This is a genomic window from Xanthomonas sp. D-99 (genome assembly GCF_017746145.1).
Classification (GTDB): domain Bacteria; phylum Pseudomonadota; class Gammaproteobacteria; order Xanthomonadales; family Xanthomonadaceae; genus Xanthomonas; species Xanthomonas cissicola.
In genome coordinates this window covers 1-57,671 of record NZ_JAGHWU010000033.1, presented here as the reverse complement: position 1 = coordinate 57,671, position 57,671 = coordinate 1, and the positions used below count along the sequence as shown (strand labels likewise).

At 64.6% G+C, this 57,671-nt stretch carries 42 protein-coding genes, 2 tRNA genes, 3 rRNA genes and 2 pseudogenes (1 of these 49 running past the window's edge); 24 read left to right on the top strand and 25 right to left on the bottom strand.

All coding sequences use genetic code 11. The features are described from left to right. From J7360_RS12975 to fabR, 3 genes are all read right to left on the bottom strand, one after another. Window positions 1-258 carry the 5' portion of an RtcB family protein gene (locus tag J7360_RS12975; RefSeq protein WP_033481525.1) on the bottom strand. 966 nt of this gene lie to the left of the window's left edge, so 258 of the gene's 1,224 nt are visible here — the first part of the coding sequence; it begins with the start codon at window positions 256-258; its stop codon lies off the left edge, out of view. A 53-nt stretch (window positions 259-311) separates the two neighbouring features. After that, window positions 312-1,436: a slipin family protein gene (locus tag J7360_RS12970; protein WP_057660447.1), complete on the bottom strand. Its 1,125-nt coding sequence runs from the start codon at window positions 1,434-1,436 to the stop codon at window positions 312-314. Window positions 1,437-3,096: 1,660 nt separating this feature from the next. Beyond that, complete coding sequence (gene fabR / locus J7360_RS12965) at window positions 3,097-3,744, bottom strand: HTH-type transcriptional repressor FabR (RefSeq protein ID WP_057660443.1); 648 nt, start codon at window positions 3,742-3,744, stop codon at window positions 3,097-3,099. A 92-nt stretch (window positions 3,745-3,836) separates the two neighbouring features. On the opposite strand from fabR, the gene J7360_RS12960 reads away from it, so the two are divergent. Both J7360_RS12960 and J7360_RS12955 read left to right on the top strand, forming a co-directional pair. Beyond that, on the top strand, window positions 3,837-4,913 hold the full coding sequence (locus tag J7360_RS12960) for a ferredoxin reductase (protein WP_057660441.1): 1,077 nt from the start codon (window positions 3,837-3,839) through the stop codon (window positions 4,911-4,913). Between the two features lie 9 nt (window positions 4,914-4,922). Then, window positions 4,923-6,044, top strand: coding sequence for an acyl-CoA desaturase (locus tag J7360_RS12955; RefSeq protein WP_209034011.1), 1,122 nt, complete (start codon window positions 4,923-4,925; stop codon window positions 6,042-6,044). 65 nt (window positions 6,045-6,109) lie between these two features. Here the strand turns inward: J7360_RS12955 and J7360_RS12950 are convergent, their stop codons facing one another. After that, window positions 6,110-7,672 (bottom strand): EAL domain-containing protein, encoded by a 1,563-nt coding sequence (locus J7360_RS12950; protein WP_039731676.1) that lies wholly within the window; start codon window positions 7,670-7,672, stop codon window positions 6,110-6,112. A gap of 381 nt (window positions 7,673-8,053) precedes the next feature. On the opposite strand from J7360_RS12950, the gene J7360_RS12945 reads away from it, so the two are divergent. Further along, window positions 8,054-8,230: a hypothetical protein gene (locus J7360_RS12945; protein ID WP_017158194.1), complete on the top strand. Its 177-nt coding sequence runs from the start codon at window positions 8,054-8,056 to the stop codon at window positions 8,228-8,230. 230 nt (window positions 8,231-8,460) lie between these two features. Here J7360_RS12945 and J7360_RS12940 read toward each other — a convergent pair whose 3' ends face one another. From J7360_RS12940 to J7360_RS12930, 3 genes are all read right to left on the bottom strand, one after another. Beyond that, window positions 8,461-8,970, bottom strand: a complete 510-nt coding sequence (locus J7360_RS12940; protein ID WP_015471471.1) for a lipocalin family protein — start codon at window positions 8,968-8,970, stop codon at window positions 8,461-8,463. 396 nt (window positions 8,971-9,366) lie between these two features. Further along, window positions 9,367-10,887: a YifB family Mg chelatase-like AAA ATPase gene (locus J7360_RS12935; RefSeq protein ID WP_057660435.1), complete on the bottom strand. Its 1,521-nt coding sequence runs from the start codon at window positions 10,885-10,887 to the stop codon at window positions 9,367-9,369. 15 nt (window positions 10,888-10,902) lie between these two features. Beyond that, window positions 10,903-11,181, bottom strand: coding sequence for an accessory factor UbiK family protein (locus J7360_RS12930; RefSeq protein ID WP_022560200.1), 279 nt, complete (start codon window positions 11,179-11,181; stop codon window positions 10,903-10,905). A 154-nt stretch (window positions 11,182-11,335) separates the two neighbouring features. Here J7360_RS12930 and J7360_RS12925 point away from each other — a divergent pair, with 154 nt between their 5' ends. Then, window positions 11,336-11,710, top strand: coding sequence for a P-II family nitrogen regulator (locus tag J7360_RS12925; RefSeq protein WP_280515200.1), 375 nt, complete (start codon window positions 11,336-11,338; stop codon window positions 11,708-11,710). 483 nt (window positions 11,711-12,193) lie between these two features. Further along, window positions 12,194-14,179 carry a beta-N-acetylglucosaminidase domain-containing protein gene (locus J7360_RS12920; protein ID WP_057660433.1) on the top strand — a complete coding sequence of 662 codons (1,986 nt, stop codon included), beginning with the start codon at window positions 12,194-12,196 and terminating at the stop codon, window positions 14,177-14,179. A 202-nt stretch (window positions 14,180-14,381) separates the two neighbouring features. On the opposite strand, the gene J7360_RS12915 is transcribed toward J7360_RS12920, so the two are convergent. After that, complete coding sequence (locus J7360_RS12915; RefSeq protein WP_209034009.1) at window positions 14,382-15,038, bottom strand: RIO1 family regulatory kinase/ATPase; 657 nt, start codon at window positions 15,036-15,038, stop codon at window positions 14,382-14,384. A gap of 554 nt (window positions 15,039-15,592) precedes the next feature. Here J7360_RS12915 and J7360_RS12910 point away from each other — a divergent pair. Together J7360_RS12910 and J7360_RS12905 are read left to right on the top strand one after the other, a co-directional pair. Beyond that, window positions 15,593-16,406: pseudogene (locus J7360_RS12910) on the top strand (outer membrane beta-barrel protein). Window positions 16,407-16,598: 192 nt separating this feature from the next. Further along, entirely contained in the window at window positions 16,599-17,210 is a 612-nt protein-coding gene (locus J7360_RS12905) for a PH domain-containing protein (RefSeq protein WP_007963431.1), read from the top strand. Window positions 17,211-17,577: 367 nt separating this feature from the next. Here J7360_RS12905 and speE read toward each other — a convergent pair whose 3' ends face one another. Further along, window positions 17,578-18,435 (bottom strand): polyamine aminopropyltransferase, encoded by an 858-nt coding sequence (gene speE / locus J7360_RS12900; protein ID WP_057660430.1) that lies wholly within the window; start codon window positions 18,433-18,435, stop codon window positions 17,578-17,580. Between the two features lie 232 nt (window positions 18,436-18,667). Here speE and speA point away from each other — a divergent pair, with 232 nt between their 5' ends. The 5 genes and pseudogenes from speA (at window position 18,668) to J7360_RS12875 (ending at window position 28,026) form a co-directional block, all read left to right on the top strand. Then, the gene (gene speA / locus J7360_RS12895) at window positions 18,668-20,554 is read left to right on the top strand and encodes an arginine decarboxylase (RefSeq protein ID WP_209034007.1); all 1,887 of its coding nucleotides are present in this window, start codon (window positions 18,668-18,670) and stop codon (window positions 20,552-20,554) included. 137 nt (window positions 20,555-20,691) lie between these two features. Beyond that, on the top strand, window positions 20,692-20,871 hold the full coding sequence (locus J7360_RS12890) for a hypothetical protein (protein WP_057660426.1): 180 nt from the start codon (window positions 20,692-20,694) through the stop codon (window positions 20,869-20,871). Window positions 20,872-21,434: 563 nt separating this feature from the next. Then, window positions 21,435-25,452, top strand: a pseudogene (locus J7360_RS12885) (amino acid adenylation domain-containing protein). Then, complete coding sequence (locus tag J7360_RS12880; RefSeq protein WP_150147086.1) at window positions 25,445-26,776, top strand: glycosyltransferase; 1,332 nt, start codon at window positions 25,445-25,447, stop codon at window positions 26,774-26,776. The pseudogene J7360_RS12885 and the gene J7360_RS12880 overlap by 8 nt, the downstream one beginning before the upstream one ends. A 137-nt stretch (window positions 26,777-26,913) precedes the next feature. Beyond that, entirely contained in the window at window positions 26,914-28,026 is a 1,113-nt protein-coding gene (locus J7360_RS12875) for an acyltransferase (RefSeq protein ID WP_209034005.1), read from the top strand. A 248-nt stretch (window positions 28,027-28,274) separates the two neighbouring features. Here the strand turns inward: J7360_RS12875 and J7360_RS12870 are convergent, their stop codons facing one another. The 5 genes from J7360_RS12870 to radC all read right to left on the bottom strand — a co-directional run bounded on the left by J7360_RS12870 (window position 28,275) and on the right by radC (window position 33,157). Then, the gene (locus tag J7360_RS12870; protein ID WP_057660420.1) at window positions 28,275-29,030 is read right to left on the bottom strand and encodes an SDR family NAD(P)-dependent oxidoreductase; all 756 of its coding nucleotides are present in this window, start codon (window positions 29,028-29,030) and stop codon (window positions 28,275-28,277) included. Window positions 29,031-29,067: 37 nt separating this feature from the next. Next, window positions 29,068-29,601: a hypothetical protein gene (locus J7360_RS12865; RefSeq protein WP_057660418.1), complete on the bottom strand. Its 534-nt coding sequence runs from the start codon at window positions 29,599-29,601 to the stop codon at window positions 29,068-29,070. A gap of 6 nt (window positions 29,602-29,607) precedes the next feature. After that, complete coding sequence (locus tag J7360_RS12860) at window positions 29,608-30,489, bottom strand: SPOR domain-containing protein (RefSeq protein WP_007972634.1); 882 nt, start codon at window positions 30,487-30,489, stop codon at window positions 29,608-29,610. 179 nt (window positions 30,490-30,668) lie between these two features. Next, window positions 30,669-32,357, bottom strand: a complete 1,689-nt coding sequence (gene argS / locus J7360_RS12855; protein ID WP_057660415.1) for an arginine--tRNA ligase — start codon at window positions 32,355-32,357, stop codon at window positions 30,669-30,671. Window positions 32,358-32,443: 86 nt separating this feature from the next. Next, entirely contained in the window at window positions 32,444-33,157 is a 714-nt protein-coding gene (gene radC, locus J7360_RS12850) for a DNA repair protein RadC (protein ID WP_172955934.1), read from the bottom strand. A gap of 60 nt (window positions 33,158-33,217) precedes the next feature. On the opposite strand from radC, the gene coaBC reads away from it, so the two are divergent. Genes coaBC through J7360_RS12835 form a run of 3 tightly spaced genes read left to right on the top strand, consistent with a single transcriptional unit; the run spans window position 33,218 to window position 37,315 of the window. Beyond that, window positions 33,218-34,492, top strand: a complete 1,275-nt coding sequence (gene coaBC, locus J7360_RS12845; RefSeq protein WP_057660414.1) for a bifunctional phosphopantothenoylcysteine decarboxylase/phosphopantothenate--cysteine ligase CoaBC — start codon at window positions 33,218-33,220, stop codon at window positions 34,490-34,492. Next, window positions 34,489-34,956 carry a dUTP diphosphatase gene (gene dut / locus J7360_RS12840; RefSeq protein WP_007964142.1) on the top strand — a complete coding sequence of 156 codons (468 nt, stop codon included), beginning with the start codon at window positions 34,489-34,491 and terminating at the stop codon, window positions 34,954-34,956. The genes coaBC and dut overlap by 4 nt, the downstream gene beginning before the upstream one ends. Window positions 34,957-34,969: 13 nt before the next feature. After that, window positions 34,970-37,315 carry a phosphomannomutase/phosphoglucomutase gene (locus J7360_RS12835; RefSeq protein WP_099804772.1) on the top strand — a complete coding sequence of 782 codons (2,346 nt, stop codon included), beginning with the start codon at window positions 34,970-34,972 and terminating at the stop codon, window positions 37,313-37,315. Between the two features lie 79 nt (window positions 37,316-37,394). On the opposite strand, the gene J7360_RS21415 is transcribed toward J7360_RS12835, so the two are convergent. The 9 genes from J7360_RS21415 to pyrE form a co-directional block, all read right to left on the bottom strand. Continuing rightward, window positions 37,395-37,958, bottom strand: a complete 564-nt coding sequence (locus J7360_RS21415) for a hypothetical protein (protein WP_042675175.1) — start codon at window positions 37,956-37,958, stop codon at window positions 37,395-37,397. A gap of 415 nt (window positions 37,959-38,373) precedes the next feature. Next, complete coding sequence (locus J7360_RS12830) at window positions 38,374-38,715, bottom strand: lipid-A-disaccharide synthase N-terminal domain-containing protein (protein WP_005914402.1); 342 nt, start codon at window positions 38,713-38,715, stop codon at window positions 38,374-38,376. Continuing rightward, entirely contained in the window at window positions 38,715-39,437 is a 723-nt protein-coding gene (locus J7360_RS12825) for a glycosyltransferase family 2 protein (RefSeq protein ID WP_003489074.1), read from the bottom strand. The genes J7360_RS12830 and J7360_RS12825 overlap by 1 nt, the downstream gene beginning before the upstream one ends. A gap of 362 nt (window positions 39,438-39,799) precedes the next feature. Next, entirely contained in the window at window positions 39,800-40,765 is a 966-nt protein-coding gene (locus J7360_RS12820; protein WP_057660410.1) for an NAD-dependent epimerase/dehydratase family protein, read from the bottom strand. Between the two features lie 204 nt (window positions 40,766-40,969). Further along, the gene (locus J7360_RS12815; protein WP_003489070.1) at window positions 40,970-41,278 is read right to left on the bottom strand and encodes a helix-hairpin-helix domain-containing protein; all 309 of its coding nucleotides are present in this window, start codon (window positions 41,276-41,278) and stop codon (window positions 40,970-40,972) included. Between the two features lie 33 nt (window positions 41,279-41,311). Continuing rightward, a complete protein-coding gene (locus J7360_RS12810) occupies window positions 41,312-42,241 on the bottom strand; it encodes a ParB/RepB/Spo0J family partition protein (RefSeq protein ID WP_022560182.1) in 930 nt (309 codons plus the stop codon). Continuing rightward, window positions 42,241-43,038: an AAA family ATPase gene (locus J7360_RS12805; RefSeq protein WP_005914407.1), complete on the bottom strand. Its 798-nt coding sequence runs from the start codon at window positions 43,036-43,038 to the stop codon at window positions 42,241-42,243. The genes J7360_RS12810 and J7360_RS12805 overlap by 1 nt, the downstream gene beginning before the upstream one ends. 114 nt (window positions 43,039-43,152) lie before the next feature. Further along, window positions 43,153-43,764 carry a hypothetical protein gene (locus tag J7360_RS12800; RefSeq protein WP_057660406.1) on the bottom strand — a complete coding sequence of 204 codons (612 nt, stop codon included), beginning with the start codon at window positions 43,762-43,764 and terminating at the stop codon, window positions 43,153-43,155. An 88-nt stretch (window positions 43,765-43,852) separates the two neighbouring features. Then, entirely contained in the window at window positions 43,853-44,512 is a 660-nt protein-coding gene (gene pyrE, locus J7360_RS12795) for an orotate phosphoribosyltransferase (protein ID WP_209034003.1), read from the bottom strand. Between the two features lie 121 nt (window positions 44,513-44,633). On the opposite strand from pyrE, the gene J7360_RS12790 reads away from it, so the two are divergent. The 3 genes from J7360_RS12790 to J7360_RS12780 all read left to right on the top strand — a co-directional run bounded on the left by J7360_RS12790 (window position 44,634) and on the right by J7360_RS12780 (window position 47,335). Further along, a complete protein-coding gene (locus tag J7360_RS12790; RefSeq protein WP_005930855.1) occupies window positions 44,634-45,434 on the top strand; it encodes an exodeoxyribonuclease III in 801 nt (266 codons plus the stop codon). Window positions 45,435-45,753: 319 nt separating this feature from the next. Next, window positions 45,754-47,049 carry an MFS transporter gene (locus J7360_RS12785; RefSeq protein WP_007964123.1) on the top strand — a complete coding sequence of 432 codons (1,296 nt, stop codon included), beginning with the start codon at window positions 45,754-45,756 and terminating at the stop codon, window positions 47,047-47,049. A gap of 58 nt (window positions 47,050-47,107) precedes the next feature. Then, window positions 47,108-47,335, top strand: coding sequence for a hypothetical protein (locus J7360_RS12780; RefSeq protein WP_003489057.1), 228 nt, complete (start codon window positions 47,108-47,110; stop codon window positions 47,333-47,335). A 41-nt stretch (window positions 47,336-47,376) separates the two neighbouring features. Here J7360_RS12780 and J7360_RS12775 read toward each other — a convergent pair whose 3' ends face one another. Both J7360_RS12775 and J7360_RS12770 read right to left on the bottom strand, forming a co-directional pair. Beyond that, window positions 47,377-48,510, bottom strand: coding sequence for an anhydro-N-acetylmuramic acid kinase (locus J7360_RS12775; protein WP_057660402.1), 1,134 nt, complete (start codon window positions 48,508-48,510; stop codon window positions 47,377-47,379). A gap of 369 nt (window positions 48,511-48,879) precedes the next feature. Further along, entirely contained in the window at window positions 48,880-50,298 is a 1,419-nt protein-coding gene (locus tag J7360_RS12770; protein WP_007972656.1) for a M23 family metallopeptidase, read from the bottom strand. A gap of 170 nt (window positions 50,299-50,468) precedes the next feature. On the opposite strand from J7360_RS12770, the gene tyrS reads away from it, so the two are divergent. The 6 genes from tyrS to rrf all read left to right on the top strand — a co-directional run bounded on the left by tyrS (window position 50,469) and on the right by rrf (window position 57,610). Beyond that, a complete protein-coding gene (tyrS, locus tag J7360_RS12765; protein WP_057660398.1) occupies window positions 50,469-51,680 on the top strand; it encodes a tyrosine--tRNA ligase in 1,212 nt (403 codons plus the stop codon). 719 nt (window positions 51,681-52,399) lie between these two features. Beyond that, window positions 52,400-53,947: ribosomal RNA gene (locus J7360_RS12760) — 16S ribosomal RNA — on the top strand. A gap of 95 nt (window positions 53,948-54,042) precedes the next feature. Then, window positions 54,043-54,118: transfer RNA gene (locus J7360_RS12755), tRNA-Ala, on the top strand. Window positions 54,119-54,136: 18 nt separating this feature from the next. Beyond that, window positions 54,137-54,213: transfer RNA gene (locus J7360_RS12750), tRNA-Ile, on the top strand. 227 nt (window positions 54,214-54,440) lie between these two features. Continuing rightward, window positions 54,441-57,321, top strand: a 23S ribosomal RNA gene (locus J7360_RS12745). Between the two features lie 174 nt (window positions 57,322-57,495). Then, a 5S ribosomal RNA gene (gene rrf / locus J7360_RS12740) occupies window positions 57,496-57,610 on the top strand. Together the 16S, 23S and 5S rRNA genes with 2 tRNA genes alongside form the textbook arrangement of a ribosomal RNA operon. The last annotated feature ends 61 nt before the right edge of the window (window positions 57,611-57,671 follow it).

Here is a 57,671-nt window from a genome sequence, read left to right as displayed (position 1 = left end):
CATGCCGCAGCCGATATCCACGCCGACCGCCGCCGGGATGATGGCGCCACGGGTCGGAATCACCGAGCCCACGGTTGCGCCCTTGCCCAGATGCACGTCTGGCATCACCGCGACCCACGGACCGACAAACGGTACCGCCGCGATATTGCGCAGCTGCGCATGTGCCTGTTCTTCCAAGGGCACGCCGCGCACCCAGCCCTTGATCGGGGTGGTGCTGCCTTCGGCGTGCAGAAATTCAAAGTGTTGCGATGTACTCATTGTTGTCATTCCCTTGCGGCAGTGCGTGGCAGATCCTTCCGCCACGCGCTACCTCATTGCCTGATCGTCACCAATTGCTTCAGCACGCCATCCAGGCCGCCGAACACGGTGAGCTTGTCGATCTTTTCGGTGACCTTTTCCAGCGCCTCCAGTTCCTTCAAACGCATCAGCACCGGGCTGTCCTCGATCAACTTGGCGGTGTTGAGCAACGAGCGCGTGGCATTGGCCTCTTCGCGCCGACGGATGACGTTGGCTTGCGCCTGCTTCTCCGCCTGCACGACCGCGTTGAGGATCTCGCGCATCTCGCCCGGCAGGATCACGTCCTTGACGCCGACGCCCAGCACCTCGATGCCGAAGCCGCTCACGCTGCCCCGCACATACCCGAAGATGTCTGCATCCAGGCAGGCCTTGTCGCCCAATAACTCGTCCAGCGTCTTGGCCGAGACCGCGCGCCGCAAGCCGTACTGCAACTCGCGATACAGGTAATCGCCGGCCTTGGCCACGCGCGTGCGCATCGCCACCGGATCGGTGACGCGCATGCTGGCGGCCAGGTTGACCCGCAACGACACCTTGTCGCGCGTCAACAGCTCCTGCCCGGACACTTCGACCGACTGCACGCGCAGATCGATCACGTCGGTGGCGATGTTCTTCTGGAAATTCCAGAACGCATACGCCCCCGGCCCGAACGGTGCAACCAGCTTGCCGTCGACGAACACCAGCCCCTGCGACTCGGCCGGCACGTCCATGCAGACCGCCACGCGCGACAGCGTGCCGAGCTGACGCAGCCAGCGTTGCACATCGGTGGGCACCTGCAGCCCATCGCCCAATGGCAGGGTCTGCACCTCGATTGCCGCCGGCCCACGCCAGTACAGCGTGCGCGTGCCCGGCGGCAGCACGTCGTCGAGCTTGCAGTTGCGGATCAGCAAGCCGACCTGCGCGGTGCCGATGTCGGCCGGCACGAAGTGTTGCGGCAGGGTGCTGCCGAGCGTGTCGATCAGCATCTCTGCATCGCGGCCCACGTAGGCGCCTTGCGTGATGGCGTGGACAATGACCTCGCTGCGACCCAACGGGTCGAACAGGCGGTAGACGCCGGGGACGAGCACGCGCTCGAACCGACGGTTTCGATACACCAGGCCGCGCTCGCCGTCACCGATCACGACCCGCTTGGTCCAGAACATGGCACTTCTCCTTAGGTTTGGCTCTGGTGGCCCGATCCGGGGCGACAGCCGTCCCGCCGCCCGGATCGGACTGCTGGCGGAACGTGTGCCGATGCAACGCGGCGTTGAAAGGTGGAAACGCCGGTGACGGCGGCCGTGCGGGGCGCAATGCGCTGTTGGCGCCTGCAAGTGCGTGACTGCCGCGGTGCGATGTGCTGCGTCGCGGTCGCGAACGGCGGAGCACGCGCGTTCAGGGCAAGGGCCCGGCAAGGCCGCCGCTGCTACAGGTGGTTAGGCGATGGGTGCCTGTTTGCCTGCGGCATGGGCGTTTCCGTAAGGGACTTGCGTCCCGTGGAATGACCGGGAGGTCATGCATGGAGCGGGATTCGAACCCGCGACTAACAGATTACAAATCTGCTGCTCTACCAATTGAGCTATCCAATGTGGGTATTCTGGAATTGAACCAGGCCTTCGGCCTTCGCCGCCGCTCCACCAGGAGCCGATACCCGTAACGAGAAACATGAGAAAGAGTTCGGTATACGCCACGGCATCGCCGCGCGCACCAGCTGGAATAAACTCCAGGCCGCTGAATATCTTCCGCCATGTTTCCGATTACCGTCTTATTCGGACGGTAATTCTTGTATGCGCATGACCACGCCCCACCCGTGCCCGGCGCTTTCGCGCCGTGCTCGCATGCAACGTCCGTGCTGTCGGGCGATCAGTGCCCTGGTGCCCGGAAGGTCATCCGCAAGAATCGGTGCGAACGCATAACGAAAACGCCCCCGGATGCAGCATCCGAGGGCGTTCGCTTGCCTCGGAGATCGGGTGACCGATCTCCTTGTCAGGACATCAGTCGAAGAAGGTGATGCGCACGTCTGCTTTCTTCGTGCGCACAAACGATGCCGCGCGGTGCGCGCTGGGCAGTCGATTGAATGTAGCGGAGTTGAGCACGAACATGAGGTCGATTGGGTGAAAGTGCAGGCGCGGCTGCCGAGGGCGCGAACATTACCCGTGTCTTTTTAGTGACGCAAGCACTTTATGCAATTATTTTTCGGATTATCTGTCTGGTGGTCCGATTCGAAGGTCGGAAACAGAATCAAAACGCGTAGCGGTAGCAGGCCATACCCATTGCGTGGGATGGTCGACGCAGGCGATTACACGATTTCGAAAGTCAGGATCAGGCGAGCCAACCCTGCGCGCGGCGAGCAATCGTCACGCAATTCAGGCGACGTGCTGTTGGCCGGTGCGGCGCGTGACCCATGCCCACGCTACACACTGGACGCGCTCACGCTGCGTGCTGCCCTGCGGGCTTTGTAGGCCACGTAAGCCTTCGCCTGCAGCGCTTCCATCGCTTCGAGAGAATGGGGCAGTCAGCTGCTTGGCCAAGGTGCCGCATGCGGAGCATTGGGCGTGGCGTGGCGCGTCGGTGCTGCGGGCCGGTTTTTCGCTTCGCAAAGAGGGCGATGTGCCGATGGCAGAAGGGATGACACCTCATCGCGCGTGGTGTGCGCCCGCATTGCGCCCAGTGACGCGTGGTCTGACGTGTTGGATCAGGTCGGCTCGCAAGGCCGATGCCGTGCCCGCCACGTCGCTGAAGATCCGTCGTCTGGCACGACGCCGACCGCCTGCGAGGTCCCTTTCACCCGTACGCCAGCGCGCGCGCCAACGTCAGTGCAGGCAATCAGCCAGCGTGCGTGCCCAGGGTGCGCGCGCCGGTGAGGATCATGCGCAGCATCTGCGAGATCTGCTCGATCAGCTCGGGGTCTTTTTCCGGCGGGGAATCCATTGCCACCGCGCCCATCGCAAACACCAGCCGGGTGATCGCCTTGGATACCAGGGCGGGCGCGTGCAGCTTGGCGTTGTCGGCCGCGGCCAGGCGAATCAGGTCTACGCGCAGCTCGTCTTCGAAATAGGTGAGTTCGCGCTCCACTGCCTGCTTGAAAGCGTCCGAGCCCACCGCGCCTTCGCGCAGCAGCACGTGCAGCAGCTTGTCGTCGGCGCGCAGCTGTTCCATGAAGGCTTCGACCGAGACGCGGATGACGCTGCGGTCGGTGGAGGTCGCGCGCTGACGCGCCTGGCCGATGATGGTGCGCAGCGAACGCCCGGCCAGGTCGATCAAGGCCACGGCGAGCTCGTCCATGTCGCGGAACTGGCGATAGAAGCTGTTCGGCGCGATACCCGCCTCGCGTGCCACTTCGCGCAGGCTCAGCGTGGACAGGCTGCGGTGCGGGCCAATCAAGGACAGCGCTGCAGCGATGAGATCTTCCCGTGAAATCGCCGGCTTGCGGGACGGCGACGCGTCGTGGGAAGGCAGGGCGATAGAGGTCATGGGGCTGCAGCCGGGCGTGGGCCTGAATCATAGCCCCTCCAGCAATATACAAGTGTATACACGGCTGTGCATGCATGCGTATAGTGCGACCCATGAACCTGGCATCTCCTCGTACGTCCAAGTCCCCGCTGCCGGCACGCCTGGCGCGCCGGCTGGTGTCGCCGCAGCTGTTCGATTTTTGGGCGACCCGGCTCAACCCGTTGTGGACACTCGAACAGCCGGTGGCGCGGCTGGTCCAGCGCACCCCGGCCAGCCGTGACGCGGTGACCCTGGTGTTGCAGCCCAACGGTCACTGGCGCGGCCTGCAGGCCGGCCAGCATGTGAGTCTGGGCGTGGAGATCGACGGCCGCCGCCTGTTGCGTAGCTACAGCCCCACGGTGCTGGCCGACGGCCGGCTGGCGATTACCGTCAAGGCGATCGAGGGTGGGCTGGTGAGCTGCTTCCTGGCGCGCGATGCGGCCTTGGGCACGGTGGTATCGCTAGCCCCGGCCTTCGGCGACATGCTATTGCCGACCACGCCTACCCCGCTCCTGCTGCTGGCCGCCGGCTCCGGCATCACGCCGATGCGTGCGTTGCTGCAGGCCGCCGCGCAAGCCGGCATGCCGATGGACGTGGACCTGCTGTATTGGGTGCGCCAGCGCGACGAAGCCTGCTTTGTCGACGAATTCGCCGCGCTGGCTGCGGCGCATCCGCGCCTGCGTGTGCAGCTGCTGACCACCCGCGAAGGCGAGACCCCTGCAGAACGCGTGGACACTTTTTCGTTGGACCAGATTGCCGCGCTGGACCAGCGCCATGTGATGGCCTGCGGTCCGGGCGGTTTTGTGCAGGCTGCGCGCGAACGGCTGCAGGGACGCGTGGCTGCATTTCAGGCCGAAGCCTTCAGCGTGCCGGCACTGGACGAGGCCGAGACCGGGCAGGTGCAGGTCCAACTGTCACGCAGCGGCCGTACCCTGACCCTGCCGCGCGGCCAGTCGCTGCTGGAAGGGCTGGAAGCGCAGGGCCTGCGGCCCAGACACGGCTGCCGCATGGGCATCTGCAATACCTGCGCCTGCCCGCGCCAATCCGGCACCACCCGGCATCTGTTGACCGGTGAACGCAGCAACGAACCCACCGCACAGGTGCGCCTGTGCATCAGTGCGCCGAGCACTGACCTGATCCTGGATCTGTAAGGAATCTTCATGAGCCGAGTCCATAACCATGCCTTGTCCGCTGCCGAACTGCAGTCGTTCGGCGACGAACTCGATGCCATCCGCGCGCGCGTGCTGAGCCAGGTGGGCGCCGCCGATGCGCGCTACATCCGCCGTATCGTGGCCGCCGTGCGCTGGACCGGCGTGGCCGGTCGTGCGCTGCTGTTCCTGGGCGCATTCGTGCACAGCGTGCTGATCCCGGCCTGGATCGCCGGCGTGCTGCTGCTGGCGTTGTCCAAGATCCTGGAGAACATGGAGCTGGGCCATAACGTCATGCACGGTCAGTACGACTGGATGGGCGACCCGCAGCTCAACGGCAACACCTACGAGTGGGACATCGTTGCCACCGGCGACAACTGGCGCAAGACGCATAACTTCAAGCACCACACCTACACCAACGTGCGCGGCATGGACGATGACATCGGCTACGGCCTGCTGCGGATCTTCCCCGAGCAGCGCTGGCGCCCGTTCTACCTGCTGCAGCCGTTCATCGCGGTGGTGTTTGCGCTGCTGTTCGAATGGGGCGTGGCGATCCAGGACCTGCGCCTGGGCCGTTGGTTCGCCGGCAAGATGAAGGCGGCCGAATTGCGCGCCTCGTTCCTGCCGGTCGGTCGCAAGATGGGTCGCCAGATGCTCAAGGACTACATCGTGTTTCCGCTGCTGGCCGGCCCGTTCTTCCTGACCGTGCTGCTGGGCAATCTGGCCGCCAACGTGCTGCGCAGCATCTGGACGTTCGTGATCATCTTCTGCGGCCACTTCACCGCCGATGCAGAAGTGTTCCCGAAGGAATCCATCCGCAACGAATCGCGTGGCCACTGGTACCTGCGTCAGCTGCGTGGTTCGTCCAACCTCACCGGCGGCAAGCTGATGAACGTGCTGTCGGGTAACCTGAGCCACCAGATCGAGCATCACTTCTATCCGGACCTGCCGGCCAATCGCTATGCGCAGATCGCCGTCGAAGTGAAGCAGATCTGTGCGCGCTACGGCCAGCACTACAACACCGGCTCGCTGCCGCGCCAGTTCGGCCAGGTGATGTGGCGGATCGTGCGCCATGCCTTTCCGAGCCGGCCCAAGCCGGTGCGGCAGGGCAGCGGTGCATTGCAGAGCGCGTAATCGGATCGCACGACGCGTGATCGACATCGAAAGGCCGCCAATGGCGGCCTTTTTTGTTGCCGGGTTCACTGCGTCGCGCTGCGCGCCTGTGCGTGATAGGCGATGAAACCCGTGGCCGGCAACGCGCGCGAGAACAGCCAGCCCTGCGCCAGATCCACGCCATGGGCGCGCAGATAATCGAGCTGTTCCTGCCGCTCGACCCCTTCGGCGATGGTGCGCAGCCGTAGCGTCTTGGCCATCTCGATGATGTGCGCGGTCACGGCGCTGGTGGCCGAGTGGGTGCCGATGGTGTCCACGAACGATTTGTCGATCTTCAACGCGTCCAGCGGCAAGCCCTGCAGATACTGCAGGCTCGAATAGCCGGTGCCGAAATCGTCGATGGACACCGTGTGGCCGGCACCGCGCAGATGGGTGATGGTGGTGCGTGCCGCATCGATGTCCATCAGGCTGCGTTCGGTCGCCTCCACCCACAGCTGGCCGCTGTCCACCCCGGTGCCGCGCAACGCCTGCGCCAGCACGCCCTGCACGCGGCCGCTCTTGATGTCGTCGGCGGAGACATTGATGGCCACGTGCAGCGCTGGATCGGCGGCCAGGGTGGGGCCGAGTTCGCGGATGACTTCGGCCACTACCAGATCGGTGATCGGCAGGATCAGGCCGCTTTGTTCGGCCAGCGGGATGAAGGCGTCCGGCGGCACCAGCATGCCGTCGGGCTGCTGCCAGCGCACCAGCGCTTCGGCACCGACACAGGCACCGCTATCGAGCGCAATGATCGGTTGGTAGTGCACGATGAACTCGCCGCGCTGCACGGCGATTCCCAGCCGCGCCAGTGGCGACAGGCGCCGCCGCGAGACCCACAGCACTGCACCGACCAGCAGCAGCGCCGTGGCGATGCCAACCGGCACCAACTGCCACCGTGCCGCCGCCAGTGGCCCGCGCAGATAGGCCGCCGGCTCGGTGACCACCGCGGCCCAGTCGCCACGACGGTCGCGCCCGAACAGCACTTGCGACAGCATGAGATCGCCTGGCTCGCGCTTGGCCGTGGGGTCGATCAGCAAGTGTTCGGCGGCGGTGCCGGTGCTGCTGAGAATCTGTCCGTCCGGCGTGCCGATCGCCAGTTGCAGGCCAGGCGGAATATTGATGTCGGCCAGCGTGTCGGGGTTGATCAGGACGTTGTAGTCGCCCAGTTGCAACGCCATTAGCGGACGCTGCGGATTGGCCAATGGCAGCAGCCGCGTGGTCACCGCGATGCCGCGCTTGACCACGAAATCGGCCGTGCGCTGCGGAATGGTGTTGCGCAGTTGGCCCCATGACGTACAGCTGAGACGACCTTGTTGAAATCGCCCCAGCTCGACGATGTAGTGGCTGGTCAGCACCAAGGCGCGCATCTGCGCCAGGTGCGCAGGCGAGCACGGTGGCAACCGCGAGGCGGCCATGCTCAACAATATGCCATGCGCCTCGTCGAAGGCGGTTTCAGTGCGACGGATCGACAGCGCCGCCAGCTGGCTCAGCCTGCCCTCTTCGCGCACCAACGCCAGCCGCCAGGCCAGGTAGTAGGACAGGCCGATCGGCAGCGCTGCGCTCAGCAACACCAGCAGCACGGTGACACTGATGATGCGTTGGCGCTTCACCTCACCACCCGCGACGGCTGTGCTGCCGGTTCACGCGTGGCCCCTGCAGCAATGCCGCCTACGCAGGCTTTGGCAGATGGAAGGTGCACGCCAACCGCAGTGCGCGCGAACGTGGCGCACGTAGCGATTGGTGACATACGGCATGGACTGATGAGGCTGCACGTCGCGAATGTACGACACACGCGTGCATTGCGCGCGTTTGCGGAGCGAAGCGGCTGTGATTTTTTCCGATCGTCCTGCATCGCATCCTGGCAGTCGGGGCCGCCTGCGGATTCACGCGACTGCACGCAATGCCGCGCTAGGGTCGAGTCGTCTGCGCTCCCGCCTGGGAGCGACGGGACACCGGTCCCACGCAAGGCGCCTTTACTGGAGGAATCACCCATGACAACGCAGAAAGAACGCGTCGGCGGCACCGATGCGGTGCCGATCTTCAAGATGCAGGAAACAACACGCGACGGCGAGCTGACCAAGTACGTGGTCGGCGACACCGGCGTGGCGTTCGACAGCCTGGAAGGCGCACAGGCCGCTGCCAAGGATCTCGGCACGCTCGACGATTAAAGGGGACGGGAGCGCTGGCCTGCGCGATGGAACGGCCAAGGCCAGGGCGCCGGATCGCCATGCCGTTAGGCATGGCGATGGCGTGGGTGGGCGAGCCTCGTCTGTGTGGTCGTTGCGAGCATTGGATGCCTGTCGTCCCTTGGTCGGTGCATCGACGCCGCTAACGTTGTAGTGAGGCGCCGCGGCGCTGTGGTCGCCGGCCTGACGACGCAACAACGCGCCGGAATCGCCTACGGAAGCGGTTGCTCGGTCAGCCGCCCGGTGTGCGGGGTGTGGATCAGCGGCGCCAGGTCGAAGCCTTGTTCGCGCGCATGCGCCAGATAGGCCTGGGCGATGTTTTCGTCCAGCTGCGGCAACCGTGCCAGTAGCCAGAGGTACTTGCGATCCGGGCTGCCGACCAGTGCGGCGGTGTAATCGGCATCGATGCGCATCACCCAGTAGTCGCCCTTGGTAAAAGGGATCCAGCGCAGACCCTCGGGTAAGAAGGTCACTTCCAGCCGGCTGTGCGTGTCGTCGATGGCGCGCGCCTGGCCGATCGCTTCTTCCAGTTCGCCTTCCGCGGTAAAACAGCGATTTTGGACGCGCACGCTGCCGTCGTCTTCCAGGGTGTAGTGCGCCGACACATCGGTGCAGTCCGCATCCTCGAAGCGGGTCGGCAGGCGGGCGATTTCGTACCACGTGCCCAGGTAGCGATTCAGATCCAGCGAAGGGACAGTGGCGAGTTCGGGATGGTGGCTCATACAGGCCTCTGCACAATGGAGTGGCGCCTGTTGTACGTGTCGAGCCATGAAATGCATGTTGGGATGCGGCGCGAGCGGCCGTGCAGCAAGGACGGGCGTGCGTGAGAGCATCGGCTCGGTGCGTATTGGCGTTGGCACGATGCCGCTTGTGCGCCGATGCCGCGTGACCGATCAAGTGGCTGCATGCGATGAACACCGCGGCGGCGAATGATGTTGCGCACCGGCACCGGCACCGGCACCGGCACCGACACCGACACCGACACCGACACCGACACCGACACCGACACCGACACCGGCACCGACATAACGTCCTGACAGGGCGGGCGCTCTGCAGTACCGGGGTGGCACGCCCGCGCATGGCTTGCGGATCGCGCCCCGGTTGACTGGCCGAGCGCGCTACGCCGCGCTGGCGGCGCCAAGCGCACGATCCAGTTTGCGGTAGCCGATCGCTTCGGTGAGATGGCGTGTGGCGATGTCCGCGCTGTCGTCGAGATCGGCGATGGTGCGCGCAACGCGCAGGATGCGATGCATCGAGCGCGCGGACAGCTGCAGGTGTTCGATGGCGCGCTCCAGCAGCACCTGATCGTCGTGTTGCAGACGGCAATGGCGGTCGGTGTCGGCCTGGTCCAGTTGCGCGTTGGGCAGCGCGCCGCGTGCAAGCTGTCGTTGTCGCGCGGCGACCACGCGGGCACGTACGCTGGCGCTGTCTTCACCGGGGTTGCCGCTGCGCAGCGCCTGCGGAGGGAGGCGTGGCACTTCGACATGCAGATCGATACGGTCCAGCAATGGGCCGGAGATGCGGCTGCGGTAGCGGCGGATGCTGTCGCTGCTGCAGCGGCAGCGCCCGCTGCCATCGCCTGCCCAGCCGCACGGGCAGGGATTCATGGCGGCGACCAATTGAAAGCGCGCCGGAAAATCCACGCTGCGCGCCGCGCGCGCGATCGTGACCACGCCCGACTCCAAGGGCTCGCGCAACACTTCCAGGGTTTGCCGTTGCCACTCGGGCAATTCGTCCAGGAACAGCACGCCGTTGTGAGACAGCGAGATCTCGCCGGGGCGCGGATGCGTGCCGCCGCCGACCAGGGCCACGGCGCTGGCGGTGTGATGCGGGGCGCGGTACGGCCGTTGCCGCCAGCGGGCCAGATCCATCCCACGGCCGCTGATCGAGCTGATCGCAGCGGTTTCCAGTGCTTCTGCTTCGCTGGCTTCGGGCAATAGACCAGGCAGGCGCGAGGCCAGCAGCGTCTTGCCGCAACCAGGGCTGCCGACCAGCAACAGATGGTGCCCACCGGCAGCGGCGATTTCCAGCGCGCGACGTGCGTGCGGTTGCCCGCGCACGTCGGCCATATCGGGCAGGGCGCGTGCGCCGAGCGCCTGCACTGCCAGCTCGGCGGCGGGCGCTTTCTGGCTGCCGTTGAGCGTGGCGCAGACGTCCAGCAGGGTGCGCGCGGTGAAGGCTTCGACGTGCCCGGCGATGGCGGCTTCGGCACCGTTGGCGAGCGGGACGATCAGCCGTCGCCCGGCCTGCGCGGCCGCCAGCGCCGCGGGCAGCACGCCGTCGACACCGCGCAGCTCGCCGGTAAGCGCAAGCTCGCCGAGGAATTCGTAATCGGCCAGGGCCTGGCGGTCGATCTGCCCGCTGGCAGCCAGGATGCCGAGGGCGATCGGCAGATCGAACCGGCCGCCTTCTTTCGGTAGATCAGCCGGTGCCAGGTTGATGGTGATGCGCCGGGCGGGGAATTCGAACTGTGCGCACAGCAGGGCAGCGCGCACGCGCTCGCGCGATTCGCGCACTGCCGCTTCGGGCAGGCCCACGATCTGGGTAGAGGGAAGCCCGCCGGAGAGATGCACTTCCACCCGAACCTCAGGCGCATGCACCCCCACGCGGGCACGGCTGTGCACCAGCGCCAGACTCATGGTGGTGGCCTTCGCTCAGGGGATGGTGGGTGGTGCGGCAGGCGGCGCGCCGGGTGCGCGTGCTTCCAGTGCGGCGACGGTCTGCTCCAGCGCGTCGAGTTTTTCGCGGGTGCGTAGCAAGACCGCGCGCTGCACATCGAACTCTTCCCGGGTGACCAGGTCCAGCTTGCCCAGCCCGGCCTGCAGCGCCCCCTTGAACGTGCTCTGCAGTTCTTCGCGCGATTGGCGCAGGCCCGGCGGCACCAGGTCGCTGAGGCGGCGGGCGAGGTCGTCGAGCTGATTGAAATCGATCATGGTGTTCTCCACAGGTCCGTAGGAAGCCTAGTGCAGGCCGGGACACGCGGGACATCGGCAAGGCAGTCGGCAGGCGGTAAGGATAGTCCCATTCGGCTGTCGTCCGCGGTGATGGCGGCGCGCGGGTTGGATGAGTGTTGCGCCCGTCCACGGTATGCTGCGCGGCCGTCATGCCCTGGGACCTGCACCGATGAAAATGATCATGGCCATCGTCAAACCGTTCAAGCTCGACGATGTGCGCGAAGCACTCGCCGGCTGCGGCGTGGCGGGCATCACGGTGACCGAGGTCAAAGGCTTCGGCCGGCAGAAAGGCCACACCGAGCTGTATCGCGGCGCCGAATACGTGGTCGATTTCCTGTCCAAGGTGAAGATCGAAGTGGCGGTGACCGACGACCAGGCCGAGCGCGTGGTCGAGGCGATCGTCGGAGCGGCCGGTACCGGCAAGATCGGCGACGGCAAGGTGTTCGTGTATGACCTGGGCACGGTGGTACGCATCCGTACCGGCGAGCTGGATAGCGACGCGTTATAGGTTCGCAATGCGGCGTTTGTTGCTTGCCAGGTGTGCGGCGGCGGCGAGGGGGCTGATGCCTTGTGCCCGCGCAACGTCGATACCGGAGGCCGTATTGCTGAGCCAGCAATGCAGCCAGCGGTGCTGGACAGGCCTATTGCAATTGCACCGATCGCAGGGAACCGGGCCGCTCAAGCCATGCGGCGTGCGCCGTATGCGCTAAGTGCATTGACGCTGGCGCGCATCACCGCAGCTGATGCGCGGCTGTGCGCCTACGGGCAAGGCCGCTGCCAGGCGCGACGGCGCTACCACCCATCGTCTCATACCATTTCAATACCGCTGCGTATCGCTGCCGCATCTTTCTGAATTGCGGCGCAAAGGTGGACTGATGTCGTCGCATGGCGCTGCATTGGTGACAGGATTGACAATCCTGGCCGCGCTTGTCGCCGTCGCCCGACTTGCCTACCCTAGGGCGTAATACCATTCCAATACCGGAGTTCGAGAATGAAGCGACGCAACAGCAAGCCGGGCGTGCGCCTGCTTTCGGTATTGGGGGCGCTGGGCCTGGCTGCCCCTGCGTTGGCGCAATCGGTCATCGAACCGGTCACTCAGCCGGCGATCTATCCGACCCCGGTATCGATCACGCTGGATGGTGCGACCGTCACCTTGGGCCGCTCGGTGGTGCTGGTGGTCGCCCCTGGCGCGGACAAGGCCACGGTGGCGCTGGTGCGCAGCATTCTCAATGGCGCCGGCGTCACCAAGATTGCGACCGCCACACGCCTGCCTGCCACGCTGGACCGCCCGCACATCGTGCTCGGCACCGGCGATGCGGCAGTGGTGCGCGATGCGCTGACGCGCAGCAAGGCGACGCAGGACACCCACAAGGAAGGCTACACGCTGGCCAGCGTTGCGCGCGATCGCGGCAGCCTGATCACGCTGGCCGGCCACGATGACGATGGCCTGTTCCATGCGGCGCAGACGCTGCGGCAGCTGGTCGAGCGGCCGGCCATCCCGACGCTGACGATCCAGGATTACCCGTCCATGCCGATCCGCGGCACCATCGAAGGCTTCTACGGCGCGCCGTGGTCGATGAGCGATCGCAGCAAGCACATCGATTTCCTCGCCCGCACCAAGGCCAATACCTTCATTTACAGCCCGAAGGACGACCCTTACGCGCGCGATCGCTGGCGCGAGCCGTACCCGAAGGCGACCTTGAAGGCGCTCGGCCAACTGGCCGCCACCGCCAAGCGCAATCATGTCGATTTCGTCTATGCGATTTCGCCCGGCCCCACGGTGTGCTTCTCCGATCCGGCCGATGCCAAGGCCTTGTTGCGCAAGTTCGATGCGTTTCGCGCGCTGGGTGTGCGCAGCTTCTACGTGGCGCTGGACGACATCGAATACACCAAGTGGAACTGCGAGCGCGACAAGACCACCTTCGGCGACTCCGGTGCGCAGGCGGCCGGTATCGCGCAGTCGCATCTGCTCAATCTGGTGCAGGCGGATCTGGTCGCGCGCCACGATGCAGCCTCCGAACTCATCATGGTGCCGACCGAGTACTACGACGCCAAGGAGAGCCCGTACAAGGAAGCGCTGCGCAAGCATCTGGATCCGAAGATCGTGGTGCAGTGGACCGGTACCGACGTGGTGCCGCCGGCCATTTCCATTCCCGATGCGCGCGCGGCCACCAAGGCGTTCGGCCGCAGGACGCTGCTGTGGGACAACTACCCGGTCAACGATTTCGAAACCTCGGCCGGGCGCCTGCTGATGGCGCCGTATGCGCGGCGCGAGGCGGGTCTGTCGGCCGAGTTGTCGGGCATCGTCTCCAACCCGATGAACCAGGAAGTGCCCAGCCGCGTCGCGGTGATGGGTGTGGCCGCGTTCGCCTGGAACGACAAGGGCTACGACGCCCAACGCACCTGGCACGCGGCGGCGCGCGATCTTGCCGGCGGCGATGCGCGTGTCGCTGCGGCCCTGCTGACCTTCTTCGATACCCAGCATCTGGCGCCAACCTTTGGCAGCCAGCCATGGCAGGAACAGGCGCCACGCTTGAAGGCCGTGCTCGATCATGTGCGCGAGGTAATCGCGCTTGGCGATGCGGCAGCGCGCACGCAGGCGATTGCCGAACTGGCACGCACTGCCGACGAAATGGCTGCGGCACCGCAGGTCATCCGCGACGGCGTCGCCGACAAGGGCTTTGCCGAGCAATCGCGCCCCTGGCTGGAGGCAATGGAAGATTGGGGCCAGGCGCTGCAGAAGACCGCAGCCGGGCTGGATGCTGCAGATCGCGGCGACACGCAGGCGTCCGCGTTGTTTGCCGAAGCGGCTGCGCTTGCCGCCTCAGCGGCGGCGATTCCGTCGATTCCCGGCGCCACGCGCTTCGGCGGCCCGGTCAAGATCGCCGACGGCGTGCTGGACCGCTTCATCGCGCAGGCACCGCACTTGATAGCCTATCGCCAGGCCGCAGTGACTGATTCGGCAGCAGCAAAGTGATGGGATAGTGCAGAAACACAACGACGCGCATGGGGAATTGTTCGCGTCGCGGTGCATGCAAACAGGGCAGCGCCATTGCCATCTGCATCGCAGCACGTGGCATGGCACGCTCGAAGGATGTTGGCGCTACAGACCAACCGACGACTCAGCGCAGCAGTTGAGCGTAACGGTATGCTCAGTCGCCGTTAGTCAGCAGCGCGGATCACGCCTTGCCTTTCAAACGTGGATACAGCCGCTTCCAGCCGCTGCGAATTGCATGTATCCAGCGCGGTTCTGCACTGCGTGCCGATTCGTCGGCACTCGGTGCGATGCCAGCAAGGCGATGGCGCATTTTCTGAAAGTTGGCCACGTCGCTACGGCGCAGCTGACGTGCCAGCGTGCCGCGCCGCAGCCAGCGCGAGAATCGCCATGCCGAAGTGAAATCGATCAGCACCGGCACTCCCGCACTGACCACCACATTGGTGCCATGTAGATCGTTATGGGTGATGCCGAACGCATGCAGCCGGCGTAGCGCCTGCTGCAATTGCTGGAAGACCTCCTGGCCCACGACGGTGCTGGCGCTGAGCGTGTCGCCTGGAATGAATTCCATGCCCAGCGCCAGCCCGCCCAGCGTGCCGAGCAGGGCAGGTGCATGCCGCCAGCCCTGCAACTGCCGCAGCATGCTGGCCTCGTGGCGCACCATCAGCCGCGCAATGGGCGCCAGCAATGTGCGGCGATAGCGGCCGTAGTCCTTGACCACCGCCGGTTGCCCGTTCAGATGGGTGCGGTAGACGTCCGGCTCGAGCAGCCGGGTGCCTTGCTTGAGCAGAACGGGAGTGATGAGGTGCAGGCTGGACACGTCCAGCGGCTGGTAATGCATGACAGTTCTCCAGACCTTGGCGGCGCGGAGATATCACGCGTTGCGCAGGTTCACGGTGATCGCGAGGGATCGGTCCGGCCAATTTTAGAACTTATGAGTACTGAAACTATATTTATTTAACAAATGAAATGTTCCGGAGATGGAACGGCTTTTGGAATGAGCCGTTTGGCCAACGTCGCCGCTTGGTCTGATGCTCTGCGCCGGTGAGGGTGCGGCAGCGTGTGCCGGAGCGACCCAAGGCGTATGGAAATGCTGTGCGAGTCCTGGGCGACGGGAGTTGTAGCGGCACGGTTTCCCGGCTCATGCTTAAAGTCACATCCCTTCTTGACAGCCGCTGAGACTCCAGACACTGTGCCGGCTGCGGTCAGGGGCTGCATCACGCGTTGTACGGGCACGTTCTTGCGGACGGCGTCCGCACCGATGTCGCACGACATCCGCTGATCCCGGGACAGCCCCCGAATTCGACAGCAACTGCGCCGCTTCCAGACGCCGTCAGGGGACCCCTGCGTGCGCAAGGATGCGGGAACGATGCAGTTCGACTCATGGGGAATGCGATGAAAAGGACCGCAACACTGCTATTGGCCTGCACGGCATTTGGCGTCACGGCTCAGCCCTCGGCGCAATCGTTGTCGCGCGGCTGGGGACAGCTACCGTCAACAGTAAAAGCAGCAGACCGGCACCCAGGGCGCCACCGCGGCTGCAGCGCCATCGTCGCGCCCGGCGCAAGCCGACGTTGGCGGAGCGCCGGCCGCTGTGGGTGGAAGCGGCTCCGGCCAACCTGTTGCGTCCGGCGGATTCACTATAGTGGCCGAGCGGACGTCGGCAGAGGCAACGCCTGTCGCGCCTGCCGACGTACCGGCGCCACCGCGCGAGCAAGAGCAACGCCTCAAAAGCGGCCTGTTCCTTGGTGTGCAGAGCGGCAAAGCCAAGGTGTTTGAAAACGGCAAGCAGGAGATGCACGGCTTCAACGTGGGCTACCGCTGGCGCGCAGGTCCGGTCACATTGATCGGCATCGAAGCCGCAACCGGGAAAGTGGATGGTTCCAAGGATGCGGACGGCTTTGTTGTCATTCCAAACGTGGATTTCGGCAGCGTCGGTGGAACGGCGCGATTCAACTTTGGCGATGCCCCGGTCTTTGCGCTTGTGCGGCTGGGCTATTGGGGCGGTACGGCGAAAGGTGAGGACTACAACGAGCGCGTTTATGGTGCGTATGTGGGCGCCGGTCTCGGTGTGGATATCGGCAAGCACGTCGGCTTGAGCGCGCTTTACACAAATTACGTCTACGCTGATGAGTATTACGACGACTACGAAGACCTTACGATCAATCGTGCGGAAGTGCTGAGTTTCGGAGCCGAAATCCGCTTTTGATGCGGGTCAATGGCAAAGAAGGGCGGGCGGCAGCGCTCGCCCTTCTGCGTCATGCCGCATGCTGCCGCTATGCAGCGGACAGCAAGATCCATTTGAAACTGCACCGCAAACGGTTGTCGGCATTGCACAGCCATCCATACGGCTTGCTGTAGTGTCCTGGTCAACGCAGTGATTAGCCGTTGGCGAGGGCAGATGGACGCATTGGCGCAGTTTTTGACAGACGAACAGGACCCGGTGGCGGTGGGCAAGATCCTGCCCAAGATCACCGAGTTGCTGACCCGCGACGAGCAGGTCGAGTACATCGCCGTGCAGAAGAAGATGGTGATGAACTTCTCGCCGGATGCGGTGGTGCTGACCAACCGCCGCTTCATCGTGGTCTACCCAAAGCTGCTCGGCATGACGTTCCGCGATTTCCCGTGGCGCGAGGTGCTCGATGTGCACATGAGCGAACAGATGCTCGGAGCCACCATCATGTGCCGCACCACGCAGGGCGCCTACGCCTCCATCGACAGCCTGCCCAAGAAACAGGCGCGGCGCGTGTACGCCTATGCGCAGCAGGTGGAAGAATCCGCCTACGAGAAGCGCCAGCAGCTGGAGATCGACAAGCTGCGCGCGGCGGCCGGTGGCGTGGTGGTGCATGCGCCTGGTACGCACGGCGCAGCAGTGCCATCGCAGGCCAGTGCCGTTCCTGCGTCCGAGGATCCGGTGCAGGTATTGAGCAAGCTCAAGCAATTGCTGGATGCGGGGCTGATCACGCAGGACGAGTTCGACGCCAAGAAGACAGAAGTGCTGGCGCGCTTGTAGCGTGCGCAGTACCTCCGCGCATTGGTCGGCTTTCCATACCTCGGCCCATCGATCGCAGCAGTGACGCATCAGCGGCCGCGACCCACCGACGCGTCCATCGCACGGCGGCGCTGTCGGTGGCTCGCCGCGCGCTGGCCTACCACTCGACCAGCGTTACGCAACCACGCCAGGCCTGATCGGTGCGCTACGCACCGGCCCGCGCGTTGTAGGCACGCAGGCCACGTCGTGCAGAAAACCACCAAACCGGTTGCGGATCACCGCCAAGCGGGCGCGGCCGGTCGCTGGGATCCGCCGCGTCCATTCAGACGCCACGATTCAACACCTGCTGTCTGCACGTCCTGGCCATGATCGGCCAGGCCCGCCGCGATTACTCGCCCAGCGCCTTGGCCACGAACGGCGGAGCAACCAGCACACCGGTGTGCAGGTGCGCGGTGTAGTACAGGGTGTCGAAGCCCTTGGCCTGCGCAGCGTCCTGGCGGAACGCGAAATCGGCGTCGGCCTGCTTGCTGGCCATGGTCACGCTCCACCAGCCAGTGGGGTAGCACGGCTGCGGGAACGGCAGGGTCTTGAACGACTGGAAGCCGGCCTTGCCCATTTCGGTGCGCATTTCATTGATCAGGTCCAGCAGCGCCAGTGGCGATTCGGACTGCTGCACCAGGATGCCATCGTCCTTCAAGGCCTTGAAGCAGCTCTCGTAGAAGGCCTTGTTGAACAGGCCTTCGGCCGGGCCCACCGGGTCGGTGGAATCGACAATCACGATGTCCACGCTGCCGGCCGGGCAATTGGCCATATAGGCCACGCCATCGTTGAACAGCAGTTCGGCGCGCGCATCGTGGTTTGAATCGCACAGCTCGGGGAAATACTTCTCCGACATGCGGGTGACCTGCTCATCGATATCGCACTGGGTGGCGCTTTCCACGCCCGGGTGCTTGAGCACCTCGCGCAGCGTGCCGCAGTCGCCGCCGCCGATGATCACCACGCGCTTGGGCGCGGGGTGGGTGAACAGCGCCGGGTGGCTGATCATCTCGTGGTAGAAGAAATTGTCGCGGCTGGTGAGCATCACCGCGCCGTCGATCAGCATCAGCTTGCCCCAATCGGTGGTCTGGTAGATCTCGATCTTCTGGAACGGGGACTGGACCTCGTCCAGCTTGCCGCTGATGCGGAAGCCGATCGCCGAGCCGGTCGGCTGGAAGTGTTCGATGTACCAGTTGTCGTTGGCGCTCATGCAAAGTCCTAAAAAAGAAGTGGGCTGTTCCTTCTCCCAGCGGGAGAAGGTGGCGCAAAGCGCCGGATGAGGGTCGGGCACGGCCTCGCGCAGCCAAACTGCGCAGCGCCTGACCCACGCCAACCCCGCTCCAACCAGGAGAGGGGCGTGAAGTCGGCGCGGATTGTAACGGACCCTGCGCATGCCAGGCGTTACACTTCACGCCCTTTTTTATTCCAGCCGAGACAGCGAAATGAGCGATTGGTCCCTCGACCAAGCCCGCAAGACCTATTCGATCCCGCATTGGGCCGACGGGTATTTCGATGTGAACGCTGCCGGACATGTCGTGGTCACGCCGACCGCCGATGGCCCGGCGGTGTCGCTGCCCGAGGTGGTGGATGCCGCGCGCGCAGCCGGTGCCAAGCTGCCGCTACTGGTGCGCTTCCCGGACATCCTGGGCCAGCGCCTGGGCAAGCTGCAGGCAGCGTTTGCGCAGGCGCAGTCGGAGTGGGATTACGCCGGCGGCTATACCGCGGTGTACCCGATCAAGGTCAACCAGCATCGTGGCGTGGCCGGCACCCTGGCCAGCCACAACGGCGAAGGCTTCGGGCTGGAAGCGGGCAGCAAGCCAGAACTGATGGCGGTGCTGGCGCTGTCGCGTCCGGGCGGGCTGATCGTGTGCAACGGCTACAAGGACCGCGAATATATCCGCCTGGCGCTGATCGGCCGCAAACTCGGGCTGCAGACCTTCATCGTCATCGAAAAGCCGTCCGAGCTGACCCTGGTGCTGGAAGAGGCGCGCGCGCTGGACGTCAAGCCCGGCCTGGGCGTGCGCATGCGCTTGGCCTCGCTGGGCGCGGGCAAGTGGCAGAACAGCGGCGGCGACAAGGCCAAGTTCGGGCTCTCGCCGCGGCAGGTGCTGGACCTGTGGAAGACGCTGCGCGACACCGAGTACGCCGACAGCCTGAATCTGCTGCATTTCCATATGGGCTCGCAGATTTCCAATGTGCGCGACATCGCCAACGGCATGCGCGAGGCCACGCGCTACTTCGTGGAGCTCTCGCGCCTGGGCGCGAAGATCAGCCATGTGGACGTGGGCGGCGGCCTGGGCATCGACTACGAAGGCACGCGCTCGCGCAGCTATTGCTCGATCAACTACGGCCTGCATTCGTATGCCAGCAACATCGTGCAGCCGTTGGCCAGCGCCTGCGAAGAGCATGGCCTGCCGCCGCCGCGCATCGTCACCGAATGCGGGCGCGCAATGACCGCGCACCACGCGGTGCTGATCGCCAACGTGTCGGAAGTGGAGCAGGCGCCGGAAGGCCGCGTGCCGGACGCGCACGACGATGAGCCGGCCGCGATCCGCCACCTGCGCGAGATCCACGACGAGCTCGATGTGCGTCCGGCGGTGGAGCTGTTCCAGGAAGCCCAGCATTTCCATGCCGAAGGCTTGAGCGCGTACGCGCTGGGCCAGATCGACCTGCCGCAGCGCGCGCGCATCGACGACCTGTTCTATGCCATCGCACATGGCGTGCGCGCACGCCTGAGCTTCGACGAGAAGAGCCATCGCCCGGTGCTGGATGAGCTCAACGAGCGGCTGGTGGACAAGTATTTCGTCAACTTCAGCGTGTTCGAATCGATCCCGGACGTGTGGGCGATCGATCAGGTCTTCCCGATCGTGCCGATCGAGCGCTTGAACGAAGCGCCGCAGCGGCGCGGCATCATCGCCGACATGACCTGCGATTCGGACGGCATGGTCAAGACCTATGTCGAGAACGAAAGCCTGGACAGCTCGCTGCCGCTGCATGGCTTGAATGCCGGTGAGAGCTATCGCATCGGCTTCTTCCTGGTCGGCGCCTACCAGGAAATCCTGGGCGATATCCATAACCTATTCGGCGATACCGATGCGGTGGAAGTGGTGGTCAATCGCGATGGCTATCGCATCGCACAGCAGCGCCGCGGCGATACCACCGACGTGATGCTGGACTACGTGGGCTATCAGCTGGACACGCTGCGTGCCACCTATGCCGAGCGCATTGCTGCCGCACACCTGTCGCCGGAACGGGCGCAGGAACTCAGCGCTGCGCTGGAAGCGGGGCTGACCGGCTACACCTACCTGTCCGACGAGCCGCTGGGCTGATCGGCAATGCGCTGCGGCTGGGCCGCAGCGCTGGCGGTGCGCGACATGGCCCATCCTGCACGCGCTCGTGCCGCAAGCGCCGCCTGAAGCGGCAGGGGCATCACCGGCATGGACGCTGCAGGTTCTGCAACGTGTCGATGCGCGATCGCGCAGACGTGCGCTGGTCGGCTGCGATCCTGCGCTTCATGCAGCCGTACCCCGCCGGATCGAACAAAGTGCCTGCACTTGTCATGCGCTACGCCTTGCGATCGGCTCGAGCTTACGTTCTTCGCGCGTTTGTACTGCATGCCGATGACAATCAGGCGACCATCGCGTGATCGTGCACGCGAGGGAGTCAAACGCATTGAAGGCGTCTTTTCTCTCATAAAGGGATTTTCCGAATAACCTAATTCCAGTAACGCTCATTTGGAATTGGTCTTATTCAATGCGGGGTCTTATCTGCGGTGATGCGCGCATATTCGCCTTGAACTGCGTGCGTAGCGTCGACCATGCGGTATGCCGGATGCGGCGCGGGATTCGATCGGATGTATGCATGTAGAACACTAGTTCAAATCACAGTTCAGAAAGAAAATTTTCGGCATCACGCGATTTCCGTGATTTTTTGTACGGTTTCGGCCCCGCGCGAATTGTTAGTGTTCGTTTAACTTGTCGGGATACAAGTGCTTCAACTAGTCACCTGCACATTGTTGTTCGATTGTGCGAGTCGCTGTGCTGTGCGTCTTCATCATGCGTTTCCATCGCGTATTACCGGCAATTGTCGGTGGTCGGCGGTGTTTCTTACCCCTCGTTTTCTCAAGCCAGGTGCTGATCCGGTGTCCATTGACCGATAACGGTTGAAGGGTGTCGACGGACTGCGCGCCACACCAGAAGGATGCACGCAATGCACGCTGACGCCTCTCCCGTTTTTTCCCCTGACCAAGGCGCAACGTGGCCTTTGGGTGGCCAACAAGTTGCACACCGAAAACACCTTGATGTTGGCCGAAGTATTGGAAATGTTCGGCCCGCTCAATCCCCAGGTGCTGATCCGTGCCAGCATGCAGCTGACGCACGAGTTCGATACGCTGCGCCTGTGTATCGTCGAGCACGAGGGCGTGCCTTCGCAGGTAGTCTTGCCCGAGTACAACGGCACGATTCCATACTTCGACGTCAGCTCCGATCCGGCTCCGCGTAATGCCGCCGAACATTGGATCGACGAAGAAATCCGCAAGCCGGCAAGACCTGCAGAACGGGCCGCTATGGCATTGCGCGGTGTTCCGTCTTGGCGAAGATCATCATATCTGGGTGCAATGCGTGAGCCATCTGGTGATGGACGGCTACTGCGCGTCGATCATGATGCAGCGCATGGCCGTGCTCTATAACGCCTACCTGGCCTACCTGGCCTACCTGGCCGACGTGGAGCCGGAGCCTGCGCAGTACGGCAGTGCATTGTCGCTGCTCGAAATGGAACAGCACTATCGCAACTCCGATCGCTTCCAGCGCGATCGCGAGTACTGGATGCAGCAGTTGGCCGATCTGCCGCCGCCGGCGACGCTGGCGCGGCCGGGCAATCAGCTGTCCACCGGGTTATTGCGTGGCACCGGACAGTTCTCGCCGCAGCAGGTGGTACGTTTGCGCGCGCTGGGCAAGGAGTACGGCGCCAGCCTGCCGCAGATGCTGATTTCGCTGATCGCGGCGTACTACTACCGCTGCACCGGCGCCGAGGACCTGGTGCTGGCGATGCCGGTGACCGGCTGCATCAACGCGCGCTACCGGCAAACCGCAGGCCTGGTGTCCAACGTCATTTCGCTGCGCCTGAAGATGGACCCGCAGCAGCCGATCCATACCTTGTTCGCGCAGGTATCCTCGGTGGTGCGGAACGCCTTGCGCCATCAGCAATATCGCTTCGAGGACGTGCGCCGCGATCTGGGCATGTTCGGGATGGAGCAGAAGTTCGCACGCTTGGCGGTGAACATCGAGGCCTTCGACTACACCTTGCGCTTCGGCGAGGCGTACGCGGTACCGCACAACCTTTCCAACGGCCCGGCCGACGACCTCACCATCTTCTGCTACGAACGCGGCGATGGGGCCGCGCTGCGTTTCGATCTGGATGCCAACCCGGCGTTGTACGACAGCGAGGAACTGGCCGAACACTGCCGTCGCCTGACCCATCTGGCCGACGCGGTGCTGGCCGATCCGGAATGTGCGCTGGGCCAGGTGGATGTCCTCGGCGACAGCGAGCGCCGACGTTTGCTGCACACCTGGAACAACACCGCCGCGCCGCTGCCGCAACCGGCCACGCTGTTGCACGGCATGCTGCAACGCGCCGAGTTGATGCCTGCGGCCGTGGTGGCGCAATACGACAACCGCACGCTCGACTACGCCACGCTGTGCGAGCTTGCCTCGCGCATCGCTGCGCAATGGGTGGCCGATGGCGTGCGCCCTGGCGACGTGGTCGCGGTGGCGTTGCCGCGCAGCGAACAACTGTTGGTGGCGTTGCTGGCGGTGATGTGGAGCGGTGCGGCGTATCTGCCGCTGGATCCGGAGAGCCCGGCCGCACGCAACCGCCAGATGCTCAACGATTCCGGTGCCATCGGCCTGGTCTGCGAGCCGGCGCTGTGCGAGCGCTACCTGCTCGGTGGCATGGTCTGGCTGGATCCGCGCCCGGCCGTGTTGCCGGAGGCGATCGCACCGCTGGCGACGCCCGACGGCACTGCGTACGTGCTGTACACCTCCGGCTCCACCGGCGCACCAAGGGCGTGGAAATCAGCCATCGCAACCTGTTCAATTTCCTGCATGCGATGGAGCACGAGCTGGCATTGCGTCCGCGCGATCGTGTGCTGGCAGTCACCACCATCACCTTCGATATCGCCGGGCTGGAGTTGTACCTGCCGTTGCTGGTGGGCGCGCGCGTGGTCATCGCACCGGCCGGTATCAGCCACGACCCACGCGGCCTGTCGCGGTTGATCGCCGACGAACACATCAGTGTGGTGCAGGCTACGCCATCGCTGTGGCGCATCCTGCTGGCCAATGAGGATCTGGTGCTGGATCGCATCCACGCGTTGATCGGTGGCGAGGCGTTGGTGCCCGAACTGGCCACGCAATTGCTCAGCCGGGTGGGGCGCCTGACCCAGTTGTACGGGCCGACCGAAACCACGATCTGGTCGACCATCATGCCGTTGCAGCTGACCGATGCCGCCGCACCGCCGATCGGCAGGCCGCTGCTCAATACGCGCCTCTATGTGCTGGATGCGCAGCGTCAACCGCTGCCGACCGGTGCGATCGGCGAGCTGTATATCGGCGGCGCGGGCGTGGCCAAGGGCTATCGCGGCAAGCGCCAGCTGACCAGCGAACGTTTCATGCGCGACCCGTTCGCCGATGACGGCAGCAGCATGTACCGCACCGGCGACCGCGTGCGTCAACGCAGCGATGGGCTGCTGGAATTCATCGGGCGCGCCGATGCGCAGCTGAAGATCCGCGGACATCGGGTGGAGCCGGCCGAAATCGAAAGCGCCTTGCTGCTGCATTCGCAGGTGGCACAGGCGGTGGTGGTGGGCCACAGCGATGGCGAGCATGCCTTGCAGCTGCTGGCCTATGTGGTGGGCAAGCACGGCAACGCGCCATCGATCGAGCTGCTACGCGCGCATCTGCAGCAGCGCCTGCCGGCATCGATGATTCCGACCCTGTGGGTGCCGCTGGAGGCGTTGCCGCTGACCCCCAACGGCAAGCTGGATCGGCGCGCATTACCGGCGCCTGGCGCATTGCCGCAACGCGCGCACCTGGCGCCGCGCGATGCGCTCGAACGCCAGTTGGCAACGATGCTGCAGGAGGTGCTGGGCATCGAGGTGGTGGGCGTGGACGACAACTTCTTCGAGCTTGGCGGCGATTCGCTGCGTGCGGCGGAAATGGCCGCGCGTTTCCCGCAGATGTTCGGGGTGGAACTGCCGCTGGGCACGCTGTTCCATGCACCGACGATCGCCGGCCTGGCCGAGGTGATCAAGCGCAGCGCACACACGCCCAACGACCCGTTGAGCGTGCTGCTGCCGCTGCGTGCAGGCACCGCCGGCACCACGCCGCTGTTCTGCATCCATCCGGTCATCGGTCTGGGCTGGTCGTATCTCACCTTGCTGGGTCAGCTGGATCCGCAGTGGCCGGTCTATGCGCTGCAATCGCCGGGCTTGAGCGACCCGCAGCACCGTCCGGAGAGCATCGAGGCAATTGCGCGCGATTACCTGGCGCGTCTGCGCAGCGTGCAGCCGACCGGGCCGTACCGTCTGCTGGGCTGGTCGCTGGGCGGTCTGATCGCGCACGCCATCACGGCCGAATTGCATGCGCTGGGCGAAGAGGTCCAGTTGCTGGCCATGCTCGACAGTTACCCGCATCTGGAACAGGCCGCATCGCTGTCGGAGTCGGAGAACGTGCGCGCCTCGGTGCACGCGTTGGCCTTGCATCTGGCGCCGGGTCAGCCGATGCCGACCACGGTCGCCGAGCTGGCCATCCTGTTGTGCGATCACTACGGGCTGAACGACCTGCCTGCGGTGCGCCAGTTGCTGGAGCAACGTCCCACCTTGCTGGACGATCTGGGCGCCCTCACCCAGCATTACCTGCAGCTGGCGCGGCGTCATCGGCCCAAGCCGCTGGACCAGGATGTGGTCTTTGTCGAGGCGAGGGTGCGCATGAGCTCCGGCGGCGACGATGCGCTGTGGGTGGATTACCGTCCCCAGGCGTGGCATCCGTACGTGCGCAACTTGCAGCTGCACGTTCTGGACAGCGACCACCATTCGATGCTCTCGCCGACTCATTCGGCCACGCTCAGCAGCGTGCTGCACGCGGCTACCGCAGAGGCTACCCGGGCTGTGCAGCCTGTGGGGCAGGCCGGCCATGGTGCGGTCGCCGGCGACGGAGTGACCGAATATGCCTGAGTCCGGAGCCGATCCGTCACGCCAGCGGCCGGTGGTGATCGCCACCCTCGGCACGCACGGGGACGTGCGCCCGATCATTGCGCTGGCGCTTGGACTGCAGCGGCGCGGTTATCCGGCGCGGGTGCTGACCAGTTCCAACTTCGAGACCTTGATCCGTGCCCACGGCCTGGAATTCTTCCCGCTCAGCGGCGATCTCCAGAAGCTGTTGCAAGACCATCCGGACGTTGCCGAGATGCGCGGCGCCCCTGCCATCTTGCGCAGGAAGTTGCTGGAGTGGGCGCGCGATTGGCCCGCCCAGGGCCGTGCGGCGTGCGCCGATGCCGGCTTGATCCTGGGCGTGGGCAGTGCCAGTTTCCTCGTCCACAGCCTGGGCGAGGCGTATGGCGTGCCGGTGGCGTTTGCGCAGTTGCAGCCGCTCACCGAGTCGCGCCACCTGCCGTTGATGCTGATGCCCAACCTGCGTCTGCCGGGAAGTGTCAGCGTGGCATTGCATCGCCTGATGCGCTTTGTCGGCTGGCAGCTGATGCGGCCGGCCTTCAACGATATCGTGCGTCCGGCATTGGGGCTGCCGGGGTATCCGTGGAGCGGTCCGGATCGCAGCACGCTGCGCGCGATCTACGGCTATAGCGCGCATGTGTGCCCGCGCCCGCCGGACTGGCCGGAGAGCGCGCAGGTGTGCGGCTTCTGGCAACTGCCGCCGTCGCAGTGGCAACCGCCGGCCGCGCTGCAGGCGTTTTTGCAGGCCGGGCCGCCGCCGCTGTATATCGGCTTCGGCAGCATGACCAGCAGCGCCGTCGCGCAGCTCACTGCTACGGTGAAGGCAGCGGTGCGACTGACCGGGCAGCGCGCGTTGCTGGCCAGCGGCTGGGGCGGCCTGGGGGCCGGGGATGCCGCTGCCGCCGATGACGCTGAGCGCTTCTTCCATCTGGAACAGGCACCGCACGATTGGCTGTTCCCGCGCGTGTCTGTGGCCGTGCATCACGGTGGTGCCGGCACCAGCGGTGCCGCGTTGGCGGCGGGCATCCCCTCGGTGGTGCTGCCGTTTGGCTACGACCAGTCGTTCTGGGCGCATTGCCTGGCCCAGCGCGGGGTTGCGCCGCCCGCGCTGGCGCGTGCCGGGCTGCAGCCAGAAGCCCTGGCCGCAGCCATCCAGCAGGCGAGCACGCCGGCCATGCGCGCGGCCGCGCGCGCACTCGGGCAACGGATTGGCCAGGAAGACGGCGTCCGCAACGCGGTCGATCAGCTGGAAGCCTGGCACCTGCTTGAACCCACGGCAGTGGCGCCCGCAGTGGCCACACGGACCGAGCAGCACGCCATCGCATAGGCGTGGCGATGCTGCGCATCCGCCGCCGCAGGCGATGCGCGCACTGCGGCGCCGCGTAGCAGTGCGTGGTTGGCAGCGACGCACTGTGCGCTGCCGGCATGCGGCACAATCGGGCTCCCTCGGTTGATCTGGCCCGCATGCGCTATCCCGCTCTGGACCTGTTGCGTGGCATCGCCATCGTGTGGGTGATGCTGTTCCATTCGTTCGTGGTCGGCGGGTTGGGGCCGGACTGGGAATGGCTGTCGCGCTACGGCTGGATGGGGGTGGACCTGTTCTTCGTGCTGAGCGGCTTTTTGATCGGCACCCAGGTGCTGACCCCGCTGTCGCACGGCAAGCCATTGGACTTCACCGATTTCTACCTGCGCCGCGCATTCCGCATCCTGCCGGCGTTTCTGGTGGTCTTGGCGATCTACATGGCATGGCCGGGTTTTCGCGAATCGCCCGGGCTGGCGCCATGGTGGATGTTTCTCACCTTCACCTTGAATCTGTTCGTGGACTACGGCGAGCAGGCCGCGTTCTCGCACGCATGGTCGCTCTGCGTGGAAGAGCATTTCTATCTGGTGTTTCCGTTGCTGGCGACGTTGTTGTTGCGGCGTCCATCGGCGGTGTGCGTGGCAGTGGTGGTCGCCGGCATCGCGTTGCGCACCAGCGTGTGGCTGCACAACACGGCGCTGGATCAGCTGGGCGGCGGCCAGCAGCGCAACTGGTTTGTCGAAGATCTCTATTACCCCACCTGGAACCGGCTGGACGGCTTGCTGGCCGGTGTCGTGCTGGCAATGGTGAAGGTCTTCCGCCCCCACACATGGCAATGGCTGCAGCAGCGCGGCAACACCTGGGCGCTTGCCGGCGTGGCCATGCTGGCACTGGCGATGTGGTTGTTCCGCGAGCGAACCGGCCTGCTGGGCAACGCAGTAGGCTGGCCGGTGCTTTCGCTGGGGCTAGCCTTGCTGGTAGTGGCAGGCACTGCGACCGACAGCGCACTTGGCCGTCTACGCGTGCCGGGCGCTGCCTGGTTGGCCGCCATTTCCTACAGCGTGTATCTGACCCATAAGGCGATGTTCCATGTGACCCAGGGTTGGTTCGGCGCCACGCTGGACGGCGGTGGCGTCCCGGCCTTTGCAGTGTACGGCGTGGTGGCGCTGGCGGCGGGTGCGCTGCTGCATTACATGGTGGAACGCCCGTTCCTGCAGCTGCGCGGCGCGTTGTTGCGATGGCGCGCAGCCGTGCGCCGCGATGCCGAACTTGCATGATGCGATGGCTGCGGATAACGGCGAGCATGCACCGGTTGCGCATGGTGGCCGCCGCTGCAGCACCTGGTGTCAGGCAACCGGTCTGCGCAATTGCTGCGAATCTGCAGCGCCGATGCAAAGAAAAGCCGCGCAGTGCGCGGCTTTTCGATGCTCCGTTCGATGCTCCGTACCGCTTACGCGGCGCAGCGGGGGGGTGTGCCTGGCGCACTGCGCGCTCACCGCCTAGGCCCTTGCGTCGTTGCAACGCCTCACTGCGCGTCGCGGGCCACCTGGAACCCCGCAAAGGACTGCGTCACCGGCATGATTTCCAGGCGGTTGATATTCAAATGCGCCGGCAGGCTGGCGACATAGAAGATCTGTTCGGCGATGTCTTCTGCCGTCATCGGGGTGGCGCCACGGTACAGCGTGTCCGACGCGGCCTGGTTGCCGCCGGTGCGCACCAGGGTGAATTCGGTCTCGGCCATGCCCGGTTCGATCGAGGTCACGCGCACGCCGGTGCCGTGCAGGTCAGAGCGCAGGCCCAGCGAAAACTGCTGCACGAAGGCCTTGGTGCCGCCGTAGACGTTGCCGCCGGTGTATGGGTAGGTTGCCGCCACCGAGGCGATGTTGATGATGGCGCCGCGGCGCGCAATCAACGCCGGCAGCAGGCGGTGGGTGAGCGTGACCAGCGCCGTGACATTGGTGTCGATCATCTGCTGCCACTGCGCCAGGTCGGCCTGCTGCGCGGGCGCGGTGCCCAGCGCCAGGCCGGCGTTGTTGACCAGCACGTCGATCTCGGCGAATGCGGCCGGCACCGCGTCGATCGCGTCCGACAAGGCGTGTGCATCGCGCATGTCGAACGCGGCGGCGTGTACCTGCCCGGCCGGCAGTTCAGCGGCCAGCGCCTGCAGGCGTTCGGCGCGACGGCCGGTGGCGATGACCTTCCAGCCGGCTGCGGCGAAGCGGCGCACGGCGGCGCTGCCGAATCCGGAGGTGGCACCAGTGATCAGGACGGTCTTGGACATGGGGAACTCCAGGGAGGACAGGGGGCGGGAGGCAGATTCAGTGAGCAGGCCGCGGGTTCGCCGTTGCGGCATGCCGCGCGCGCAGCAGCTCGTCGGTCAGGGCCTGGCGTGCGACGACGTGGCCACGCCGCAGCTGCAGCGCCACGTACGGGGCCGGTGCGTGCGCAGCGCTCGTGGCGGTGGCGGGCAGCGCCACGATCAATTCGCCATCCACCCAGGCGGCGGGCACTGGCGCTGGCTGGCCGGGGAACAGGACATCCAACGGCAGCGTGGGCGGTGCCTCGGCGCAGGCGCCCAAGACCACGCGATCGAGCCACAGCTGGTGTCCGTCCAGACGCCAGTAAGCGCGGTAGCCGCGCCAGTTGGCGCTGCAACTGCCCAGCGCGCTGCCGGCGTGCGCCACGAAACGCTTCCAGGTGGCTGGGTCGTCCAGTGGGCCGGACAAGGGTTCGGCCAGCAGGGTCGCCTGCTGGCCGTCGATCTGGATCAGGTCGGGCAGCTGATCGGTGGCCTGCGCCGGGCCGGCCCACGCCAGGACGCCCAGCAACATGCCAGCGATACGTCGCAACACGGGCGTTTACTGCGCCTTGATCGCGATGGCGGACAGGCCACTGCCGGTGAGCTTCTGCTTGGCCTCGGCAAGCTCGCTGGCACTGCCGTAGGGCCCCATGCGCACGCGATAGACCGTCTTGCCGCTGATGTCGGCCGATTCCACGCGTGCGGCCAGGCCCATCATCGCCAGCTTGGCCTTGGTGGATTCGGCATCGCCGGAGGCGCCGAACGAGCCGGCCTGCAGGATGTAGCGGGTGTTGTCGGCGACCGCCGGCGCAGCAGCCGTCGTCGCTGTTGCAGCGGCGGCAGTTGCGGCGGGCTTGGGCGCGGCGGCCGGCGCGGTGAGTGCGGCGGTGCTGGCCGGAGCCGGCGTGGCGGCCGGGCGCGCAGGGGCGGTTTCCGGCAGCGGCTTGGGTACGCTGGCGGTGGTTTCCTTCAACGGCGTCGGGACGCTGGCGGCCGGTGTGGCGGCTGCCACACTGGCGCCGGGTGCGGGGGGCACGGGTTTGCCTTCCAGCGCCGCACGCGCACGCGCGGCCTCTTCGGCGCGCGCGCTGGCCGCCAGTTCGGCATCGGACATCTGCACTTCCTTGCCGGGCAGCAAGGTGTAGAAGTCGTACTGGGTCTGCGCATCGCCGGGTTTGGCCTGCGGCTTGGGCGGCTGCGCGCTGGGCTTGGGCAGTTCGGCCGGCGTGTCCACGTCGGCATCGGCCACCGGCTCGGGCTGCGCGTCCGGATTGGCACGCGGGCCCACGCGCAGGAAACCGTCGCCGTCCTTCTTGAACAGGTTGGGTGCGGCCAGGAAGATCACTGCCGCAATCGCGGCGCCAGCCACCAGCCATACCCAACCGGGGGTGCCGTTGCTGGTGTTGCGCCGGGCCTGACTCTTACCGCGTCGTGCTGCCATCTACCACTTCTCCGAATCGTGTCGTTGCGGGCCCGCTGGCCCGACTTGCTGTGGCAACGCGCGCCGCTGCGCTGATTGCCCGGTGAGCGCCATCGGCGCCCGAGGTGGCAGGCCGGCGCCTACCGCAGCGCCATGCGCTGCGCCGCTGCCTGCGATGGCGCCTGGAAGCTACGGCCTGTTTACATCTTTTCCGGAGCGCTGACGCCGAGCAGTTCCAGGCCATTGGCCAGCACCTGTTGGGTGGCGACCGCCAGGGTGAGCTTGGCGTCGCGCTCGGCGGCAGCGTCCACCAGCACCTTGCTGTTGTGATACCACGTGTGGAAGGCGTGCGCCAATTCACGCAGGTATTGCGCGATCTGGTACGGCTCCAACGCCTGACCGGCGATTTCCACCACTTCCGGGTAACGCGACAGCTCCAGCATCACCGCCAGCGAGTGTTCGTCGTCCAGGCATGCGAGCTCGGCCAGACCATGGGCCTGGTCGTACTTGTAGCCCTTTTCCTGCGCCTGGCGCAGCACGCTGCATACCCGCGCATGCGCGTACTGCACGTAGAACACCGGGTTGTCGTTGCTCTGCGCGCGCGCCAGGTCGATATCGAAGGTCAGCTGCGAATCGGGCTTGCGCGCGATCAGGAACCAGCGCACCGCATCGGCGCTGGTTTCTTCGATGAGGTCGCGCAGGGTGACGTAGCTTCCGGCACGCTTGGACAGTTTCACTTCTTCGCCGCCGCGCATCACCGTGACCATCTGGTGCAGCACGTATTCCGGCCAGCCCTGCGGGATGCCCAGCTCCATCGCCTGCAGGCCGGCGCGCACGCGCGTCAGCGAGCCGTGGTGGTCGGCGCCCAGTTCGGTGATGGCGCGTTCGTAGCCGCGTTGCCACTTGGTCAGGTGATAGGCCACGTCCGGCACGAAATAGGTGTAGGTGCCGTCGGACTTGCGCATGACGCGGTCCTTGTCGTCGCCGAAGTCGGTGGACTTCAGCCACAGCGCGCCGCCCTCTTCGTAGGTGTGGCCGGAAGCGATTAGTTTCTGCACCGCTTCTTCGACCTTGCCGTCCTTGTACAGCGAGCTTTCCAGGAAGTAGATGTCGAAATCGACCCGGAACGCAGCCAGGTCGTGGTTCTGTTCGTTACGCAGGTACGCCACCGCGAAGCGGCGGATCGCTTCAAGATCGGCCGGATCCTTGGTGCCGGTGACCAGATGGCCTTCCAGATCGACGGTGTCGCCGGCCAGGTAGGCATTGGCCACATCGGCGATGTAGTCGCCGCGGTAGCCGTTTTCCGGCCAGCCCGCGCTATCGGGCGTGAGCCCCTGCGCCCGCGCCTGCACCGACAGCGCCAGGTTCTCGATCTGCACGCCGGCATCGTTGTAGTAGAACTCGCGCTTGACGTTCCAGCCGTTGGCATCGAGCACGCGCGCCAGGCTGTCGCCGATCGCCGCGGCGCGGCCGTGGCCGACATGCAGCGGTCCGGTCGGGTTGGCCGAGACGTATTCCACGCCCACCGAACGGCCGTTGCCGGCCAAGCCGCGCCCGTAGTCGTGGCCTTGCTTGATCACATGCGCCACTTCGCGCTGATACGCGGTGGGGGCCAGATGGAAATTGATGAAGCCCGGACCGGCGATTTCCACCTTGGTCACGTCGTCGCTGGCCGGCAGCGCCGCCAGCAGCGCCTGCGCCAGTGCGCGCGGATTGCTGCGCGCAGCCTTGGCCAGCAGCATCGCGGCGTTGGTGGCGAAGTCGCCGTGCTCGCGGGTCTTGGGTCGCTCGACCACAAAATCCGGCGGCAGGGTGTCGGCGGGCAGGGTGCCATTGGCGCGCAAGGCTTCAATGCCTTGGCCGATCAGTGCGCGGAGTAGGGCTTTCACGTGGGATCTGCTTGGAACCAAACCAGCGATTTTACCCGACCGCGTGCCGCAGGGTCCGAGCAATGGTTCAGGTCAGCGCACACTGCTCATTCCAGCCAGCCGCGCTCGGCGAACGACACCGGCCGACCATCGCCGATGACGAAATGGTCCAGCAGGCGGATGTCCACCAGCTCCAGGCTGTCCAGCAGGCGCTTGGTGACCGCGCGGTCGGCCTCGGAGGGCTCCGGATTACCCGACGGGTGGTTGTGCCCGACGATCACCGCCGCCGCGTTGTGCAGCAGCGCCCGCCGGACCACTTCGCGCGGGTGGATGTCGGCCCCGTCGATGGTGCCGGTGAACAGTTCTTCGAAGGCGATGGCGCGGTGGCGGTTGTCCAGGAACAGCACCGCGAACACTTCATAGGCCCGCGCGCGTAGCCGCTGCGAGAAGTAGCGGCCCACGCTGGGCGGGTCGCTGAGGGCCTCCCCGCGCTCCAGCGCGCTCATCAGGTGCCGCTGGGCCAGTTCCATCGCAGCGGCGAGCTTGCAGGCCGAGGCCGGGCCCAGCCCGGGCAGGCGCGCCAGCGCCTTGGCCGGGCGGTCCAGCAACAGGCGCAGCGGGCCATCCCGGTGCAGCAGATCGCGCGCGGTCTGCACCGCATCCTGGCCGCGCAAGCCGGAGCCGACGAAGATCGCCAGCAGCTCGGCATCGGACAAGGCAGTGGCCCCGCGCGCCAGAAGTTTCTCGCGCGGGCGTTCGTGGGTGGGCCAGTCGTGTATGTGCATATGGCGAGATTGCCGGTGCTCATCGCCGACGCCCATCAGGCCAAGCAGGGGCATCGGCTAATCTAGTTGTCCTTGTAACCGTAGGACGACCCCGACGTGATCGGCTCCACTCAGGCCCGCCCCCTGGACGGACAGCGTTTGCTGCTGTGCGTCGGCGGAGGCATCGCCGCTTACAAATCGCTCGAACTGGTCCGTCGCCTGCGCGACGCCGGTGCGCAGGTGCAGGTCGCCATGACCGGCGGTGCGCAACAATTCGTGACCCCGCTCAGCTTCCAGGCATTGTCCGGGCAGCCCACCCGCACCACGCTGTGGGACAGCGCCGCCGAGCAGGCGATGGGCCACATCGAACTGGCGCGCTGGGCCGATCGGGTGATCGTCGCCCCGGCGACCGCCGACCTGCTGGCGCGTCTGGCGCATGGCCTGGCCGACGATCTGGTCACCACGCTGTGCCTGGCCACGACCGCGCCGCTGACCGTGGCACCGGCCATGAACCACCGCATGTGGCTGCATCCGGCCACCCAGGCCAACATCGCCACCCTGCGCGCGCGCGGGGTGACGGTGGTGGGCCCTGACGACGGCCCGCTGGCCGAGGGCGAATCCGGACCCGGGCGGCTGGCCGAACCGGCGGCGATCCTTGCTGCGCTGGCCGGTGGCGCGGCGGCCGCCAGCACTGCCCCGGAGGGCGCCAGGAGCGTCGCCGCGCCCGTCTTCATCCCCAGCAGCGCGCAGTTGGAGGGCCTGCGCATCGTGATCAGCGCCGGCCCCACCTTCGAAGACCTGGACCCGGTGCGCTACGTCGGCAACCGCAGCAGCGGGAAGATGGGCTATGCTCTGGCCGCCGCGGCTGCCAAGCAGGGCGCTGATGTGGTGCTGGTCAGCGGGCCGGTGCATCAAACCACCCCGGATGGCGTGCAGCGCATCGACGTGCGCTCGGCCGCGCAGATGCGCGACGCGGTGCTGGGTGCATTCCCGGCCGACATCTACATCGGCGCTGCCGCCGTGGCCGACTACACCCCCAAGCGGGTGGTGTCGCAGAAGATCAAGAAGACCGGCGAAACGTTGACCCTGGAACTGGTGCGCACCCCGGACATCCTGTCCGAGGTCGCCGCACAGACCGGCGCGCTGAAACTGGTGGTCGGTTTTGCTGCCGAAACGCACGATGTGGAGCATTACGCCCGTGGCAAGCTGGCGGCCAAGCGCCTGGACCTGATCATCGCCAATCAGGTAGGGATCGAAGGCGGCGGATTCGAAAGCGACAATAACGCAGCCACGGCCTATTGGCAGGGCGGCGAGCGCGTGTTTCCCAGCAGCAGCAAGACCGAATTGGCAGACCAACTGCTGGCCCTGATCGCGGAGAGATTGCAGGCATGAGCCCCCCAACCCAGTCCCTGCAGGTGAAGTTGCTCGACCCGCGCTTCGGCGATCTGTGGCCGCTGCCGGCCTATGCCACCGAATCCAGTGCGGGCATGGACCTGCGCGCCGCGCTGGAGGCGCCGATGACGCTGCAGCCGGGCGATGCGGCCTTGATCCCCAGCGGTATCGCGATCCATCTGGCCGACCCGCAACTGTGCGCCGTGATCCTGCCGCGCTCGGGGTTGGGCCATCGCCACGGCATCGTGCTCGGCAATGGCACCGGTTTGATCGATGCCGATTACCAGGGGCCGCTGCTGATCAGCACCTGGAATCGCGGCCGCGAGGCCTTCACCATCGAGCCCGGCGACCGCATCGCGCAGCTGGTGATCCTGCCGATCGTGCGTATGGGCTTGCAAGTGGTGGATACTTTCGTCGACAGCGCGCGGGGAGCGGGTGGATTCGGCCACACCGGCGTGCGCTGACAGGGGAAATTACATGAGCAAGGCGAACGAGCGCAGGCAGGGGATGTCCAGCGTGCGTACGAGTGGTCCGGTGTTGGGGGGCATCTTGCTGTTGCTGGCCGTCTGGTTCGGCTGGAACAGTTATGCGCAATGGCGCCAGGATGCGGTGGCGCAAGGGCTGGAGCAGGCACGCGACCGCGCGGTGCAGGACGTGGGCCAGGCCATGGCCACGCAGGCCAGCGGGCTCGATGCGGTGCTCAAGCAGCCGCCGGTCATCGCGGCGTTGGCCGGTGGCGACGCGCTGGCGGCCGCATCGGCCATCCGCGAGCGTTTCAAAGGCGCCGAGGATGTCCAGGTGCTGCCTGGCGACCTTGCCGCGGCCTATGCCAACCCCAAGGATTTCGGGTACGCGCGTCTGAGCCTGCTCGAATCGGCGCAGGTGGCCGACCGTGCGCAGGTCCGGGTCGTGCGCGACGCCAAACAAGTCCGCCTGGGCGTGGCTGCCGCGGTGCGCCTTGGCGGGCAGCCGGCGGTGGCGTATGCGCGGTTGCCGTTACTGCGCCTGACCGGCCCGCTGGATGCGATTGCGGCGCCAGACAGTGCCTACCTGGCCGTGCGCCAGGGCAGCTACAACGTGGCCCAGCAGGGCGACGTGGCACTGGCCGATGTGGCCGAAACGCTGGCCAGGCCGCTTGGGAACAGCGGCTTGCGCGTGGCTGCGGCAGTGCCGCAAGGCGATAGTGGCCCACTGGGTCTGGGCACCGTCGGTTGCGCCATCGTGGCGGCACTGCTGCTGATCATTGCGGTGCTGCTGGTGCTGGCCAGCCGGGGGCAGGTGGCCTTGCCGCGGCGTCGGGTGGCTGACCAATCCAGTGTCGATGAACCCACCTTCAGTCAGAGCCTGCAGCACGACGCCAGCGTTGCCAGCGAAGCACGCGCGCTGGACGCCGAGGCATCGCCAGCACCGCCAGCGCTGGTGCCGGCGGTGCAGGTCGCCGCCGAGATGTTCCGTGCCTACGACATCCGCGGCGTGGTCGGCAAAGACCTCAACCCCGGCGTTGCCGCCTTGATCGGCCAGGCCATCGGCAGCGTGATGCAGGCGCAGGGACTGCGCGATGTGGTGGTCGGTCGCGACGGCCGGCTGTCCGGGCCGGAGCTGAGCAACGGCCTGATCGAAGGCCTGCGCCGCGCCGGCTGCAACGTCACCGATATCGGCCTGGCACCGACGCCGGTGGTGTACTTCGGCGCCTACGAGCTGCGTGCCGGCAGCTGCGTGGCGGTGACCGGCAGCCACAATCCACCGGACTACAATGGCTTCAAGATCGTGATCGGCGGCGAGACCTTGTCCGGCGCGGCCATCGCCGAACTGCACCAGCGCATCAACGAAGGCCGCCTGCATACCGCCGCCACGCCTGGCGAACTGGAACAGCGCGACATCGGCGATGCCTACATCCAGCGCATCGCCGACGACGTCCAGCTCGATCGCCCGATCAAGGTGGTGGTGGACGCCGGCAATGGCGTGGCCGGTGAGATCGCACCGCGCCTGCTGGAAGCGATCGGCGCCGAAGTGGTGCCGTTGTACTGCGATATCGACGGCTCCTTCCCCAACCATCACCCTGATCCGAGCGAGCCGCACAACCTCAACGATCTGGTGAAGATGGTGCAGCGTTTCGATGCCGATATCGGCGTGGCGTTCGATGGCGATGCCGATCGCCTGGGCGTGGTGACCAAGGAAGGCGCGATGGTGTTCCCCGACCGCCTGCTGATGCTGTTCGCCGCCGATGTACTGCAGCGCAACCCTGGCGCACTGGTCATCTACGACGTGAAGTGCACCGGCAAGCTGTCCGACTACGTATTGCGCAACGGCGGTAGTCCGCTGATGTGGAAGACCGGGCATTCGCTGATCAAGTCCAAGATGCGCGAGACCGACGCCGAACTGGCTGGCGAGATGAGTGGGCACTTCTTCTTCAAGGAGCGCTGGTACGGCTTTGACGACGGCATCTACGCCGCCGCACGCTTGCTGGAAATCCTGGCCCAGCGCGAGCAGACGCCGTCCGAGGTGCTGGATGCCTTGCCTGAAAGTGTCTCCACGCCGGAGATCAAGGTGCCGGTGGAAGGCGATGCGCATGCGCTGGTCGCGCAATTTGTCGCGCGTGCGCAGACCGGCGAAGAATCGCCGTTCGAATCGGCGCGGCTGTCGACCATCGATGGACTACGTGCGGACTTCATCGACGGCTGGGGGCTGGTACGCGCCTCCAACACCACCCCGATCCTGGTACTGCGGTTCGAAGCCGACAGCGAAGCCGCCTTGCAGCGGATTCGCACGCTGTTCCGCAACGAACTGCAGACGTTGTTGCCGGAGCATCCCCTGGCGTTCTGATTGCCGGATCCGGAGACCGTCCGCTGCGTTGCCTGTGGAGCGGCAGCGCAGCTGGGCCGGTGCGCGACGCGGCGGTCCGTCATCCGGCATCGCGTCGGCGTACGCGGTCACCCGTGTGTTCCACCTGTTCCAGTCGCTCAGCACGACCGCGTTGCGTGGTGATCGATGCAGCGTCATGACCGTCAGGCAATAGCCATACTGCGTCCCAGTACGGATACCCGCCCACCTGCTCGGCTAGCCCTGCCCGCAGGGGCAATGCGACCAGCATGCGGGCGAACTGTCGATGATCGCTTAGCAGCGGGAGCGCCGACACCTGCATCTGCGGCTGCCACACCGTTCCCCCACGCCCGCGTGCGCGATTGACTGCATCGGCAGTCCTCAGTCGCGCCGTCGCGGCCAATTGCAGCAATGCCGACCTGCTCGGTGCCTGCAGCAACCCGCACCACGTGTCAGGCAATAGCACCCAGCACAGCAACCGCGCACCTTGCCAATGGCGGGGCAGTGCCAGGCTGGCCGCCGCAGCGCGAGCGCAGCGCCAGTCCGCGAACAACGGCACGTGCTGATGCGTGGGCAGCCGCAGATGCCAATACGCGGCTTCAAGCGTCGGCGTGGACGGGGGGCGATGACGGAGCGCACTGGACATGTTCACAGGTTGCCAGCGACGCAGGAGCGGCAAGATCGGCGGGCACCCCATCATCGCGTCGGCCGCGCGCGCAGTGGCGTGTCCGAAAAGCAGGCATCAGCGGTCAGCGATATCGCCACGCCTTCGGCACTCTGCGCTGCATCGGGTGGATGCCCCGGATCACGTCAATGCGCGCAGGCGCTCATCAATCACCATGCATCACACCCCAAAACCTGGCCAGTGAGATGCAATGCGCCCGGATCGCTTTCGTACGTCGAGGCATCGCCAACGACGATCGATCACCGGAAATGACATGCAGCAATGCGCTTTGCAGTAACACGCACCCGGATCGTCTCGACCCGCCACGGTGCTCACCTACAGCGTTCGATCACCGGCAACTCTCCGGACCAGGCGATTCGAATCCCGAATCCCCGCCTCAATGACCGGCCCTATCCCGTTTCCACCCACGATGCTTCACATCCAGATACAGGCTGTAAAACGCCGTAAACGCCGGGAACAGGTTCTGCAGCACACCGACCGAATCCTGCTTGGCCGAAAACACGAAATAGCTCAGCGTCATCAAGCTGCCGACCACGCTCATGTACCAGAACAGGCGCGGAATCACCGGCTTGCCGGCGCGCTTGGAGGCGACGAACTGCACCAGCCAGCGGCCGCCGAACATCAGCGCGCCGACATAGCCGATCAGCTTCCACCCGGTCACGTGGATGCCGGTCCAGTACAGCCAGGTCAGTTGTTGGTCGAGAAAGGACGGGTCCATCAGCGTTCCTGCACCACGGTGCGCTTGCTGCGGGTGATCAGCCAGGCCACACCGCGCAAGTCGCGGATGCCGACCAGGGCGCGATTGAGATTGTTGTACTTGGACACGCCGGCGGTGCGGTGGCGATGGTTGACCGGCACGCTCACCGTGCGCCAGCCGGCGCGCTGCATCAACGCCGGCAAATAGCGGTGCATGTGGTCGAAGTAGGGCAGGTCCAGAAATGCCTCGCGCTCGAACAGCTTGATGCCGCAGCCGGTGTCGGGCGTATTGTCGCGCAGCATGCGCGAGCGGATCGCATTGGCCCATTTGCTGGCCCAGCGCTTGGAGCCAGAATCCTGGCGATTGACCCGCCAGCCGGCGAACAGCTTCACCTGCGCCTGCGCCTGGCTGCGCGCGATCAGCAGCTTGGGGATGTCGGCCGGGTCGTTCTGGCCGTCGCCATCGAGCGTGGCGATCCAGCTGGCGCGTGCGGCCTTCACCCCGCTGCGCACCGCCGTGCTCTGGCCGCTCTGGGTCACATGATGCAGCACGCGCAGTTCCGGTGTGGTGCTCTTCAGGCCTTGCAGCACTGCGAGCGTGTCGTCGCGCGAATGGTCGTCGACATACACGATTTCGAAGGCCACCACGCCACGCAGGGCGCTGACGATTTCGCCCACCAGCGTGGCGACGTTATCGCGCTCGTTGAATACCGGGACGACGACGGACAGCTGAGGTTGGCTCATGGTTGCAGGGTGGCCGGATGAAGGCTGAGCGAAAAAGATCGGGCATTGTGCCCTGACTCTCTGAGTCAGGCATGAAGCATGCACGCGTTATGCGCATTGGAACGGTTGGAAGCAGCCTGTAGCGAATGGTAGGGATGTGGCAAGGCTGCAAAGGCGTGGGCTTGCGGGCCGATCACGCGTCCTCTTCCGGCGCAGCGTAGTTGGCACGCACCGCCATGTGCATTGCCTATCTGCCATGCGGTCGTACGTCAGGACGGCTGGACAGTACGCCCTGCATCTGGCTCGCATGGCAGCCCCCGCGCCCCACGCTAGCGCGCCCCATCGACGCCCACGTGCAACCCTGCAGCAAACCCCGCCAAGCGCTAGGCGCGCTCGCCGAAATACTGCCGGCACCAATCCACGACCTGCGGCAGCCCACGCTCGACCGGGGTCGCCGGATCGAATCCGAAGGCGGCCTGCGCACGCTGCGTATCGGCCATGGTGCGGATCATGTCGCCCGGCTGCATCGGCCGGTAGACCTTCTCGGCCGGGCGGCCGGCGGCCTGCACGATCACGTCGATGAAGTACTCCAGCTCCACCGGCGTGTGGTTGCCCAGGTTGAACACACGGTGCGGCACCGGCGCGTCGCTGGGCGTGTCCAGCGCGCCCAGTACACCGGCCACGATATCGTCGACGAAAGTGAAATCGCGCTGCATCTTGCCGTGGTTGAACACCTCGATCGGCCGCCCCGCCAGCACCGCACGACTGAAGATCAGCGGTGCCATGTCCGGCCGGCCCCACGGCCCGTACACCGTGAAAAAGCGCAGGCCGGTCGCGCGCAGGCCATACAGCTGCGCATAGGTGTAGCCCATCAATTCGTTGGCGGCCTTGGTTGCCGCATACAACGAACGCGGTTGGTCCACGCGCTGGTCTTCGGAAAACGGCGGGGTGGCCGAATCGCCGTAGACCGAACTGCTCGAGGCATACACCAGGTGCTGCACGCCGCGGTGCCGGCACAGCTCGAGCATGTTGACGAAGCCGACCAGGTTGCTGTCGACGTAGGCGTGTGGGTTTTCCAGCGAATACCGCACGCCCGCCTGCGCGGCCAGATGCACAACGCGGGTCGGCTGGATCTCATCGAACAACGCGGCCAGGCCCTCGCGATCGGTCAGGTCCAGCCTGCGGATATCCAGGCCTGGGCACAGCGTCGCCACCCGGTCGTGCTTGAGCTGCGGGTCGTAGTAGCTGTTGTAGTTGTCCAGCCCCACCACCGTCTCGCCGCGGGCCGCCAGCGCGCGGCAGGTGTAGGCACCGATGAAACCGGCAGCGCCGGTGACGAGAATGGTCATGGCTGTGATCCTGGGAAATGCGGAAACAAAAGGCGGGCGCTGCGGATGCGCACGCGCAGCGCATCGCGGGCACCGCCGCCAGCGGGTCCGGCATCCCGATGCTGCCCACGCGCCTGCGGTGCGCCTTGCGCCATGCGCGATTCATCGTGCTCGCAGCTCACACCAGGCGCAAAATAAAGTTTGCAGCGCGCCATGCGTCTTCGCTCACCGCAGGGCGAGCGGTGCTTCGCTGGCAAGCTTGGCCTTGCGCTCGGCGCTGAACTTCCACCACGGCTGCGCCGCCTCGCCTTCCATGAAGCGCACGATCGACAGGAACACATCGATCACGCAGGGGTCGTGCAGCACGCCGGTGCGCAGGCATAGCTGTGCGTGCATGTCGTAGGCATCGCGTCCGCGCAGCTGCGCAGGCACGCGGATGCCGATCAGGCGCAGGTCCTTTTCGCAGGCCGGCCCGACGTTGGGCAAATCGGTCAGCTGCAGCAGATGCTGGCGGTCCACCTTGGCGGGATTCATGGCCGACGAGGATCCTGTTGGATGTGCAGGCGATTAGCTGCGCTGCATGCGCAGGCGTTCGAGCACGCCGTCCAGCGTGTCCAGATCGGTGTAATGGATCACCAGCTTGCCCTTGCCGCCGCGGCCGTGATTGAACACCACCTTGGTGCCCAGCGACTCGGACAGTTCGGTTTCCAGCGAGGCGATATCGGCCTGTGGGGCCACCGGCGCCGGCTTGCCCTTGCGCAGCGAGCCGGGCACCTTGCCGGCAGCGAACTGCTGCGCGCGGTGTTCGACTTCGCGCACCGACCAGCCCTGGTCGGCCGCTTCCTGTGCCAGCTTGCTGGCCAGCTCCGGCGCCAGGGTGAGCAGCGCGCGCGCGTGGCCCATTTCCAGCCGGCGGGTTTCCAGCAACACGCGAATGGCCACCGGCAATTCCAGCAACCGCAGCAGATTGGAGACCGACGCACGCGAGCGTCCCACCGCGCCGGCGGCCTCGGCATGGGTCAGCGAAAATTCGTCGATCAGCCGCTGCAGCGCCTGCGCTTCTTCCAGCGGGTTGAGGTCTTCGCGCTGGATGTTTTCGATCAGCGCCATCGCGATGACGGTGCGGTCGTCCAGCTCGCGCACCACCACCGGCACTTCGGTCAGCCCAGCCAGCTGCGAAGCGCGCCAGCGGCGTTCGCCGGCCACGATCTCGAACTGCGCCGGTGCCAGCTCGCGCGCCACGATCGGCTGGATCACGCCCTGCGCCTTGATCGACTCGGCCAGCTCGGCCAGCTTGATCTCGTCCATCTCCCTGCGCGGCTGGTACTTGCCCGGCTGCAGCTGGGCCACCGGCAACTGGCGCAAGCTATCGCCAGGCTGCAACGCCTCTTCGCTGGCCGCACCGGGTGCCGCTGCCGCCGCCGCGCCCTTGGGCCCCAACAGCGCTTCCAGGCCACGGCCCAGGCCACGCTTCTTTGCGGGGATCGGCTTGTTCATCAGACGGTCTCCACGGGCCGGACGGCCTTGTTGCGGTCGTTCTGGCGGCGCACGATCTCACCGGCCAACCCCAGGTAGGCCACCCCGCCGCGCGAGGTGCGGTCGTAACCGACGATGCTCTGGCCATGGCTGGGCGCCTCGGCCAGGCGCACGTTGCGCGGCACGATGGTGCGAAACACCTTGTCGCCGAAATGCTCGGTCAGCTCGGCCGATACCGCGTTGGCCAGATTGTTGCGGATGTCGAACATGGTGCGCAGCACGCCTTCGATTTCCAGCGCCGGGTTGAGGTTGGCACGCAGCGCTTCGATGGTTTCCAGCAGCGCGGTCAGCCCTTCCAGCGCGTAGTACTCGCACTGCATCGGCACGATGATGGAATCGGCCGCGGTCAACGCATTGAGCGTGAGCAGCGACAACGCCGGCGGGCAGTCGATCAGGATGAAATCGTACTCGTCGCGGATCGGCGCCAAGGCGCGCTTGAGCCGCTGCTCGCGTTCGCCCTGGTCCATCAGCTGAATCTCGGCGGCGGTCAGGTCGATGTTGCCTGGCAGCAGATCGAAGCCTTCCGGCGCGGTCACCCGGATCTGCGCGGCGGTGTTTTCGCCCAGCAGCAGATCGCAGGTGGAGGCGGCCACATCGCGCTTGTCGATGCCGCTGCCCATGGTGGCGTTGCCCTGCGAGTCCAGATCCACCAGCAATACACGCTTGGGCGCGCGCGCCAGGCCGGCCGCCAGATTGACGGCGGTCGTGGTCTTGCCGACGCCGCCCTTCTGGTTGGCAATGGCGATGATCCGGGCCATGCGGGAGAGCCTCGTGGGCGAAGAGTAAGACCGGCCATTATGCGGGCAGGGCGCCGGATCGGGAAATGCCGCCCGCGGCGGTGCGCCGCACGGCCGGGATGACGCAAGCGCCGCTCAGCCGGCGGGCGGGGCGCTGGCGGGTGGCTCCTTCATGGCCCGGTAGCGCTGCAGGATGTCGGCGATCTCGCTATCCAGCGCTACCCGCTGCTGCTCGAAGCTGATCTGCAGACGCAACTGCGCCATCAAATCGCGATGGCGCTGCTGGATGTCGCCGGCCAGCTTGTCGGCCACTGTCTGGCCGGCCAGCTCGCGGTCGCCGGCGCTGCGCAGCAGGCTGGCCAACCCTTCGCGCAGGCTGGTCACATTGAAGCGCGCGGTATGGATGTTGTTGTCGACGATGGCGATGCGCTCGTTGAACACCCGGCGCAGGTCGTCCTCGCTCTGGTACGACATCAGCATCGCCTGGTCGGTACGCTGGCGCGTCTGCTCGGCGGCCAGATCGGCCTGGCGTTGCTGCTCGATGGCCGCAGCAGCAGCGCGCTCGTCGCTGCTCATCGCCCGCTGCACCTCGGCGCTACGCATCCCGCTCTTGACGTTGAATTCGTCGCGCGCCTGGTTCACCGCCTCCGGGGGCAGCGTATCGCTGCACACGCGGGCGCCGTTCTGGTTCCAGCAATACAGCTTCTTGGCGGCCGGCTTGTCTTGCGCACCGGCCGGCGCAGCCATGACCAGTGTCGCAGCGACAGCCGCCGCAACGGCGAATAATGCCGAACGTGTGTGTATTGGCATCGTCGCAGCCCCCTGTCGCCTGCCGTCAGCCTGTGGTCTCGGTCCCGTAGCGGCCACGATAGGCCAGCAGCGGTTCCTGGAAGCCCACAAGGTCGGCGTTTCCTGCCGCAAAAGCAAGCAGGTCGCCCAGGTTGGCTACCGCGATCACGGGAATGCCGGCCTCGGCTGCCACCGCCTGCGCGGCGGAGCGGCGGTCCTGATCGGACGCGATTTCCTGCCGGTCCAGTGCCACCACGATCCCCGACGGCGTTCCGCCAGCGGCGCGGATGATGGCCAGCGCCTCGCGGATCGCCGTGCCGGCGGTGATCACGTCATCGACGATCAACACCTTACGGCCGGCCAGCGGCGCGCCGATCAGGGTGCCGCCTTCGCCATGGTCCTTGGCTTCCTTGCGGTTGAACGCCAGCGGCAGGTCGCGCCCGCGCCCGGCGTAGGCGCACGCCAGCGCGGTCGCCAACGGGATGCCCTTGTAGGCCGGCCCGAACAACAGGTCGAAGTCCACGCCGGCGGCATCGATCGCATCGGCATAGCACTGCGCCAGCTGCGCGGTCTTGGCGCCGGAATCGAAGCGCCCGGCATTGAAGAAGTACGGGCTGAGCCGCCCGGACTTGAGCGTGAACTCGCCAAAGCGCAAAGCATCGGCGCCCAGGGCCAGCTGCAGGAAACGGGTGCGGTGGTCGGTCATTGGCCAGGAATGGGGAATAGGGAATCGGGAATGGTAAACGCATCGCGCGCCGGCAGCCTTCCGCATGCGTCTGGGGTAGGCTTTACGATTCTCCATTCCCAATTTCCCATTCCCGGCCCCTATGCGCATCATCAGTTTCAACGCCAACGGCCTGCGCTCGGCCGCCAGCAAGGGTTTCTTCGCATGGTTCGCCGCCCAGGACGCCGATGTGCTGTGCGTGCAGGAGACCAAGGCCCAGGAGCACCAACTGGCCGGGCCGGACTTCCTGCCCGCCGGTTACAAGGCCTGGTTTCGCGACGCCAGCACCAAGAAGGGCTATAGCGGAGTGGCGATCTACAGCCGGCACGAGCCCGACGAGGTGCGTACCGCGCTGGGCTGGCCGGAGTTCGACGAAGAGGGGCGCTATATCGAAGCGCGCTTCGGCAACCTCAGCGTGGTGTCCTTCTACATCCCCTCCGGTTCCTCGGGCGAGTTGCGCCAGGACTACAAGTTCCAGGTGATGCAATGGCTGCGGCCGATCCTGGACGAATGGCTGGCCAGTGGCCGCCAGTACGTGCTGTGCGGCGACTGGAACATCGTGCGCACGGCGCTGGACATCAAGAACTGGAAATCCAACCAGAAGAATTCCGGCTGCCTGCCGCCCGAGCGCGACTGGCTCAACGGCCTGTGTGCCGACGCGCCAGAAGACGCCAGCGCCGCCGACGGCCGCGGTTGGGTCGACAGCTACCGCGTGCTGCATCCGCAGGGCCAGGACTACACCTGGTGGAGCAATCGCGGCGCGGCGCGCGCCAACAATGTGGGTTGGCGCATCGACTACCAACTGGTCACCCCCGGCCTGCGAGACACCCTGAAGGCTTGCTCGATCTACCGCGAAGAACGCTTCTCCGACCACGCGCCGTACATCGTGGATTACGCGCAGTGAGGCAGGTCAAGGCTGCGATTTCCGTCACATCGCGTCAGCCTATTACGGAATGGGGCGAACACCTCGCCGGCGATATCGCCACCTGGACGCACCTTGGCCATTGCAGCACGCGCGGTGGCTCTCATTCGCCATTACGCAGTGTGCCGATGCCGCTCAAAACGTTCGTCCTCGGCACGGGCGCGCGTCGTCGGGGTGCTGCACAGACCGCTCAAGACAAGACGCTTGACGCCATGACGATCGTCCGCGGCGGGCTGCATGCGGCGGTGCGGTGGGCCGCGCCGGCCACGACCACTGGCGTTCGTTCTCGCCCGTGTGACGCATGACCACGTCCGCACCTAGCTATAAAGGCTGGCGTGGTATCCAGCGCGCCTTCGCCACGCCCTCGGCGGCGACCCTGGCGCTGCTGGGTTTCGGCAGCGGCTTGCCGTTTCTGCTGATCGCCTCGCAGACTTTGTCCGTCCGATTGCGCGATGTAGGGCTGGACCTGCAAGACATCGGCTTTATCAGCCTGGCCAGCTTTTTCTATCTCCTCAAGTTTCTATGGGCGCCGCTGATCGACCGCTACGCGTTTCCGCTCACTGCGTTTCTGGGGCGTCGTCGCTCCTGGCTGCTGGTGGCGCAGATCGGCGTCACCATCGGCCTGTTCGCGCTGGCATTTTCGCGCCCGGATCTGAGCGTGACCGGCCTGGTCGGCTGGGTGCTGTTCGCCTCGTTCTGGGGGGCCACCCAGGATTCTGTCGTGGATGCGTACCGCATCGAAGTCGCACCGGATTCCGCACAGGCTGCGTTGGCGGCGACCTACACGCTGGGCTACCGCATCGGGCTGATCCTGGGCGGCGCGGGCGCGCTGTACATGGCCGAATACCTTGGTTGGACATGGGCGTATGTCGGCATGGCTGCACTGATGCTGGTGCCGATCGTCACCACCTTGCTGTGCCGCGAGCCCGACCGTCCCGAGGCGACAGTGGTGCGCCGAGTCGATGTTTCAGGTGCCTTCTGGCAACCGATTTCCAGTTTTTTCTCCAGCAATGGGCTGGCGCTGGGCATCGCGCTGCTGCTGTTCGTAGGCCTGTACAGGTTTCCCGATCAGGTGATCGGCGTCATGGCGGGCCCGTTCTACCTGGATTCGGGCTTCACCAAGGCCGATATCGCCACCGTCTCCAAGCTGTTCGGCGTCTGGATGGGGATTGTCGGAGCCTTCGCTGGCGGTGCCGCAGTCGCCGCGTTCGGGTTCCGGCGCATGTTGCTGGTGGCCGCGTTGGGGGTGGCCTTGTCCAACCTGGCGTTCCTGCTGATGGCGCATAACCCCGGCAAGCTGTGGGCGTTCTATGCCGCGCTCAGTGCCGATAACCTGTTCCAGGGTTTCGCCGCCTCGGTGCTGGTGGCTTTCATGTCCTCGCTGACCGACCGCAACTTCACCGCAACCCAGTATGCGTTGCTGGTCTCGCTAGCCAACCTGCCGGGCAAGTTCGCCGGTGCCGTCTCCGGGTCCGTGATTAATGCGACCTCCTACAGCACCTTCTTCATCCTCAGCGCCCTGACCGTCATTCCCACCTTGCTGCTGTTGGCCTGGTTGTGGCCGCGGCTATTGGCGCACGACAGGCGGCCGGATTGAAACGTCCGCCAAGGTTGCCGATGATGCGCGCGGGGCAGCGCATTGCACGAGGCAGGGCATGACCGATCTGGTATTGCGTGACATCGACCCGGTGCTGGTGGACCGTATTCGCCGCATTTCCGTTGCACGTGGCTGGACCCAGCACCAGACTGTCATGCATCTGCTCGAACAAGGCCTGTTCGCCAGCGAATACGAAGTCACCGGCGGCCTGCAGCACCCGGAGGTCGATGCGTTGGCCGAGGCGATTGCCGCGCTCAAGGCGCTGCCGGCGGGAAATAATCCCTAGCGCCGCAGCCGCTCCATCCAGGCTGGAAAAGGCCGACGGGCTCACGCCGGATAGATCGCTCCCAACAGCCGGGGCCCGGCGGCCCCAGTCACCGAGGGCAGATTGGCAGCGCGTCCGGCCATCAACTCGGCTGCCAGCCAGGCAAAGCCCATCGCCTCCAGGTAATCGGGGTCCAGCCCGTACCGCGCGCTGGATTCCACCATCGCGCCCGGCAGCCGCGCCGCCAGTCGGGCCAACAGCACCGGGTTGCGTACGCCCCCGCCGCAGACCAGCACCCGGCGCGTGGTTGGCTGCAGCCGCAGCAAGGCATCGGCCACGCTGGCAGCGGTGAGTTCGAGCAAGGTCGCCTGCACATCGGCAGCATCCAACCGCGCGTTGCCCATCGCCTGCACTGCCCAGTCCAGATGGAATTGCTCGCGGCCGGTGCTCTTGGGTGGTGGCAACGCAAACCACGGATCGGCCAACAGCGCCTGCAGCAAGGCCGCATCGACGCGCCCACTGGCGGCAAACGCACCCTCGGCATCGAACGGTGTGCCGTGATGGCGTTGACACCAGCTGTCCAGCAACGCATTGGCCGGGCCGGTATCGAATCCCCGCACCGCGCCATCGCGCGGAATCAAGGTCAGGTTGCCGATCCCGCCCAGATTGAGCACGGCGCGGTCTTCGTCGCCTGCGCCCAGCATGGCCAGATGGAAGGCGGGCATCAGCGGCGCACCCTGGCCACCGGCGGCAATGTCGCGACGGCGGAAATCGGCCACCGTGGTGATCCCGGTGTGCTCGGCAATCCGGCTGGCATCGCCGATCTGCCAGGTGAACGCCGGGTTCGCGTTGGGCCGGTGGCGGATGGTCTGCCCATGCGAGCCGATCGCGCGAATCTGCCGACGCTCCACGCCACTGTCGCCGATCAACTGATTGGCCGCCGCCGCGAACGCCAGCCCCACCTGCGCGTCCAGCTGGCCCAGCGCATCGATGACCACCGTCTCGGCGCCCTGGCCGAGCGCCACCAAGGTCTCGCGCAACTGCGGCTCCCACGCCACCGTCGTCCCGGCCACCAGTTCGCAGCGGCGGTGGGTGGCGTCGGCAAAGCGCACCAGCGCCGCATCGATGCCATCGGCGCTGGTTCCCGACATCAGGCCCAGGTACAGGGGGGAGTCAACGTGTTCCAAGACAGACATGCCGAAGCCAAAAAGACACGGCCGGCCAGCTTGTGCAGCCGTACCCGGTCCGTCAACTGGTGCCGCTTCCCGCAGCAGATGCGCAGCGGGAAATCACCGTCGTAACGGTACCTTCGCGACGTGCATTGCCGACGAGCCGTGAGGCCTGCAAGCCGCAGGCATCTCCAATGATCGTGTCCACGTCATGCGCGGCGGACAGGTCAGGTCGAACGCCGTGGTTGCGTGAAGTGGCTGACGCCGCTGCGCAGCGGTGCAGGAGGTACGCAACCCAGCTCGCCGCGCGGCATGGCTGGGTGCGATGTCAGCTTCGGCGGACCTTGCGCGGTCCAACCACCTCAACGGCCGGCGCAGTCGCCCAGCCGCCCGCAGTCACCCGCGCGACTTGCCCTTGGCAGGCTTGGCGGCGTCGGCGTAGATCAGCTTCTCCATGCCTTCGATGCGCGCCAGCGCCGGCGCCGTCTGCGCGCGGAACGCCGCCAGCTCGGCGCCCTGCAGCGGCTCCGGCGGCGGCATCGTCACCGACATCGGGTTGCGCTGCTGCCCGCCCACGCGGAATTCGTAATGCAGATGCGGGCCGGTCGCCAGGCCGGTCATGCCGACATAGCCGATCACCGTGCCCTGGTTGATGCGCTGCCCGGCCTTGATCTTGCCAAAGCGCGACATGTGCCCGTACAGCGTGCTGTAGTTCTTGCCGTGATCCAGGATCACCACGTTGCCGTAACCGCGCTGGGTCCCGACAAACACCACCCGCGCATCGCCGGCTGCCATGATCGGCGTGCCCGAGGCGGCCGCATAGTCCACACCCTTGTGCATGCGCATGGTGCCCAGCACCGGATGCTTGCGCGCACCGAAGGTGGAGCTGATCCGGCTATAGGCCACCGGCATGCGGATAAAGCTCTTCTTGAGCGGGCGGCCATTGATGTCGAAGTACTCGGCCGGTTTGCCGGCGCGCTCGAAGCGAAACCCCGTATAGGTCTTGCCGCCGGTGGTGAACGTCGCCGCCAGGATGTCGCCGGTGCTGATCCGCTCGCCTTCGCGCCAGGTCTCGTCCATCACCACGCTGAAACGGTCGCCGGGCTGCAGATCCTTGTCGAAGTCGATGTCGTACTTGAAGATCTCGTCGGTCATGATCGCCACCGCCGCCGGCGACAATCCGGATTTGCCGGCCGATGCATACAACGAACTGCTGATCTCCCCGCTGGCAACCACCGTGCGCGTGGTGGTCGCCCGCTCGGTCACGTTCTCGCGCACCGCGTCGCCCAGCAGGCGCAGTTCCACCCGATGACTGTCGTCGCGATCGAAGCGCAGTGCGCGCAGTTGCCCGGGCGTCGGCATGTCGAAGGCGATCTCGGTGCCCGGACGCAGCTTGGTCAGCGCCTCCTTGGTCCCCGGATGCGCCAGTACCTGGTACATCACCGTGGTCGGGATTCCCAGCTCGCCGAACAAGGTACTCAGCGTCTGGCCCGGCTTGACCTGCAGAATTTCCCAATCGGTGCTCGGCGCCAGCTGCTTGCGGCTGGGAATCAGCGGCGGCAACGGCAACGCCAGCGTGGAATGGCTGGAAAGCGGTGTGTCGATGGCGTTGGAAAAACCCGGCACGATCGTTGCCACCAGCGCGCCGATGGTGGCGAACAGGCTGGCGTGGATCCAGTGGCGCCGTGTCCAGCGGTCATTGAATGCCGCCGGCAGATGGGCCTTGAGCTTGCGATGCAGTGCAGTGTCGTGGAGGACGTGGAGGCGTTCGTGAAAGCGCCGCTTGCGTGCACGGCCCTGCTCTGAGTTCTGCATCGTTCAAATTCCTCGCTGGCTCGAAGTGCGAGCCCAATCGCCGGTACCATAGACAGCCTGTAACAGCGCGTCAAACCATTGAGCCTGTTCATTATTTTCACTTGGCGCGGAATTAACCCGCGTTTAACATCATTCACGTTTTTGACGGCAAGCGCCGCTGGAGTCTGTGGTTGGCCACTATCGAAGAATCCCTCGCACTCATCGGCCGCGGCGCCGAAGAGATCCTCAAGCTCGATCAGCTGCAGGCGCGGCTCGCCAGCGGCAAGCCGCTGCGGGTGAAGGCCGGCTTCGATCCCACCGCGCCGGATCTACATCTGGGCCATACCGTGCTGCTCAACAAGATGCGGCAGTTCCAGCAGCTCGGCCATCAGGTGATCTTCCTGATTGGCGATTTCACCGGCATGATTGGAGACCCGAGCGGCAAGAACGCCACCCGCAAGCCGCTCAGCCGCGAGGATGTGCTGGTCAACGCACGGACCTACGAAGAGCAGGTCTTCAAGATCCTGGACCGCGAACGCACCGAAGTGCGCTTCAACTCCGAATGGTTCGGCCAGATGAGCGCGGCCGACATGATCAAGCTCTCTGCCCAGCACACCGTCGCGCGCATGCTCGAACGCGACGATTTCGCCAAGCGCTTCGGCAGCCAGCAGCCGATCGCCATTCACGAATTCCTCTATCCATTGGTGCAGGGCTACGATTCGGTTGCCCTGAAGGCAGACGTCGAGCTCGGCGGCACCGATCAGAAGTTCAACCTGTTGATGGGGCGTGGCTTGCAGGAGCATTACGGCCAGGCGCCGCAGATCGTGCTGACCATGCCATTGCTGGAAGGCCTGGACGGCGTGGCCAAGATGTCCAAGTCACTGGGCAATTACATCGGCATCAACGAGCCGGCCATCGACATCGTCACCAAGACGATGAAGATCGGCGACGCGCTGACCTGGCGCTGGATCGACTTGCTGTCCTTCGATATCAGCCTGGCCGAAGCGGCGCGCCTGAAGGAGCAGGTCGCCTCCGGGGAGTTGCACCCGCGCGAGGTCAAGCTGCGCCTGGCACGCGAACTGGCCACCCGGTTCCACGATGCCGCAACCGCAGAGCAGGCCATTGCCGGCTGGCATGCCGTGGTGACAGGGCAGGGCGACACCAGCCTATTGCCGCTGCAGGAAGTGGTGGTTCCCGCCGAAGGCCTGCGCCTCGCCGGTCTCCTGACTGCCGCCGGGCTGACGCCCAGCAATTCCGAAGCCACCCGCAAGCTCAAGGAGCGCGCGGTCAAGATCGACGGCGAAGTGGTGGAGGATCCCAGTCGCGTCTTCACGCAGGGCTTTGAGGGGGTCATCCAGGTGGGCAAGCGCAATTTTGCTCGCGTGTCGCTCGTGACTTGCTAAGGCGCACCGGGGTTGCTGCAGGTGGGCAATCTCGATGGCCCCCATGTCTTACCTGTTAGATGGAAGTAGAAGTTCCAAGGCCATCAGACGTCTCACGCCAGCATGACTGCGGCGTAGCGCAAATTTTTGGCAATTCCGTGAAGAATTTTTCACAAAACACTTCCCAAATCGGTTCGGCGGGCATATAGTTCGCCTCCCCCGACGCAGCGGCCCGCAAACGCGGACCTGAAGCGGAAAGGGTTCGAAAACTCCTTGAAATTAAGGTGTTGACGAAACGAAAAAGCCGGCTATGATGGGCGGCTCGCTACACGGAAAGACGCTACGGCGGATTGAGGTGCAGCGGCGGCAACTTCCTCTTCACGAGGGGTTGACGAGGATGAAAAGCCTGCTAATATGGCCGGCTCGCTTCGCAGAAAACCTTCGGGTTCAAACGAAGCGGCGTCAACCACCTCGAAATGAGGTGTTGACGGCAAGAAAAAGTCCGCTATAATGGGCGGCTCGCTTCGACGGAAACGACGAAGCTGACGGGGACGGCGATGAGGCCACTTCCCAATGTTCTTTGACAGTGTGCGCAGGTAATTTGTGCGGACGCCTGCAGGAAGGATGATTGTCCATCTTGCAGACGTTTAATCAAGCAACATATTAATTGCTTTGCAAGCGATAAGTTGCCAGTGGTTGGACTTCTGCAGCTAAAGTATTTGCCTTCGGGCATGTAATTTTAAGTGAAGAGTTTGATCCTGGCTCAGAGTGAACGCTGGCGGCAGGCCTAACACATGCAAGTCGAACGGCAGCACAGTAAGAGCTTGCTCTTAATGGGTGGCGAGTGGCGGACGGGTGAGGAATACATCGGAATCTACTCTTTCGTGGGGGATAACGTAGGGAAACTTACGCTAATACCGCATACGACCTATGGGTGAAAGCGGAGGACCTTAGGGCTTCGCGCGGTTGAATGAGCCGATGTCGGATTAGCTAGTTGGCGGGGTAAAGGCCCACCAAGGCGACGATCCGTAGCTGGTCTGAGAGGATGATCAGCCACACTGGAACTGAGACACGGTCCAGACTCCTACGGGAGGCAGCAGTGGGGAATATTGGACAATGGGCGCAAGCCTGATCCAGCCATGCCGCGTGGGTGAAGAAGGCCTTCGGGTTGTAAAGCCCTTTTGTTGGGAAAGAAAAGCAGTCGGTTAATACCCGATTGTTCTGACGGTACCCAAAGAATAAGCACCGGCTAACTTCGTGCCAGCAGCCGCGGTAATACGAAGGGTGCAAGCGTTACTCGGAATTACTGGGCGTAAAGCGTGCGTAGGTGGTGGTTTAAGTCTGTTGTGAAAGCCCTGGGCTCAACCTGGGAATTGCAGTGGATACTGGATCACTAGAGTGTGGTAGAGGGTAGCGGAATTCCCGGTGTAGCAGTGAAATGCGTAGAGATCGGGAGGAACATCCGTGGCGAAGGCGGCTACCTGGACCAACACTGACACTGAGGCACGAAAGCGTGGGGAGCAAACAGGATTAGATACCCTGGTAGTCCACGCCCTAAACGATGCGAACTGGATGTTGGGTGCAATTTGGCACGCAGTATCGAAGCTAACGCGTTAAGTTCGCCGCCTGGGGAGTACGGTCGCAAGACTGAAACTCAAAGGAATTGACGGGGGCCCGCACAAGCGGTGGAGTATGTGGTTTAATTCGATGCAACGCGAAGAACCTTACCTGGTCTTGACATCCACGGAACTTTCCAGAGATGGATTGGTGCCTTCGGGAACCGTGAGACAGGTGCTGCATGGCTGTCGTCAGCTCGTGTCGTGAGATGTTGGGTTAAGTCCCGCAACGAGCGCAACCCTTGTCCTTAGTTGCCAGCACGTAATGGTGGGAACTCTAAGGAGACCGCCGGTGACAAACCGGAGGAAGGTGGGGATGACGTCAAGTCATCATGGCCCTTACGACCAGGGCTACACACGTACTACAATGGTAGGGACAGAGGGCTGCAAACCCGCGAGGGCAAGCCAATCCCAGAAACCCTATCTCAGTCCGGATTGGAGTCTGCAACTCGACTCCATGAAGTCGGAATCGCTAGTAATCGCAGATCAGCATTGCTGCGGTGAATACGTTCCCGGGCCTTGTACACACCGCCCGTCACACCATGGGAGTTTGTTGCACCAGAAGCAGGTAGCTTAACCTTCGGGAGGGCGCTTGCCACGGTGTGGCCGATGACTGGGGTGAAGTCGTAACAAGGTAGCCGTATCGGAAGGTGCGGCTGGATCACCTCCTTTTGAGCATGACGTCATCGTCCTGTCGGGCGTCCTCACAAATTACCTGCATTCAGAGATGCGTATCGGCACAGGCCGGTATGCGAAAGTCCCATCATGGGGCCTTAGCTCAGCTGGGAGAGCACCTGCTTTGCAAGCAGGGGGTCGTCGGTTCGATCCCGACAGGCTCCACCATTTGAGTGAAACGACTTTGGGTCTGTAGCTCAGGTGGTTAGAGCGCACCCCTGATAAGGGTGAGGTCGGTGGTTCGAGTCCTCCCAGACCCACCACTCTGAATGTAGTGCACACTTAAGAATTTATATGGATCAGCGTTGAGGCTGAGACATGTTCTTTTATAACTTGTGACGTAGCGAGCGTTTGAGATATCTATCTAAACGTGTCGTTGAGGCTAAGGCGGGGACTTCGAGTCCCTAAATAATTGAGTCGTATGTTCGCGTTGGTGGCTTTGTACCCCACACAACACGACATATGATCCTGAGGCAACTTGGGGTTATATGGTCAAGCGAATAAGCGCACACGGTGGATGCCTAGGCGGTCAGAGGCGATGAAGGACGTGGTAGCCTGCGAAAAGTGTCGGGGAGCTGGCAACAAGCTTTGATCCGGCAATATCCGAATGGGGAAACCCACTGCTTCGGCAGTATCCTGCAGTGAATTCATAGCTGCTGGAAGCGAACCCGGTGAACTGAAATATCTAAGTAACCGGAGGAAAAAAAATCAACCGAGATTCCCTAAGTAGTGACGAGCGAACGGGGAGCAGCCCTTAAGCTGGAATGGCTTTAGAAAAACAATCTGGAAAGATTGGCCATAGAAGGTGATAGCCCTGTATTTAAAAGGGCCACTCCAGTGAAAACGAGTAGGGCGGGGCACGTGAAACCCTGTCTGAATATGGGGGGACCATCCTCCAAGGCTAAATACTCCTGACCGACCGATAGTGAACCAGTACCGTGAGGGAAAGGCGAAAAGAACCCCGGAGAGGGGAGTGAAATAGATCCTGAAACCGTGTGCGTACAAGCAGTAGGAGCTCGCAAGAGTGACTGCGTACCTTTTGTATAATGGGTCAGCGACTTACTGTTCGTGGCAAGCTTAACCGTATAGGGGAGGCGAAGGGAAACCGAGTCTGATAAGGGCGCATAGTCGCGGGCAGTAGACCCGAAACCGGGTGATCTAGTCATGGCCAGGGTGAAGGTGCCGTAACAGGTACTGGAGGCCCGAACCCACGTCTGTTGCAAAAGACGGGGATGAGCTGTGATTAGGAGTGAAAAGCTAATCGAACCCGGAGATAGCTGGTTCTCCTCGAAAGCTATTTAGGTAGCGCCTCATATGTATCCTCTCGGGGGTAGAGCACTGTTATGGCTAGGGGGTCATCGCGACTTACCAAACCATTGCAAACTCCGAATACCGAGACGGACTGTATGGGAGACACACGGCGGGTGCTAACGTCCGTCGTGAAAAGGGAAACAACCCAGACCCACAGCTAAGGTCCCAAATTCACTGCTAAGTGGAAAACGATGTGGAAAGGCATAGACAGCCAGGAGGTTGGCTTAGAAGCAGCCACCCTTTAAAGAAAGCGTAATAGCTCACTGGTCGAGTCGGTCTGCGCGGAAGATTTAACGGGGCTAAGCAGTGAACCGAAGCTTGGGGTGCATAAAACTTGTTTTATGCGCGGTAGAGGAGCGTTCCGTAAGCCTGCGAAGGTGGATTGAGAAGTCTGCTGGAGGTATCGGAAGTGCGAATGCTGACATGAGTAACGATAATGCGGGTGAAAAGCCCGCACGCCGAAAGCCCAAGGTTTCCTTGCGCAACGTTAATCGACGCAGGGTTAGTCGGTCCCTAAGGCGAGGGCGAAAGCCGTAGTCGATGGGAAGCAGGTTAATATTCCTGCACCTCGCGTGAGTGCGATGGAGGGACGGAGAAGGTTAGGTGTACCGGGCGTTGGTTGTCCCGGGGAAAGGCGGTAGGTTTGGATCTTTGGCAAATCCGGGATCCTTTAAGACCGAGCACCGAGACGAGCCTTTTTGGCGAAGTCACTGATACCACGCTTCCAGGAAAAGCTCCTAAGCTTCAGCTCACGAAGACCGTACCGTAAACCGACACAGGTGGGTAGGATGAGAATTCTCAGGCGCTTGAGAGAACTCGGGTGAAGGAACTAGGCAACATGGCACCGTAACTTCGGGAGAAGGTGCACCCTTTTTGGTGGCTCATGCGAGCTATAGCTGAAGAGGGTCGCAGAAACCAGGCCGCTGCGACTGTTTATCAAAAACACAGCACTCTGCAAACACGAAAGTGGACGTATAGGGTGTGACGCCTGCCCGGTGCTGGAAGGTTAATTGATGGGGTCAGCCGCAAGGCGAAGCTCTTGATCGAAGCCCCAGTAAACGGCGGCCGTAACTATAACGGTCCTAAGGTAGCGAAATTCCTTGTCGGGTAAGTTCCGACCTGCACGAATGGCGTAACGACAGCGGCGCTGTCTCCACCCGAGACTCAGTGAAATTGAAATCGCTGTGAAGATGCAGCGTTCCCGTGGCAAGACGGAAAGACCCCGTGAACCTTTACTATAGCTTTACACTGAACGTTGAGTTCGTCTGTGTAGGATAGGTGGGAGGCTATGAAACTGTGGCGCTAGCTGCAGTGGAGCCATCCTTGAAATACCACCCTGTCGTGCTTGACGTTCTAACCTAGGTCCGTTATCCGGATCAGGGACCGTGTATGGTGGGTAGTTTGACTGGGGCGGTCTCCTCCTAAAGAGTAACGGAGGAGCACGAAGGTACGCTCAGCGCGGTCGGACATCGCGCACTGTGTGCAAAGGCATAAGCGTGCTTGACTGCAAGATCGACGGATCAAGCAGGTACGAAAGTAGGTCTTAGTGATCCGGTGGTTCTGTATGGAAGGGCCATCGCTCAACGGATAAAAGGTACTCCGGGGATAACAGGCTGATACCGCCCAAGAGTTCATATCGACGGCGGTGTTTGGCACCTCGATGTCGGCTCATCACATCCTGGGGCTGTAGTCGGTCCCAAGGGTATGGCTGTTCGCCATTTAAAGTGGTACGCGAGCTGGGTTCAGAACGTCGTGAGACAGTTCGGTCCCTATCTGCCATGGGCGTTGGAAGTTTGAGAGGGGCTGCTCCTAGTACGAGAGGACCGGAGTGGACGAACCTCTGGTGTTCCGGTTGTCACGCCAGTGGCATTGCCGGGTAGCTATGTTCGGAAGCGATAACCGCTGAAAGCATCTAAGCGGGAAGCGCGCCTCAAGATGAGACTTCCCGGGGCACAAGCCCCCTAAAGGAACCATGTAGACTACGTGGTTGATAGGTCAGGTGTGTAAGTACAGCAATGTATTGAGCTAACTGATACTAATGATCCGTGCGGCTTGACCATATAACCTCAAGTTGCCTTGGTCCCAACGAACGTTGGTAGATCATCAAATGCAAGCTACGTCACAAGTTAACTATGCGAGACTGCGCGCCGTACGCGCTTCCCTTCGCAAGAGCCTGCACATCCATGTGCAGACTTTTGAAGAGAAGCAAACACTGGCGACGCTCCAACCGTCTCCCTGGTGAAATTAGCGCTGTGGAACCACCCGATCCCATCCCGAACTCGGAAGTGAAACGCAGCTGCGCCGATGGTAGTGTGGCTCAAGCCATGCGAGAGTAGGTCATCGCCAGGGGCTTTACCCGAAACCCTCAGTCCAATCGAATGAGGGTTTCTTTTTGCGCCGAATTTGAGGA

What these genes read in the sequence shown, in the direction of transcription:
- J7360_RS12810 (WP_022560182.1), bottom strand. Translation starts at nt 42,241, where the DNA reads ATGAACAAGCCGATCCCCGCAAAGAAGCGTGGCCTGGGCCGTGGCCTG.
- J7360_RS21415 (WP_042675175.1), bottom strand. Translation starts at nt 37,958, where the DNA reads ATGTCCAGTGCGCTCCGTCATCGCCCCCCGTCCACGCCGACGCTTGAA.
- J7360_RS12925 (WP_280515200.1), top strand. Translation starts at nt 11,336, where the DNA reads ATGCTGCGCGGCCGTCATGCCCTGGGACCTGCACCGATGAAAATGATC.
- J7360_RS12825 (WP_003489074.1), bottom strand. Translation starts at nt 39,437, where the DNA reads ATGAGCCAACCTCAGCTGTCCGTCGTCGTCCCGGTATTCAACGAGCGC.
- J7360_RS12785 (WP_007964123.1), top strand. Translation starts at nt 45,754, where the DNA reads ATGACCACGTCCGCACCTAGCTATAAAGGCTGGCGTGGTATCCAGCGC.
- speE (WP_057660430.1), bottom strand. Translation starts at nt 18,435, where the DNA reads ATGAGCGCCAACGACAACTGGTACATCGAACACTTCCAGCCGACCGGC.
- J7360_RS12780 (WP_003489057.1), top strand. Translation starts at nt 47,108, where the DNA reads ATGACCGATCTGGTATTGCGTGACATCGACCCGGTGCTGGTGGACCGT.
- J7360_RS12930 (WP_022560200.1), bottom strand. Translation starts at nt 11,181, where the DNA reads ATGATCGATTTCAATCAGCTCGACGACCTCGCCCGCCGCCTCAGCGAC.
- J7360_RS12880 (WP_150147086.1), top strand. Translation starts at nt 25,445, where the DNA reads ATGCCTGAGTCCGGAGCCGATCCGTCACGCCAGCGGCCGGTGGTGATC.
- J7360_RS12830 (WP_005914402.1), bottom strand. Translation starts at nt 38,715, where the DNA reads ATGGACCCGTCCTTTCTCGACCAACAACTGACCTGGCTGTACTGGACC.
- J7360_RS12790 (WP_005930855.1), top strand. Translation starts at nt 44,634, where the DNA reads ATGCGCATCATCAGTTTCAACGCCAACGGCCTGCGCTCGGCCGCCAGC.
- J7360_RS12820 (WP_057660410.1), bottom strand. Translation starts at nt 40,765, where the DNA reads ATGACCATTCTCGTCACCGGCGCTGCCGGTTTCATCGGTGCCTACACC.
- J7360_RS12770 (WP_007972656.1), bottom strand. Translation starts at nt 50,298, where the DNA reads ATGCAGAACTCAGAGCAGGGCCGTGCACGCAAGCGGCGCTTTCACGAA.
- J7360_RS12920 (WP_057660433.1), top strand. Translation starts at nt 12,194, where the DNA reads ATGAAGCGACGCAACAGCAAGCCGGGCGTGCGCCTGCTTTCGGTATTG.
- J7360_RS12775 (WP_057660402.1), bottom strand. Translation starts at nt 48,510, where the DNA reads ATGTCTGTCTTGGAACACGTTGACTCCCCCCTGTACCTGGGCCTGATG.
- J7360_RS12805 (WP_005914407.1), bottom strand. Translation starts at nt 43,038, where the DNA reads ATGGCCCGGATCATCGCCATTGCCAACCAGAAGGGCGGCGTCGGCAAG.
- J7360_RS12935 (WP_057660435.1), bottom strand. Translation starts at nt 10,887, where the DNA reads ATGAGTCTGGCGCTGGTGCACAGCCGTGCCCGCGTGGGGGTGCATGCG.
- speA (WP_209034007.1), top strand. Translation starts at nt 18,668, where the DNA reads ATGAGCGATTGGTCCCTCGACCAAGCCCGCAAGACCTATTCGATCCCG.
- dut (WP_007964142.1), top strand. Translation starts at nt 34,489, where the DNA reads ATGAGCCCCCCAACCCAGTCCCTGCAGGTGAAGTTGCTCGACCCGCGC.
- J7360_RS12955 (WP_209034011.1), top strand. Translation starts at nt 4,923, where the DNA reads ATGAGCCGAGTCCATAACCATGCCTTGTCCGCTGCCGAACTGCAGTCG.
- J7360_RS12870 (WP_057660420.1), bottom strand. Translation starts at nt 29,030, where the DNA reads ATGTCCAAGACCGTCCTGATCACTGGTGCCACCTCCGGATTCGGCAGC.
- fabR (WP_057660443.1), bottom strand. Translation starts at nt 3,744, where the DNA reads ATGACCTCTATCGCCCTGCCTTCCCACGACGCGTCGCCGTCCCGCAAG.
- J7360_RS12945 (WP_017158194.1), top strand. Translation starts at nt 8,054, where the DNA reads ATGACAACGCAGAAAGAACGCGTCGGCGGCACCGATGCGGTGCCGATC.
- J7360_RS12905 (WP_007963431.1), top strand. Translation starts at nt 16,599, where the DNA reads ATGGACGCATTGGCGCAGTTTTTGACAGACGAACAGGACCCGGTGGCG.
- pyrE (WP_209034003.1), bottom strand. Translation starts at nt 44,512, where the DNA reads ATGACCGACCACCGCACCCGTTTCCTGCAGCTGGCCCTGGGCGCCGAT.
- J7360_RS12960 (WP_057660441.1), top strand. Translation starts at nt 3,837, where the DNA reads ATGAACCTGGCATCTCCTCGTACGTCCAAGTCCCCGCTGCCGGCACGC.
- J7360_RS12800 (WP_057660406.1), bottom strand. Translation starts at nt 43,764, where the DNA reads ATGGCTGCGCCGGCCGGTGCGCAAGACAAGCCGGCCGCCAAGAAGCTG.
- radC (WP_172955934.1), bottom strand. Translation starts at nt 33,157, where the DNA reads ATGGGCGTCGGCGATGAGCACCGGCAATCTCGCCATATGCACATACAC.
- J7360_RS12915 (WP_209034009.1), bottom strand. Translation starts at nt 15,038, where the DNA reads ATGCATTACCAGCCGCTGGACGTGTCCAGCCTGCACCTCATCACTCCC.
- J7360_RS12970 (WP_057660447.1), bottom strand. Translation starts at nt 1,436, where the DNA reads ATGTTCTGGACCAAGCGGGTCGTGATCGGTGACGGCGAGCGCGGCCTG.
- J7360_RS12860 (WP_007972634.1), bottom strand. Translation starts at nt 30,489, where the DNA reads ATGGCAGCACGACGCGGTAAGAGTCAGGCCCGGCGCAACACCAGCAAC.
- J7360_RS12940 (WP_015471471.1), bottom strand. Translation starts at nt 8,970, where the DNA reads ATGAGCCACCATCCCGAACTCGCCACTGTCCCTTCGCTGGATCTGAAT.
- J7360_RS12890 (WP_057660426.1), top strand. Translation starts at nt 20,692, where the DNA reads ATGCGCGATCGCGCAGACGTGCGCTGGTCGGCTGCGATCCTGCGCTTC.
- J7360_RS12875 (WP_209034005.1), top strand. Translation starts at nt 26,914, where the DNA reads ATGCGCTATCCCGCTCTGGACCTGTTGCGTGGCATCGCCATCGTGTGG.
- J7360_RS12835 (WP_099804772.1), top strand. Translation starts at nt 34,970, where the DNA reads ATGAGCAAGGCGAACGAGCGCAGGCAGGGGATGTCCAGCGTGCGTACG.
- J7360_RS12815 (WP_003489070.1), bottom strand. Translation starts at nt 41,278, where the DNA reads ATGAATCCCGCCAAGGTGGACCGCCAGCATCTGCTGCAGCTGACCGAT.